Annotated in this window: 47 protein-coding genes, 1 tRNA gene and 7 pseudogenes (2 of these 55 only partly in view); 29 read left to right on the top strand and 26 right to left on the bottom strand. The window is 42.6% G+C overall.

What is annotated here, in order from left to right; all coding sequences use genetic code 11:
* From purB to mnmA, 3 genes and pseudogenes are all read right to left on the bottom strand, one after another.
* Window positions 1-286 carry the 5' portion of an adenylosuccinate lyase gene (gene purB, locus CCS41_RS07935; RefSeq protein WP_072549660.1) on the bottom strand. The gene continues 1088 nt to the left of window position 1, outside the view, so only the first 286 of its 1374 coding nucleotides appear in the window; its start codon is at window positions 284-286; its stop codon lies beyond the left edge, outside the window.
* A gap of 54 nt (window positions 287-340) precedes the next feature.
* A pseudogene (hflD, locus tag CCS41_RS07930) lies at window positions 341-965 on the bottom strand (high frequency lysogenization protein HflD).
* A 2-nt stretch (window positions 966-967) separates the two neighbouring features.
* Window positions 968-2137, bottom strand: coding sequence for a tRNA 2-thiouridine(34) synthase MnmA (gene mnmA / locus CCS41_RS07925; protein WP_072549658.1), 1170 nt, complete (start codon window positions 2135-2137; stop codon window positions 968-970).
* A 217-nt stretch (window positions 2138-2354) separates the two neighbouring features.
* Between mnmA and icd the strand changes: the two are divergent.
* From icd to serS, 6 genes and pseudogenes are all read left to right on the top strand, one after another.
* Window positions 2355-3627 (top strand): annotated as a pseudogene (icd, locus tag CCS41_RS07920) (NADP-dependent isocitrate dehydrogenase).
* Window positions 3628-3679: 52 nt separating this feature from the next.
* Window positions 3680-4177 (top strand): leucine-responsive transcriptional regulator Lrp, encoded by a 498-nt coding sequence (lrp, locus tag CCS41_RS07915; RefSeq protein ID WP_072549656.1) that lies wholly within the window; start codon window positions 3680-3682, stop codon window positions 4175-4177.
* Window positions 4178-4292: 115 nt separating this feature from the next.
* A complete protein-coding gene (locus CCS41_RS07910) occupies window positions 4293-6920 on the top strand; it encodes a DNA translocase FtsK 4TM domain-containing protein (protein ID WP_072549655.1) in 2628 nt (875 codons plus the stop codon).
* Window positions 6921-6942: 22 nt separating this feature from the next.
* Window positions 6943-7566, top strand: coding sequence for an outer membrane lipoprotein periplasmic chaperone LolA (gene lolA, locus CCS41_RS07905; protein ID WP_072549710.1), 624 nt, complete (start codon window positions 6943-6945; stop codon window positions 7564-7566).
* Window positions 7567-7649: 83 nt separating this feature from the next.
* Window positions 7650-8993 carry a replication-associated recombination protein A gene (locus CCS41_RS07900; protein WP_072549654.1) on the top strand — a complete coding sequence of 448 codons (1344 nt, stop codon included), beginning with the start codon at window positions 7650-7652 and terminating at the stop codon, window positions 8991-8993.
* Window positions 8994-9040: 47 nt separating this feature from the next.
* The gene (gene serS / locus CCS41_RS07895; protein ID WP_072549653.1) at window positions 9041-10336 is read left to right on the top strand and encodes a serine--tRNA ligase; all 1296 of its coding nucleotides are present in this window, start codon (window positions 9041-9043) and stop codon (window positions 10334-10336) included.
* Between the two features lie 40 nt (window positions 10337-10376).
* Here the strand turns inward: serS and CCS41_RS17170 are convergent, their stop codons facing one another.
* The 10 genes and pseudogenes from CCS41_RS17170 to lolB all read right to left on the bottom strand — a co-directional run bounded on the left by CCS41_RS17170 (window position 10377) and on the right by lolB (window position 18580).
* The gene (locus CCS41_RS17170; RefSeq protein ID WP_275887692.1) at window positions 10377-11228 is read right to left on the bottom strand and encodes an inositol phosphate phosphatase SopB; all 852 of its coding nucleotides are present in this window, start codon (window positions 11226-11228) and stop codon (window positions 10377-10379) included.
* Window positions 11217-11516 (bottom strand): annotated as a pseudogene (locus CCS41_RS17165) (inositol phosphate phosphatase SopB); the annotation flags it as partial. The gene CCS41_RS17170 and the pseudogene CCS41_RS17165, both read right to left, overlap by 12 nt.
* 11 nt (window positions 11517-11527) lie before the next feature.
* Window positions 11528-13015 (bottom strand): inositol phosphate phosphatase SopB, encoded by a 1488-nt coding sequence (locus CCS41_RS17160; RefSeq protein ID WP_072549651.1) that lies wholly within the window; start codon window positions 13013-13015, stop codon window positions 11528-11530.
* A gap of 34 nt (window positions 13016-13049) precedes the next feature.
* The gene (locus CCS41_RS07880) at window positions 13050-13496 is read right to left on the bottom strand and encodes a type III secretion system chaperone (RefSeq protein WP_072549650.1); all 447 of its coding nucleotides are present in this window, start codon (window positions 13494-13496) and stop codon (window positions 13050-13052) included.
* A gap of 288 nt (window positions 13497-13784) precedes the next feature.
* Window positions 13785-14027, bottom strand: a complete 243-nt coding sequence (locus CCS41_RS07875; RefSeq protein WP_072549649.1) for a hypothetical protein — start codon at window positions 14025-14027, stop codon at window positions 13785-13787.
* A 243-nt stretch (window positions 14028-14270) separates the two neighbouring features.
* Window positions 14271-15362 (bottom strand): redox-regulated ATPase YchF, encoded by a 1092-nt coding sequence (gene ychF, locus CCS41_RS07870; protein WP_072549648.1) that lies wholly within the window; start codon window positions 15360-15362, stop codon window positions 14271-14273.
* A 100-nt stretch (window positions 15363-15462) separates the two neighbouring features.
* Window positions 15463-16056 (bottom strand): aminoacyl-tRNA hydrolase, encoded by a 594-nt coding sequence (gene pth / locus CCS41_RS07865; RefSeq protein WP_072549647.1) that lies wholly within the window; start codon window positions 16054-16056, stop codon window positions 15463-15465.
* 33 nt (window positions 16057-16089) lie between these two features.
* Window positions 16090-17040, bottom strand: a complete 951-nt coding sequence (locus CCS41_RS07860; protein WP_119797456.1) for a ribose-phosphate pyrophosphokinase — start codon at window positions 17038-17040, stop codon at window positions 16090-16092.
* An 11-nt stretch (window positions 17041-17051) separates the two neighbouring features.
* Complete coding sequence (ispE, locus tag CCS41_RS07855) at window positions 17052-17960, bottom strand: 4-(cytidine 5'-diphospho)-2-C-methyl-D-erythritol kinase (RefSeq protein ID WP_072549646.1); 909 nt, start codon at window positions 17958-17960, stop codon at window positions 17052-17054.
* On the bottom strand, window positions 17957-18580 hold the full coding sequence (gene lolB / locus CCS41_RS07850; protein WP_072549645.1) for a lipoprotein insertase outer membrane protein LolB: 624 nt from the start codon (window positions 18578-18580) through the stop codon (window positions 17957-17959). The genes ispE and lolB overlap by 4 nt, the downstream gene beginning before the upstream one ends.
* Before the next feature lie 166 nt (window positions 18581-18746).
* Here lolB and hemA point away from each other — a divergent pair, with 166 nt between their 5' ends.
* The 5 genes from hemA (at window position 18747) to kdsA (ending at window position 23848) form a co-directional block, all read left to right on the top strand.
* Window positions 18747-20018, top strand: a complete 1272-nt coding sequence (gene hemA, locus CCS41_RS07845) for a glutamyl-tRNA reductase (RefSeq protein ID WP_072549644.1) — start codon at window positions 18747-18749, stop codon at window positions 20016-20018.
* Between the two features lie 68 nt (window positions 20019-20086).
* On the top strand, window positions 20087-21169 hold the full coding sequence (gene prfA, locus CCS41_RS07840) for a peptide chain release factor 1 (RefSeq protein ID WP_072549643.1): 1083 nt from the start codon (window positions 20087-20089) through the stop codon (window positions 21167-21169).
* A complete protein-coding gene (gene prmC, locus CCS41_RS07835) occupies window positions 21169-22005 on the top strand; it encodes a peptide chain release factor N(5)-glutamine methyltransferase (RefSeq protein WP_072549642.1) in 837 nt (278 codons plus the stop codon). The genes prfA and prmC overlap by 1 nt, the downstream gene beginning before the upstream one ends.
* A gap of 93 nt (window positions 22006-22098) precedes the next feature.
* Window positions 22099-22908 carry an invasion regulator SirB1 gene (gene sirB1, locus CCS41_RS07830; RefSeq protein ID WP_072549641.1) on the top strand — a complete coding sequence of 270 codons (810 nt, stop codon included), beginning with the start codon at window positions 22099-22101 and terminating at the stop codon, window positions 22906-22908.
* A 73-nt stretch (window positions 22909-22981) separates the two neighbouring features.
* A complete protein-coding gene (gene kdsA / locus CCS41_RS07825) occupies window positions 22982-23848 on the top strand; it encodes a 3-deoxy-8-phosphooctulonate synthase (protein WP_072549640.1) in 867 nt (288 codons plus the stop codon).
* Between the two features lie 34 nt (window positions 23849-23882).
* Here kdsA and CCS41_RS07820 read toward each other — a convergent pair.
* Window positions 23883-23972, bottom strand: a tRNA-Ser gene (locus CCS41_RS07820).
* Between the two features lie 187 nt (window positions 23973-24159).
* Between CCS41_RS07820 and CCS41_RS07815 the strand changes: the two genes are divergently transcribed.
* Entirely contained in the window at window positions 24160-24603 is a 444-nt protein-coding gene (locus CCS41_RS07815) for a hypothetical protein (RefSeq protein ID WP_072549639.1), read from the top strand.
* Window positions 24604-24681: 78 nt separating this feature from the next.
* Here the strand turns inward: CCS41_RS07815 and CCS41_RS07810 are convergent, their stop codons facing one another.
* Window positions 24682-25905 carry an OmpA family protein gene (locus CCS41_RS07810; protein WP_072549638.1) on the bottom strand — a complete coding sequence of 408 codons (1224 nt, stop codon included), beginning with the start codon at window positions 25903-25905 and terminating at the stop codon, window positions 24682-24684.
* Between the two features lie 139 nt (window positions 25906-26044).
* Here CCS41_RS07810 and rsxD point away from each other — a divergent pair, with 139 nt between their 5' ends.
* The 4 genes from rsxD (at window position 26045) to nth (ending at window position 29350) form a co-directional block, all read left to right on the top strand.
* Window positions 26045-27166 carry an electron transport complex subunit RsxD gene (gene rsxD, locus CCS41_RS07805; protein ID WP_072549637.1) on the top strand — a complete coding sequence of 374 codons (1122 nt, stop codon included), beginning with the start codon at window positions 26045-26047 and terminating at the stop codon, window positions 27164-27166.
* A gap of 199 nt (window positions 27167-27365) precedes the next feature.
* Window positions 27366-27995 (top strand): electron transport complex subunit RsxG, encoded by a 630-nt coding sequence (rsxG, locus tag CCS41_RS07800; protein WP_072549708.1) that lies wholly within the window; start codon window positions 27366-27368, stop codon window positions 27993-27995.
* Between the two features lie 15 nt (window positions 27996-28010).
* Complete coding sequence (locus CCS41_RS07795) at window positions 28011-28712, top strand: electron transport complex subunit E (protein WP_072549636.1); 702 nt, start codon at window positions 28011-28013, stop codon at window positions 28710-28712.
* Window positions 28709-29350, top strand: coding sequence for an endonuclease III (nth, locus tag CCS41_RS07790; RefSeq protein WP_072549635.1), 642 nt, complete (start codon window positions 28709-28711; stop codon window positions 29348-29350). Before CCS41_RS07795 ends, nth begins: the two co-directional genes overlap by 4 nt.
* A gap of 19 nt (window positions 29351-29369) precedes the next feature.
* Here nth and CCS41_RS07785 read toward each other — a convergent pair whose 3' ends face one another.
* Window positions 29370-30392 carry an IS630 family transposase gene (locus CCS41_RS07785; RefSeq protein WP_119797455.1) on the bottom strand — a complete coding sequence of 341 codons (1023 nt, stop codon included), beginning with the start codon at window positions 30390-30392 and terminating at the stop codon, window positions 29370-29372.
* Window positions 30393-30797: 405 nt separating this feature from the next.
* On the opposite strand from CCS41_RS07785, the pseudogene CCS41_RS07780 reads away from it, so the two are divergent.
* Both CCS41_RS07780 and CCS41_RS07775 read left to right on the top strand, forming a co-directional pair.
* Window positions 30798-32727 (top strand): annotated as a pseudogene (locus tag CCS41_RS07780) (exoribonuclease II).
* Between the two features lie 159 nt (window positions 32728-32886).
* Window positions 32887-32997: pseudogene (locus CCS41_RS07775) on the top strand (integrase core domain-containing protein); the annotation flags it as partial.
* A gap of 213 nt (window positions 32998-33210) precedes the next feature.
* Here the strand turns inward: CCS41_RS07775 and fumC are convergent.
* Window positions 33211-34620 (bottom strand): class II fumarate hydratase, encoded by a 1410-nt coding sequence (gene fumC, locus CCS41_RS07770; RefSeq protein WP_072550783.1) that lies wholly within the window; start codon window positions 34618-34620, stop codon window positions 33211-33213.
* 194 nt (window positions 34621-34814) lie between these two features.
* Between fumC and manA the strand changes: the two genes are divergently transcribed.
* Both manA and CCS41_RS07760 read left to right on the top strand, forming a co-directional pair.
* Window positions 34815-36002 carry a mannose-6-phosphate isomerase gene (gene manA / locus CCS41_RS07765; RefSeq protein WP_072550784.1) on the top strand — a complete coding sequence of 396 codons (1188 nt, stop codon included), beginning with the start codon at window positions 34815-34817 and terminating at the stop codon, window positions 36000-36002.
* 280 nt (window positions 36003-36282) lie between these two features.
* Window positions 36283-37833 (top strand): YdgA family protein, encoded by a 1551-nt coding sequence (locus CCS41_RS07760; protein WP_420836478.1) that lies wholly within the window; start codon window positions 36283-36285, stop codon window positions 37831-37833.
* Window positions 37834-38432: 599 nt separating this feature from the next.
* Here the strand turns inward: CCS41_RS07760 and CCS41_RS07750 are convergent.
* Window positions 38433-39452 (bottom strand): agmatine deiminase family protein, encoded by a 1020-nt coding sequence (locus CCS41_RS07750; protein ID WP_205411404.1) that lies wholly within the window; start codon window positions 39450-39452, stop codon window positions 38433-38435.
* 14 nt (window positions 39453-39466) lie between these two features.
* Window positions 39467-40531 (bottom strand): transcriptional regulator TyrR, encoded by a 1065-nt coding sequence (gene tyrR, locus CCS41_RS07745; RefSeq protein ID WP_072550804.1) that lies wholly within the window; start codon window positions 40529-40531, stop codon window positions 39467-39469.
* 308 nt (window positions 40532-40839) lie between these two features.
* On the opposite strand from tyrR, the gene sapA reads away from it, so the two are divergent.
* The 5 genes and pseudogenes from sapA (at window position 40840) to sapF (ending at window position 46142) form a co-directional block, all read left to right on the top strand.
* A complete protein-coding gene (gene sapA / locus CCS41_RS07740) occupies window positions 40840-42489 on the top strand; it encodes an ABC transporter substrate-binding protein SapA (RefSeq protein ID WP_072550787.1) in 1650 nt (549 codons plus the stop codon).
* Complete coding sequence (sapB, locus tag CCS41_RS07735; RefSeq protein ID WP_072550788.1) at window positions 42486-43451, top strand: putrescine export ABC transporter permease SapB; 966 nt, start codon at window positions 42486-42488, stop codon at window positions 43449-43451. Before sapA ends, sapB begins: the two co-directional genes overlap by 4 nt.
* Complete coding sequence (gene sapC / locus CCS41_RS07730; protein ID WP_072550789.1) at window positions 43441-44331, top strand: putrescine export ABC transporter permease SapC; 891 nt, start codon at window positions 43441-43443, stop codon at window positions 44329-44331. Before sapB ends, sapC begins: the two co-directional genes overlap by 11 nt.
* Window positions 44332-45323, top strand: a pseudogene (gene sapD, locus CCS41_RS07725) (putrescine export ABC transporter ATP-binding protein SapD).
* A complete protein-coding gene (sapF, locus tag CCS41_RS07720) occupies window positions 45324-46142 on the top strand; it encodes a putrescine export ABC transporter ATP-binding protein SapF (protein WP_072550791.1) in 819 nt (272 codons plus the stop codon).
* 4 nt (window positions 46143-46146) lie between these two features.
* Here the strand turns inward: sapF and CCS41_RS07715 are convergent, their stop codons facing one another.
* The gene (locus tag CCS41_RS07715; RefSeq protein WP_072550792.1) at window positions 46147-47160 is read right to left on the bottom strand and encodes a hypothetical protein; all 1014 of its coding nucleotides are present in this window, start codon (window positions 47158-47160) and stop codon (window positions 46147-46149) included.
* Between the two features lie 204 nt (window positions 47161-47364).
* Here CCS41_RS07715 and fabI point away from each other — a divergent pair, with 204 nt between their 5' ends.
* The 3 genes from fabI (at window position 47365) to CCS41_RS07700 (ending at window position 51567) form a co-directional block, all read left to right on the top strand.
* Complete coding sequence (gene fabI, locus CCS41_RS07710) at window positions 47365-48156, top strand: enoyl-ACP reductase FabI (protein WP_072550793.1); 792 nt, start codon at window positions 47365-47367, stop codon at window positions 48154-48156.
* Between the two features lie 356 nt (window positions 48157-48512).
* Entirely contained in the window at window positions 48513-49979 is a 1467-nt protein-coding gene (dtpA, locus tag CCS41_RS07705; RefSeq protein ID WP_072550794.1) for a dipeptide/tripeptide permease DtpA, read from the top strand.
* 142 nt (window positions 49980-50121) lie between these two features.
* The gene (locus CCS41_RS07700) at window positions 50122-51567 is read left to right on the top strand and encodes a hypothetical protein (RefSeq protein WP_072550795.1); all 1446 of its coding nucleotides are present in this window, start codon (window positions 50122-50124) and stop codon (window positions 51565-51567) included.
* Between the two features lie 273 nt (window positions 51568-51840).
* Here CCS41_RS07700 and CCS41_RS07695 read toward each other — a convergent pair whose 3' ends face one another.
* The 5 genes from CCS41_RS07695 to CCS41_RS07675 form a co-directional block, all read right to left on the bottom strand.
* Entirely contained in the window at window positions 51841-53319 is a 1479-nt protein-coding gene (locus CCS41_RS07695) for a hypothetical protein (RefSeq protein ID WP_119797454.1), read from the bottom strand.
* A gap of 248 nt (window positions 53320-53567) precedes the next feature.
* Complete coding sequence (gene yciH, locus CCS41_RS07690) at window positions 53568-53897, bottom strand: stress response translation initiation inhibitor YciH (RefSeq protein WP_072550797.1); 330 nt, start codon at window positions 53895-53897, stop codon at window positions 53568-53570.
* A 10-nt stretch (window positions 53898-53907) separates the two neighbouring features.
* On the bottom strand, window positions 53908-54633 hold the full coding sequence (gene pyrF / locus CCS41_RS07685) for an orotidine-5'-phosphate decarboxylase (protein WP_072550798.1): 726 nt from the start codon (window positions 54631-54633) through the stop codon (window positions 53908-53910).
* Window positions 54634-54676: 43 nt separating this feature from the next.
* Window positions 54677-55846, bottom strand: coding sequence for a lipopolysaccharide assembly protein LapB (gene lapB, locus CCS41_RS07680; RefSeq protein ID WP_072550799.1), 1170 nt, complete (start codon window positions 55844-55846; stop codon window positions 54677-54679).
* Window positions 55847-55851: 5 nt separating this feature from the next.
* Window positions 55852-56172 carry a LapA family protein gene (locus tag CCS41_RS07675; RefSeq protein ID WP_072550800.1) on the bottom strand — a complete coding sequence of 107 codons (321 nt, stop codon included), beginning with the start codon at window positions 56170-56172 and terminating at the stop codon, window positions 55852-55854.
* 196 nt (window positions 56173-56368) lie between these two features.
* Between CCS41_RS07675 and ribA the strand changes: the two genes are divergently transcribed.
* Window positions 56369-56962, top strand: coding sequence for a GTP cyclohydrolase II (gene ribA / locus CCS41_RS07670; RefSeq protein ID WP_072550801.1), 594 nt, complete (start codon window positions 56369-56371; stop codon window positions 56960-56962).
* Window positions 56963-57148: 186 nt separating this feature from the next.
* Here ribA and acnA read toward each other — a convergent pair.
* Window positions 57149-57671: pseudogene (gene acnA, locus CCS41_RS07665) on the bottom strand (aconitate hydratase AcnA); it runs 2161 nt beyond the window's last position.

Here is a 57671-nt window from a genome sequence, read left to right as displayed (position 1 = left end):
CAGCTTTGACGTCATGATTTGTCGTTTTTTCAAAATTTTTGATATCTAAGGCATCTTGTTCGCTGAAGTCTTTAATAAGACTTTCAAGATCCTCGTTAGTTTTCTTGTCAAAGCCAGGCACTTCTTTAATTTCTTCACAGGCTGCCAATTTTTGTAGCCAACAGATTTCAACTTGCACCCGAAATTTTAGTAAACCAAATTCACTGAAAATTTTGCGTAATGCACTCACTTTATCACTGTAGCGTCCATCAAGCGGGGATATGGCAGTCAATGGGGATAATTCCATCGTAGGCAACTCCTGGTTATGATTTGTAATAGTAGGTTTTGCAAGAAGTCTATTTTAACAACGAGCAAGAATGCTCTGTGCCTGCTTAAGCAGACGATGACGAGAAAACATTAACTGCCAGCGACCCCACCACGCTGCTGCCAAAGCACTGCAGAACGTATGCCAGCCAGCAAAGTTGCGCGTATTTTGTCTTGGACCGACTGATTTTTCAGCTTATCAGGGTTACCGAGAACGTGAATGCGGGCACTAAGTGGACTGATAACATCGGTATAAATTGACGCTAGCGAACTGAACATGGTATCAGAGCCAAGATCGAAATGTACCAATTGTCGATCAAGCTGGGAAATACGTCCGCCTAAAGTATTCAGCGCAGATTTATTGGCACTGAGTTTACGTTCAAGCACCATAATGCCAAGAGCATAGCGAGTGAGTTCGGCAGACAGGGGTTGACGGTTGACATTCAATATACATTGTAAAGTTTCTAATCCGATTTTAAGGGCAACGTCGTTATCACCATAGACAGCAAGAGTGGAAGGGGGTCGATTTGTAACAAACTATTTAGCGAAGTATGCAAGGCATCTTTATCGCATAAACCCTCATAGGCTAACTGCTGGACTAAACGTACAGACTGGCAGAGACCCGATAGCGCCAGGGTAATGTCATAATAATTTTTTGCCACGATCACTCCTGTAAACGTTCTTCAATGATACCACCGCCGAGGCAAATTTCACCCTGATAAAAGACAGCGGATTGACCTGGTGTCACAGCCGCAACAGGATGATCAAAACGAACGTCAACACCTTGTTCATCCTGTGGTTGAGTAACATATAGTTTGGTGACATGGGACTCAGTAACCTGTGGTTTAATAGCAGGCTTGGGAATCAGGGTGCAGGGAATATCCTGCTGACGATAGCGGGTTTTCACTGTACAACGTAATGGTGTGGTCAAGGGTTGAGGATTTACCCAGTGCAACTGTTGAGCAACAAGTCCCTGTGACATCAGCCGTGGGTGTTGCGGCCCTTGTGCCACCAGCAAAATATTTTCAGCGACATTTTTATCGACGACATACCAAGGATCTTCATTCCCTTCCTGGGTGCCGCCAATCCCTAAACCTTTGCGTTGACCCAAAGTATGGTACATCAGCCCCTGATGCCGCCCGAGTTTTTTTCCGTCGACGCTAACAATCGGACCAGGCTGAGAGGACAGATATCGACGAAGAAAATCCCGAAATTTACGTTCACCAATAAAACAAATGCCAGTCGAATCTTTCTTTTTGGCCGTCACTAAACCTTGTTGCTCAGCAATACGACGCACAGTGGGTTTTTCCAGTTCACCCAGTGGAAACAGACTTTTTACCATTTGAGGCTGACTAAGGGTATAAAGAAAATAACTTTGATCTTTATTATCATCTAAACCTCGGAGCAGGTAGCTTTTACCCTGGGCATCCTGTTTGTGGCGTACATAATGACCTGTCGCGATATAATCCGCGCCCAGATCTTCGGTCGCAAATGCCAAAAACGCATTAAATTTAATTTCTTTATTGCACAGGATATCCGGATTCGGTGTACGTCCCGCTTGATACTCCGCCAGGAAGAAGGCAAAAACGTTATCCCAATATTCTGCGGCAAAGTTAACAGTGTGCAATTCGATACCTAACTTATCACATACCGCTTGCGCATCTTGAAGATCCTGCGCAGCCGCGCAATACTCTTGATCATCGTCTTCTTCCCAGTTTTTCATAAATAGACCGGCAACCTGATATCCCTGTTGCTGTAACAGGTAGGCGGAAACAGAAGAATCGACACCGCCGGACATACCGACAATGACTTTTTTCTGGCTATTATCTGACATGTCAATCTCACTAACTTAATTAGGATGCCGGAAAAACCGTAGTACAGAAAGCGTCGGATTCTATCACGTCGCCTCTTGAAGCGCATTACTGAAAAGGGTGAGTTGTGAAAAGGAGAATGGCTGAAATTCCTTTTGCATTGGCGTACGAGCAATATTCCAGTACTATTGATCACAGTATGACAACCTATTAACAACCTATTTGTCGCAGGAGAAGTTGATGAAAAATAAAGTCGTTGTTCCGACAGAGGGTAAGAAAATCTCTCTTGATGCTCAAGGAAAATTAGTTGTTCCGTGTGAGCCGATCATACCCTTTATTGAAGGTGATGGTATCGGCGTCGACATCACGCCTGCGATGAAACGCGTGGTAGATGCTGCAGTTGAAAAGGCTTACTCAAAACAGCGTAAAATAGCCTGGATGGAAATTTATGCCGGTGAAAAAGCTAAATGTCATTATGGAAAAGATAGCGATGGCAATGATGTTTGGTTGCCTGATGAAACCGTCGATTTAATTAAAGAATATCGGGTTGCCATTAAAGGACCATTAACTACCCCAGTAGGGGAGGGATCCGATCCTTAAACGTTGCTTTGCGTCAACGGCTTGATTTGTATATTTGTTTACGCCCCGTACGTTATTTTACCGGCACACCAAGCCCGCTAAAACAGCCTGAATTAACGAATATGGTCATTTTTCGCGAAAACTCGGAAGATATTTATGCTGGTATCGAATGGCAAGCGGGCTCTCTAGAAGCGAATAACGTCATAAAATTTCTCCGTGACGAAATGAAGGTCACTTCACTGCGCTTCCCTAAAAACTGCGGTATTGGCATCAAACCTTGTTCAAAGGAAGGCACTGAACGCTTAGTACGTGCGGCAATTCAGTACGCGATTGAGCATGATCGTGAATCGGTGACCTTGGTCCATAAAGGTAACATCATGAAATTTACTGAAGGTGCCTTTAAAGACTGGGGTTATCGGTTAGCTCGCGAAGAATTTTCTGGTGATCTCATCGATGAAGGTCCTTGGGTTAAAATCAAAAATCCAGATCCAGATAACGGCAAGGACATCATCATCAAAGATGTGATTGCTGATGCTTTCTTACAGCAAATTTTATTGCGTCCAGAAGAATATGACGTCATTGCCTGTATGAATCTCAATGGTGATTATATTTCCGATGCCTTAGCAGCACAGGTAGGGGGATTGGTATCGCACCTGGGGCGAATATTGGGTCTGATTGTGCACTGTTTGAAGCCACTCATGGCACTGCGCCAAAGTATGCCGGTCAAGACAAAGTCAATCCAGGTTCCATCATTCTTTCTGCAGAAATGATGCTACGCCATATGGGTTGGCATGAAGCCGCTCAGCTGATTATCAATGGTGTTGAGGGGGCGATTAAAAACAAGACAGTGACCTATGATTTTGAACGTTTGCTAGCAGATGCTAAATTGCGAAAATGTAGCGAATTCGCTGAAAATATCATCGAAAATATGTAAATAAACAAGAAAGTAATATTATTCAGTACTCGACATTCTCAAGAGAGATAACATGATGGATCATAAAAAACGCTCGAGTAAAGAGCTTGATCGTATTGATCGCAATATCCTCAATGAACTACAAAAAGAGGGGCGCATATCAAACGTCAAGCTGGCAGAACGTGTCGGCTTAACGCCGACACCCTGTATAGAAAGGGTTCGTCGCTTAGAAAAAGAAAATTTTATTCATGGTTACACGGCGCTGCTTAATCCACAATATCTGGATGCAGCGCTGTTGGTACTGGTTAAAATTACACTAAATCGGGGTACTCCCGATGTCTTTGAGCAATTTAATACAGCGGTGCAGAAACTTGAAGAAATTCAGGAATGTCACCTGGTATCAGGCGATTTTGACTATTTATTAAAAATCCGCGTATCCGATATGTCTGCTTACCGTAAATTGTTGTGTGATACTTTGCTACGTCTCCCTGGCGTCAATGACACTCGTACGTACGTAACAATGCAAGAAGTCAAACAAAGCAGCAAGCTACCCATTAAAACTAGCCGATAAGATATAAGGTGGATGCAAAACCTGAATAATTCAGTTATTATACTGTTTTTTAATACAGTTTTAACGCTTTTGACGTTGCGATCCCGCTCTCTTCACCGAACCTGGAGGATCCCTCTTGAGCCAAGAATATACGCCAACGAAAGCAGTGATCTTTAAAAAATTCAGTCCTGGGCGGTTATTGCTTGAAGCTGCGCTTGTTGTGGTGATTATTTTAGCAGCCTGTCTGATGGTTATGCTATTAAGTTTTGATCCCTCAGATCCTAGCTGGTCACAAACAGCTTGGCATGAACCTATTCATAATCTTGGTGGTACTGTGGGAGCCTGGTTGGCAGACACCCTGTTTTTTATTTTTGGTGTATTGGCTTATGCCATTCCCTTGATGATAGTGATCTTATGTCAAATAATTTTTCGTCAGCTCAGCAGCAATAAATATGTTGATTATTTTTCTTTAGCTTTACGTTTAATTGGTACTTTGGCGTTAATTCTCACCTCCTGCGGCCTGGCTGCGCTCAGTGTTGACGATCATTATTATTTTGCTTCTGGAGGTGTCATCGGCAGTTTGCTCAGCAATGCGATGTTGCCAAGCTTCAAGGGTGTTACTGCAACTTTAATTTTATTACTCGTGTGGGGAATAGGTTTCACGCTTTTCACCAGTTGGTCATGGCTGTTAATAGCAGAAAAGACAGGCAGTATGGTATTAACTGCAATGGCTTTTATCCGTAATAATAGGTCTATTGAAGCAGCACAAGATCATGATGTGAATCACGATATGCATATCGATAGCAATGATATTACTTTAACCTCTGTCGTACCACCCTTGGTTGTATCACCAACAGCTATTAACACTGTCATGCCAGAGGCAATTGCCGCAGAGGCTATCACGACTGAGATTATCGATATCGAAACTTTCTATGCTGAAACTGTTGCTGCAGAGACTATTTTCGCAGAGAGTATTGCTGTAAAAATTGTGTCAGAGACCGTAGCAGTAGAAACTCTCGTAGCAAAGGCCGTTGCTACTGAGATTATCGATATTCAAGCTATCCCCGAAACGGCCATAACAAAGGCTGTTAATGTTGATGACGATGCTTTATTTTCTGCGACTTCGATCGTTCACAGTAAAGTTAAAGATGATCCCCCTTCATACTCTCAGCAGCGAGAAACACTAATTAGACCGCTGCCTGATCAGCAGACACCGCTTGTTCCAGCGATGGACAGTTTGATCCATCCATTTTTGATGCGTAACGATCAACCTTTACAAAGACCGACAACACCTTTGCCAACACTGGATTTACTGGCAGTGCCCCCAACGGAGGAAAAACCGGTAGATATGTTTGCCTTAGAGAAAACGGCTCGCCTGGTAGAAACACGTTTGGCGGATTATCGTGTCAAAGCCAAAGTTGTTGAAATTTCTCCAGGCCCAGTGATCACCCGTTTCGCCCTGGATTTAGCACCAGGGGTAAAAGCGGCACGTATTTCAGGTTTATCACGTGATTTAGCACGTTCTCTCTCCGCTATTGCAGTACGTGTGGTAGAGGTGATTCCAGGTGAACCTTACGTAGGTTTGGAGTTACCGAACAAAGACCGCCAAACCGTCTATCTACGAGAAGTGCTTGACTGTGCCAAATTTCGTGCGACTCACTCGCCGCTTGCCATGGTTTTAGGAAAAGATATTGCGGGACAACCGGTGATCGCAGATTTGGCAAAAATGCCTCATCTGCTGGTGGCAGGTACGACAGGTTCGGGTAAATCCGTCGGCGTGAACGCCATGATCCTGAGTATCTTGTATAAAGCGACACCGGATGAAGTGCGTTTTATCATGATTGATCCCAAAATGTTAGAGCTTTCAGTTTATGAAGGCATCCCTCACTTATTAACCGAAGTCGTAACGGATATGAAAGATGCGGCCAATGCATTGCGTTGGTGTGTGGGTGAAATGGAACGTCGCTATAAACTGATGTCTGCATTAGGGGTACGTAATCTTGCAAGCTACAACGATAGGATCGAACAAGCTGAAGAAATGGGACGCCCAATCCCTGATCCCTTCTGGAAACCCAACGAAAGTATGGCGCTTTCTCCACCCGTGTTGGAAAAACTACCTTACATTGTGGTGATGGTAGATGAATTCGCTGATCTCATGATGACTGTTGGTAAAAAAGTAGAAGAACTGATCGCGCGCCTAGCACAAAAAGCGCGTGCTGCCGGTATCCATCTCGTATTGGCAACGCAACGCCCGTCAGTTGATGTTATTACTGGCCTGATTAAAGCGAATATTCCAACACGTATTGCTTTTACTGTATCGAGTAAGATTGATTCGCGTACTATTCTTGATCAAGCAGGAGCAGAGTCTTTACTGGGAATGGGAGATATGCTCTATATGGCACCCAATTCCTCGATACCAATCCGCGTACACGGCGCCTTTGTGCGTGATCAAGAGGTTCATGCCGTGGTTAGCGATTGGAAAGCACGTGGGCGCCCCCAATACATAGAAGATATTCTCAACACCAGTGAAGAAGAAACCGCTAATGCAGGGATTAATAACACTGAAGAACTGGATCCACTCTTTGACCAGGCAGTCAATTTTGTGCTGGAAAAACGGCGTGCATCGATTTCCGCTGTACAACGGCAATTCCGTATCGGCTATAATCGTGCCGCTCGGATTATTGAACAAATGGAGGCACAACAGATTGTCAGTTCCCCAGGCCATAACGGCAACCGTGAAGTCTTAGCTCCAAAGGTACAATAAAATTATGAATGTATTCTGTGTCATGAAGAAACCACGCGTTTGGTTTTTCGGTGTTAATCTTTTGTTGTCCAGTCTGGTTGCTACACCCATTTTCGCCGCGGCCACTCAAGATCTACAAACACGCCTCGGCAAAGTAACCAGTTTTCATGCCACTTTTTCACAGCGAGTGACTAGCGCTGAAGGCACAGTAATACAACATGGAAAAGGAAAATTATGGATAAAACGCCCGAATCTTTTCAATTGGCAGATGACATCGCCGGATGAAAACGTATTGATTTCTGATGGTAAAACATTGTGGTTTTATAATCCATTTGTCGAACAAGCAACCGCAACTTGGTTAAAAGATGCCACGAGTAACACACCATTCATGTTGATCACGCGTAATGATCCCGCTGATTGGCAACAATATAACGTCAAACAACAAGGCGATGATTTTGAATTAACCCCTAAAACGGCCAATGGCAACCTAAAGCAATTTGCGATTACCGTAACAGCCGACGGGGTTATTAAAACTTTTTCTGCCGTTGAACAAGATGGTCAACGGAGTGCTTATGTTTTACAAGAACAGCCAAACAGCACCATTGATGCTGACAAATTTAAATTTAGCTTGCCGAAGGGCGTCACATTGGACGATCAGCGTCAATAATACGCAACCTTATGTGGTGAATACTCATTTATTAAGCGCATTTTTGACGAAGTCATAGATCTTGAATAGGCTCTGAAATCAATATGAGTAATTTGCCCTTGGATTTTTCCCAAAACTCACTCCAACCATTAGCGGCGCGTATGCGACCGTCAACCTTGGCAGAGTATATTGGTCAGCGCCATCTGCTAGCATCAGGTAAAGCACTACCCCGTGCTATCGAAGCAGGACAATTACATTCAATGATCCTATGGGGACCACCAGGGACAGGTAAAACCACTTTAGCGGAATTGATCGCTGGTTATGGCAACGCAGATGTAGAACGTCTGTTAGCGGTCACTGCGGGGGTCAAAGATATTCGGCAAGCTGTCGAACGGGCGCAGCACAATCGTCATGTGGGACGGCGTACGCTACTTTTCGTTGACGAAGTTCACCGTTTTAATAAAAGCCAACAAGATGCTTTTTTACCCTATATAGAAAATGGGACTCTCATTTTTATTGGAGCCACAACGGAAAACCCCTCATTTGAATTGAACTCCGCTCTGCTTTCACGTGCAAAGGTTTATTTACTCAAAGTTTTAAGCACCGCTGAAATAGAGAAAGTATTGGATCAAGCTATGACCGATCACCGGCGCGGTTACGGTGGACAAAATATTATCTTGCCGGATGAAACACGCTGCATGATGGCAGCATGGGTTGCGGGTGATGCACGTCGAGCGCTAAATACTCTCGAAATGATGTCGGATATAGCGGAAATTGACAGCAATGGTATTCGTGTACTCACCCCTGAATTATTACAACAAATTCTAGGCGAGCGCAGTGCGCGTTTTGATAATAAAGGGGATCGTTATTACGATTTGATCTCGGCATTACATAAATCGGTGCGTGGTTCAGCACCGGATGCCGCGTTATATTGGTACGCACGCATTATTACTGCCGGAGGCGATCCCTTATATGTGGCACGTCGTCTGCTGGCGATAGCGTCTGAAGACATTGGCAATGCTGATCCACGAGCGATGCAAATAGCAATATCTGCCTGGGATTGTTTTACTCGGGTTGGTGCTGCTGAAGGGGAGAGGGCAATAGCACAGGCTATTATTTATCTGTCTTGCGCTGCGAAAAGTAATGCGGTTTACAATGCATTTAACGCGGCGTTACATGATGCGCACCAAAGACCTGATTTTGATGTGCCCGCGCATTTACGTAACGCACCAACCCATTTAATGAAAAAAGAAGGCTTAGCAGCAGAATATCGCTATGCCCATGATGAGCCACATGCTTATGCAGCCGGCGAGAATTATTTTCCAGCGGAAATGGCAGAGACTCACTACTATTCTCCATCCTCACGTGGTCTTGAAGGTAAAATCGCTGAAAAATTGACATGGTTAGCTCAACAAGACGAAAATAGCTCGATAAAACGTTACCAATAACCCCAAAATGTGCCTCCATTTTTATAATGAAAACAACAGGATAAATAATGCTCGATCCTAATATACTGCGCAATGATCTGGATAAGGTTGCTGAAAAACTGGTTCGTAGAGGTTTTAAACTTGATACCGATTTATTGCGCACACAAGAAGAACAGCGTAAACGTTTACAGGTTGAAAAAGAAAATTTAGAGGCAAAACGCAATTCAGATTCGAAATTGATCGCCGCTGCTAAGGCACGTGGTGAAGATATTGAACCATTACGCCTTGAAATGAGTCAGTTAGGTATACAGCTCGACACAACCAAAACAGAACTCGAGCAGTTACAAAAAGACATCTCTGATATTACGTTGTCACTTCCTAATCTACCTGATGATTCGGTACCTAATGGTAAAGATGAAAAAGACAACAAAGAAATTAGCCGTTGGGGGGAACCCCGTAAGTATAACTTTAAGGTCAGGGATCATGTCGAATTAGGTGATATAACGGGCGGACTGGATTTTGCTGCTGCCGTCAAACTAACAGGAACACGTTTTGTAGTGATGAAAGGGCAGATTGCTCGTCTGCACCGTGCTTTGTCGCAATTTATGTTAGATCTGCATACTGGTGAAGAGCATGGTTATCAAGAAGTCTACGTCCCTTATTTGGTCAACCACGCAACTCTTTTTGGGACAGGGCAACTCCCTAAATTTGGTGATGACCTGTTTCATAGTAAACCCTTGGCAGAGGAGTCGGAGAGCAGTAACTATGCGTTAATCCCGACGGCAGAAGTACCGCTGACTAATTTGGTACGTGATGAAATCCTGGAAGAAGCGGCTTTACCCTTGAAGATGACCGCACATACCCCTTGTTTCCGTTCTGAAGCGGGGTCTTATGGTCGTGATACTCGAGGTTTGATCCGTATGCATCAGTTCGATAAAGTGGAACTGGTACAGATTGTCAACCCGGCAGAGTCGATGACAGCGTTGGAAGAATTAACCCGCCATGCTGAAAAAGTTTTGCAACTATTGGAGTTGCCTTATCGCAAAATGTTGCTTTGTACGGGGGATATGGGTGCAAATTCCTGTAAGACTTACGATCTAGAGGTCTGGTTACCCGCACAAGATACGTATCGAGAGATTTCATCCTGTTCCAATATGGGTGATTTTCAGGCACGTCGTATGCAGGCGCGTTATCGCAAAAAAAATGAGACGAAACCCTGTCTGGTTCACACGCTAAATGGTTCTGGGCTAGCGGTGGGACGTACTCTGGTAGCAGTGCTGGAAAATAACCAGCAAGCTGATGGTCGTATCCAGGTTCCACAGGTGTTACGCCCTTATATGAAGGGGTTAGAATATATTGGCTGATAGGCTAATAGAATGCCGGTGCTCAGCCAATTTTGGTGCTTTATCCACGAGCCTGTGACGATAAACCGGTGCGATAAGCTGGAAAAATTGGTCGGTTTCGCAAAGGATCAATGGCAGGGACGCCCTCGGTTTTGTATCCTTCCAAACCACCCGTATTCAAGGCCTGCATTTCCAGATTACCGCTGTTAAGTAAAAATTGCTGCTTCATATAATTCAGTTCCTCGCTAAGCAGTGTATCTGGCTCGGGGATGTCTCCAAAAGTATGGACATAAAAAGCTAAAAACTTAGCTTCGGCGTCTAACATTCCAGTACGATCTTTACCACTTCTACAATTCCACATGGCAACACCATCAAGCCAATACGTTAGCAATGCTAAACGTGAGGGCATTTTATAGGGTTCATTCCCCATACTCTGATAACTTTTTTCCTGCCATATTTGATTAATTTGCCTGGCGAGTTTGCGTATAAGAACTAATTTTTGTACTGATTCTAATGTATTCTTTATTTTTCCTACTGATTCTAGTACTAATTCAAATTTATCCTTTACTTTGGAATCTTTGGAACTTTTCTTTATGTTTTCCAAAATGGTTTGTAAGCCTGACAAATCTGATTCAAAAGCTTTAAGCTTATCGGGTTCTTGGGAAAGAGGATTTTTAAAAATACCCTTTATTTCTTTTATTCCTTTTGGCCAAGTCGAAATAAATTCTTCAATTTTCTCTGAACCTACATCTTTTTTTACAATATGTTTATCGTCAACCAGTGTGTAAATTTCTTCAATCAGTTTTGTAAATTCTTCAGTAATCAGTGTCGGAAGCTCCTCAATTATTTTGTCACCTTGTTTTAAATGAGCATCCACTCTGTTATTTATCTTTTCTAATGCCACTTTATTCATGTTTTCAACGCCAGCCCATCCACCGATTACGTTCGAGGCCCCTTTTAAAAATGCGCCTTGGTTAACACCAAAATTAAAAGCGCACAGGTCAAGTTCAATGGGAATATCCTGCGGTTGCCCTGATCTTTTTATATCCATTGGTAACGTCAATTTTCCTGCTTGACTTAGACTTTGTAAATCTTGCCAAACTTCAAGCTGATTTTTCATAAATTGCCGTTCGTTGGAATCTTTAGAACAGAACTCTCTTACCAAATCTGGGGTTAATAAAGATAATGATGTCACCGAAAGCTTAACGGGTTCTAGATCTTTACCTGCTTTACCTTTGAGATAGCTTGTTGCGCTTTTTTGGCTTGTTCCAGAAGCGTATCGTTGCTGACAATCGCGAGGGCAAGTCCCTCCTGGGCACTTTTTTTATTGGCAGTCTTACGCTTTACGGGGTCTGTAATCCCCATGTGGTCGTGAACGGCATGTCGGTTGCCACAAAATATTCTATTATCCTTGCCGTTAGGTTGTTTGATATGGAGTGTAGTCATTGCCAAATTTATAGCATGCTGATCTTCTTTGTTGGATCGACAGGATCGGCCTTCTGTTTCCTGATAAGGCGATGCAAAGATCTTAACCGAGCATTTTTTATCCTCAGTATCCTTAGATAAGATTTTTTCAATATTCGACGCCGGAAAGATCTGACTACGCAGATGATGTTCTTTTCCTTTGGCCTGCACAGAAAATTCGTTGATGATCGGATCCCAACCTGTTTTATTGAGGCTTTCTGTAAAATTTTCATCAATAATGCGTCTAAATGTTTTCACATTATAATCACTGACCGTTGCCATAGGTGCCAATGCTTGCTCAAGGTCTTGCCGAAATTTATCAAAGTAAGGTTGTACAACCTGTTTAATTTGTTTCCCTGTAGGATTGACTGGCAAAAAAACAGGATAGCTAGCAGTACGGATTTTGTTTTTTAAGCGCATGAGATTGTCATGCATGGTTTGATAGGCTTTGTTGTGCTTATCGTTATGATTTACATCTTTTCCGGCTTCTTTCGCTTTTTCTAACATGAGAAAACCCGCTTCAAGACGTAACCGCAGCGCGTTTTTAATTTTTTCGTAAGAAAACGGAACTCTTTTACCCCAATTTTTAAGGCCGTATTCATTAAATCGTTTAAGTTCAGTGAGAAGTTTGTTTACATCTCCTGCCAGCCCTGTATCTCCTGTCTTCTGAGCCACTTCTTTATCTTCTTGCAGATTTTCAATCAAAATACTCGCCTGCTCGATCATTAAATTAGCGCCACTTTGATTGTGAGGGATCTTTTCCATTAGATGATGAGCCATGATGATGTCGATCATGATCTTCTGATTACAGATTCCTCCATATTCTTTTTCTTTATCCTCCAGATCCTCACACAACATGGCCAGGTCGCAAAGAAATCCGTTTAGCTTAGATTCGTGAGATTGCAGAAATTTTATTGTTGTTTTATCGAGATTGTTTTTCTGTTCAAGTGTGTCTTTAATAGGATCGATGGATAATCGTAAAAAATTTTCCAGCAATTTTTTTCTTTCGGGTGCAGATTCAATCAGTCTAGGTATAAATTTGGTTTCTACATTACCTAATTGTGTGCTCAACTGGCTAAGATAGCTTTTTTTTTCTTCTGTTTCATCGTAAGTCACTTCTTGTCCAGATAAAACGCCTCTTCTGCCTCTGACTCTGTTGCTAGTTGATGATGATGGGTGTCGATTAATATTATTATTCGTTATCCGTGGTAAAAAATTTGACAATGTTGATAACATAATTTTTTCCTTACTACATAAGCATTTTCTTGTCTTACAATTTTGGGTAGTGGTGATATTTTCGGATGTGATCATCCTGTTCATATGCTGCCTGTATCAACCTGCTTTGTAGCAGGGTGGCACGTTGGCTAAATAATGTGAATCGCTCTATGAATATTTCAGCGTCAGTGTTCACGTCAATATGCAGCAGTAATACAGCGCGCTTTTCTGTGGGATCGAGGGCGATGATACCGCATTTGTTGTACGCTAGATTGGCGCACAGTAGTTCTGCTAGGATCAGGGCACGTTCTGTATCAGGTATTGCGCCCAGATCGGCATAACAGTGTAAATAATCGGAATCGGGTATTGTTTCTATTAAAACCGTAGTTTCTCCGATTTCGAGTAAACATTGACCGTCGTCGTCAAATTTCAGCGTAGGAATACCCATACGCTTACCTAAACACTGTAATTGATATGATGCGGGATCAAAATAGTCATTCATTATTGTTTCCTACTGTCTCGTCTATTTACTCGCTCAGTTTATTTAGACATAAAAATAAATAGCCATCTACTACTACAATTGCTCAGAGTTTAACACTCTCATTCACCCAGATATTTGTATAAAAAGCTCAAATTATGTCCGTTTTTTAAATCAGACAAAATGCATTGCAACAGATTTCGAACAGGTTCTTACAGAGATAGGGAAGGGGGGTGAAGGCTATAACTGCGCGGTATCCATCAAAAAATTCAAGCCACCGGCCAAGCCGGTGGCTGTTGAGTTGTGCGGTTATTACCTTGTTACTAAGAAGGGGCTGCTTGGTGCCCATTTATTCTCTCTTCTTGTTGGCTTAGTATCTTTTAGCTGGTTAGCTGCATCAGAAGAGGAGGTTGCTTTTTCTTTAACACATACTTTTTTTTCGGTCATCATAAAAGGTTGATTTCCCCACCAAAGCTTGCAGTTACTAGCAGTCCAGGCAGAGCCTGACAACAATAGAAGCGGTAACATTTTCCAAAGGATCTTTATCTTTTTCATGTTATGTTTCTCTTTCTCTGTGAGTTCCAAAACCTGGTTTGATCTGTGCCCAGGCCACCCGTTTAAGAGTAGTCATAATAAAAACGGCGGGCTAGTCTATTTATTATGGAAGATATATCACTATGTGGAGGAGTAACCGCGTTTGCAACGCCTGTAACAAAACATGACGCGCGGTAGGTTTTTCGCTTGAGAACCAGTCAATGTGAAATCGAGATAGAGGGTATATCTCGATTGACAGCTTTTTTACACATTAAACAAAAAATTTATTACATCACCATCTTTAACGACGTAATCTTTTCCTTCGGCACGCATTTTACCCGCTTCTTTTGCACCTTGCTCACCTTGGTAGTGGATAAAATCGCCAAAGGCAATCGTTTGAGCACGGATAAAACCTTTCTCAAAATCGGTATGAATTTTAGCGGCGGCTTGTGGGGCTGTTGCACCCGCCGGAATTGTCCAGGCCCTGACTTCTTTGACTCCAGCAGTAAAATAGGTTTGCAAATTCAGCAAGTGATAACCCGCACGGATCACGCGGTTTAAACCTGCCTCTTCTAGACCGAAGTCTGCCATAAATTCGGCTCGCTCTTCATCCGCTAACTCGGCAATATCGGATTCTATCGCCGCGCAGACAACAACCACAGTCGCACCTTCTTGCTCTGCTATGTGACGTACCTGCTCCAAATAAGGATTATCTTCAAAACCGTCTTCGTCCACATTGGCGATATACATGGTTGGCTTTAACGTTAGAAAACTTAGGTAACGAATAGCGGCTTTATCTTCGTCGGTCAGTACCAGGGTGCGTAACATCTTTGATTTTGCTAGGTGTAACTGACATTTTTTTAACGCTGCTAATTCAATTTGCGTATCTTTATCACACCCCTTAGCTTTTTTCTCTACCCGTAGGATAGCACGTTCACAGGTCTCCAGATCAGACAACGCTAGTTCAATATTAATGGTATCAATATCTTCAGCTGGATCAATTTTACCTGCTACATGAACAATATTATCATTGGCAAAACACCGTACCACATGACCAATGGCATCGGTTTCACGAATATTAGTCAGAAATTTATTACCTAGGCCTTCGCCTTTGGACGCTCCCTTTACTAAGCCCGCAATATCAACAAATTCCATCGTGGTTGGTACAATACGTTCAGGTTTCACAACCTTGGCAAGCTGATCCAAACGTGGATCGGGCATCGGTACCACGCCAGTGTTTGGCTCAATGGTACAAAATGGAAAGTTAGCCGCTTCAATACCTGCTTGTGTCAAGGCATTAAACAACGTGGATTTACCCACGTTAGGTAGCCCGACAATACCGCATTTGAATCCCATGTTTTATATTACCTTAAAATTTATTGAGACAAACTTCTTATTAACCTTTTGAACGAAATAACCCTCTGGATGAAGAGCAAAATAAAAGTTTCATGATAATTCACCCATTGACTTTAAATGAATGCAAATGTTGTATCGCGCGATCCATACTTTCTTTGAAACACAGCTCAATACAATGGATAGCTGCACCAATAGCTTCATCAATCCGCTCTTTTTCACTGATTGGCGGTTTCCCTAAAACAAATCCAAGCACTTTATTACGATCACCAGGATGACCGATACCGATGCGTAAACGATGAAAATTGGCAGTGTTACCCGTTAGTTTGCTTTGAATATCTTTTAAACCATTGTGCCCGCCGTTACCGCCACCGAATTTAAATCTTGCCACACCGGGCAAGAAATCCAGTTCATCATGAGCAACTAAAATTTCCTCCGGTGAAATACGATAGAAATTAGCCATTGCGGCTACTGCCTTGCCACTCAAATTCATAAAAGTAGTGGGTACAAGCAGCCGTACCTCATGATTAGCAAGATTTATTCGAGCGGTATGTCCGTAAAATTTACGTTCTTCCTGTAAGGATTGATGAGACTGTTCTACCAGGCATTGCAAGAACCAGGCGCCGGCATTATGACGTGTTTGCGCGTATTCAATGCCAGGATTTGCGAGTCCAACGATTAATTTTATCTGCGTCATCTTGATGTTCGTTATGGATTAATAGGCTAGCGCTTAATGTTCAAACATGGCAGAAATAGATTCTTCATTACTGATACGACGAATGGCTTCCGCGAGCATACTCGATAACGTCAGTGTATATACGTTTTCTAGTGCACTGATCTCATCTGATAATGGAATGCTGTCACAAACAATGATTTGGTCGATAACGGAATGTTTGATGTTGTCAACAGCACTACCAGAGAAAACCGGATGACTTGCATAGGCCAATACGCGTTTTGCGCCCCGTTTTTTTAATGCTTCTGCCGCCTTACATAATGTGCCTGCAGTATCGATCATATCGTCAATCAGCACACAATCACGGCCAGCCACATCACCAATGATATGCATGACCTCAGACTCATTAGCACGAGGGCGACGCTTATCAATAATGGCCATGTCGGTGTCTCGTAATAATTTAGCAATAGCACGTGCACGGACCACACCACCTATGTCTGGAGAAACAACGATAGGATTATCCAGATTTTGTCGTCGCATATCCTCCAGTAACACTGGGCTACCAAAGACGTTATCAACAGGAACATCAAAAAAACCCTGGATTTGTTCCGCATGCAGATCTACCGTCAATATGCGGTCAACACCCACATTTGACAAGAAATCAGCAACCACTTTAGCGGTGATCGGCACTCGAGCAGAACGAACACGGCGATCTTGACGAGAATAACCAAAGTAAGGGATCACCGCAGTAATACGCCCAGCAGAAGCACGACGTAATGCGTCGATCATAACCAGTAACTCCATCAAGTTATCGTTAGTAGGCGCACAGGTAGATTGGATGATGAAAATATCACCGCCACGTACATTCTCCTTGATTTCCACACTGACTTCACCATCGCTAAAACGACCTACAGTGGCATTACCAAGGTTGATATGCAAACGGTTGGCAATTCGTTCTGCTAATCGAGGGACGGAGTTACCAGCAAAAAGCTTCACATTATCAGACATTAATAAAAACCTCAGGTATGCGTCGAGACAAGATATTCGGAGAGAGTACGTCGCATCGACGAGACATTAGCCCCCTTTGCAACAAAGCCATGTAACCACTCCGGAGCGATATTTAACGCCTCACGAGCCGATGACTCGGTGTCGAACTCAGCAAACACACAAGAGCCGGTTCCTGTAAGGCGTGACGGTGCGTATTCTAACAGCCATGAAAGAAGCTGTTCAACCTCGTGAAACCGTTTTCTCACGATTGGTTCACAGTCATTGGTAAAAGGAGCCGCTAAAAGCGTTGTCAATGAGCGAGTTGGTGTATTTCTTACCAGTTCACTATCAGAAAAAATCAGGGATGTTGCAATACTGATACCGGGGTGAGCGACCAAATACCATTTTTCAGCAGGTGTTACCGGTTGCAATTTTTCGCCAACCCCTTCGGCAAATGCGGCTTGTCCGTGGATAAATACTGGAATATCAGCACCTAAGGTTAATCCCAGGGTAGCCAATTGCTTATCAGTAAAACCACATTGCCATAGATGATTCAAAGCAACCAGAACAGTAGCCGCATTTGACGAACCACCTCCTAATCCTCCTCCCATAGGTAAACACTTTACAACGCTAATATCAGCACCATAATTTTCGTTACAGGGTAACTTTTTTTGTGGTTGAGCTCCTTGTAACTGATCTTGTCGTAATACCTGTTTTTGTAACAAGCGTGCTGCTCGTACGATCAGATTTTGCTCTTGGTCAACCCCTGCCAAGGGAGTTAACAGACGAATTTGTTGATCACGACGGGGTGTAATGATTAATTCATCGCCATAATCAAGAAATTGAAACAGGGTTTGTAATTGATGATAGCCGTCAGCATGTTGGCCAGTAACATAAAGAAATAAATTAAGTTTTGCTGGGGAAGGCCATATCTGTATCATTTTAGCGTCCAATTATCCATTTTTAATTTGATACGTCTTTCTCCTTCTCCCGATTTAACCTGTCTCAATTCGATGCGGCTGGGTAACTGTAGGGTAGGGCCTGTATTATAGTTCTGATAACTCACCAACCATGTTTGATCGTCTTGCTGATAATTGATCTGTTTTAAGCGATATTGATTATCTAACGTAAAATCATGGCTATCACCGGGCAAGCCGACGATCCATTGGCGCAGATTGTCCAGCGGGAGTGACATCCCAGTGAGTTTCTGCATCATCTCTTGCGGATTTTCACTAAAATAACGTTTTCCCTGATTATCGATCAACAAAGTCACTGTGGGTTCTACGCGTAATTCAAATTCGGTCGTGCCTAAAGGGCTAGTAAGCACTAAACGGTAGCGTTCTTTTGAATATTGTTGCCAGAAAAAGCGGGTGTAGACCTTTTGTTGATCAGAAAAATAAGCCAAAGCGCCGCTTATCTGGAATTGGTCAACCTGCTGTAACTGCTGCTCATGTTGGCGCCATTGAGATGAGTTTGGATCCGTTGTCGTAGAAACGGGTTGTAATGTAGTACAGGCCGTCAATATCAAGCTGATCAGGGGAAGTGTGCGATATTTATGCATGAAACCTCTTGTAAAACCCACGTTCGTTATATGAAATTAACGTGATCAGAGAAACAGAATTAATCGGGATACGCATGGTACTGATACTCCGGTGTGACTTCTATTGGTGCACTGTATTAAGTAGAATAATAACAAACCTTACAAACATCAGTACTAAATCATTCTCATGACACTGCTTACATTAGGCATCAACCATAAGACCGCCCCGATATCATTACGTGAACGGGTAAATTTTTCACCTGAATCTCTTAACCACGCGCTAAACAGTTTGCTTAAGCAACCCTTGGTGCGTGGGGGAGTATTGCTGTCTACTTGTAACCGCACTGAATTGTATCTTAGCGTAGAGTGGCGAGATAGTCTGTATCAACAGCTGATTGCCTGGTTATGTCATTATCAACGACTGAGTCCAAATGAAGTGGTCACTAGTCTGTATTGGCATCATAACAACGATGCTGTCAGCCATTTAATACGTGTTGCCAGTGGGTTGGATTCAATGGTACTGGGAGAACCACAAATATTAGGTCAGGTTAAAAAAGCGTTTGCTGCCTCTCAGCGTGTTCAGCCTTTACCTGGTGAATTAGAGCGTTTATTTCAGAAAGCTTTCTCAGTAGCTAAACGAGTACGTACAGAGACCGATATTGGTGCCAGTGCGGTTTCTGTGGCTTTTGCTGCCTGTACGTTGGCCAGGCAAATTTTCGAGTCATTGCCCGAGCTAAGTGTTCTTCTGATCGGGGCAGGTGAAACCATTGAACTGGTTGCTCGTCATTTAAGTGAACATAAGATTAAACGGATGGTAATCGCTAATCGTACGCAGGAGAGGGCGTTGTCTTTAGCCAGTAAAGTGGGCGCAAAGGCCATTACCCTAGGTCAGATAGAACATTGTCTGGCTGACACAGACATTGTCATTAGCTCTACCGCCAGTTCATTGCCTATTATTGGTAAAAGTATGGTTGAATATGCATTGAAAATCCGTCGTAATAATCAACCAATGTTATTTGTTGATCTTTCTGTACCACGTGATATCGAGCCGGAAATTGCCAAATTGGCCAACGCTTATCTGTACAGTGTCGATGACTTACAAGCTATTATCCAGCATAATTTGCTCCAGCGTAAAACGGCAGCTATTCAGGCTGAATCGATAGTACAACAGGAAAGCGTTAATTTTATGATTTGGCTGCAATCGCAAGGCGCTATGGAGACAATTCGTAACTATCGTATTCAAGCCCATCAGCTACGCACTGATATGACAGCTAGAGCCTTGGCAGCTGTTGAACGTGGTGAAAATGTGGAGCAGGTTATTACGCAATTAGCGTATAAACTGACAAATCGTCTTCTCCACATGCCAACCAAATCCCTCCAGCAAGCTGCCAATGAAGGGGATACGGCGCGTTTACAATTATTATGCGAAAGCCTGGGGCTAGATCAACAGGTTGAGTAAACAAAAAATTTTAATAACTTGTTCCAAATTAACTCTTTTAATTTTTTAATTAAGGTCAAAAATCATCGATGAAGCCTTCTATTATTGCCAAATTGCAAGCGTTACAAGAGCGTTATGAAGAGCTGGAAGTACATCTTAGCGATGCACAACTGATTGCCAATCAGGATCGTTTTCGTGCTTTATCACGTGAATATGCACAACTAGGTGATGTGACTCGCTGCTTTAAACAATGGTGTTGTGTTCAGGATGATATTGAAACAGCAAAAACGATATTAGAAGATCCTGAAATGCATGAAATGGCGCAAGATGAGTTGAAAGCTGCCAATATCCAAAATGAAGAATTAGCACGACAGTTACAATTGCTGTTATTACCGCGAGATCCTGATGATGAACGTGGCTGTTTTTTAGAAATACGTGCCGGGACCGGCGGTGATGAAGCGGCTATTTTTGCCGGCGATATGTTTCGTATGTATAGCCGATACGCAGAAGCGCGCCGTTGGAAAATTGAAGTGATGAACCTCAGTGAAGGAGAGCAGGGCGGTTATAAAGAAGTGATCGCTAAAGTCTCTGGAGAGGGCGTCTATGGTCAATTAAAGTTTGAATCCGGTGGACATCGGGTACAGCGCGTGCCGAAAACGGAATCACAAGGGCGTATTCATACATCAGCCTGTACCGTGGCAGTCATGCCAGTGATCCCCGAAGCTGAGTTGCCCGAAATTAACGCCGGTGATTTACGTATTGACACTTTTCGTTCTTCTGGTGCGGGTGGGCAACACGTCAATACTACTGACTCCGCCATTCGTATTACGCATTTACCGAGTGGCATTGTCGTGGAATGTCAGGATGAACGTTCACAACATAAAAACAAGGCCAAAGCCATGTCAGTTTTAGCCGCACGTATCCGCGCGGCAGAAATGCAAAAAAGACAGCAAGCAGAAGCCTCCGAGCGGCGTAATCTCCTGGGTTCAGGAGATCGCTCAGATCGTAATCGTACTTATAATTTTCCACAGGGGCGGGTAACTGATCATCGTATCAACCTAACACTGTACCGTTTAGATGAAGTGATGGAAGGTAAACTAGAGATATTAATTGAGCCGATTGTGCAAGAGTATCAGGCTGATCAGCTTTCAGCTTTATCCGGACAAGAATGATGGATTATCAACACTGGTTGGCAATGGCGGCTAGCCGGTTTATCGACAGTGAGAGTCCGAAACGCGACGCTGAAATTCTACTGGGTTTTATCACAGGTCGATCACGCAGCTTTATATTGGCCTTTGGTGAAACTCTTTTGACAGCAGAACAGCTAGCACTATTGACCCCTTTAGTTCATCGTCGGCAGCAAGGTGAACCCATTGCCTATTTAATCGGCCAACGCGAATTTTGGTCGTTACCATTAACCCTGTCTGCTACTACCCTGATCCCACGTCCAGATACAGAATGTTTGGTTGAGCAAGCACTGTCTCATTTGCCGCGCGCCGCTTGCAGTATTCTGGATTTAGGAAGCGGTAGCGGGGCGATCGCATTGGCTTTGGCGAGTGAGCGCCCTGATTGTACAGTGATAGGTGTTGATATTAACGCCGATGCTGTCGCCCTGGCGTGTCATAATGCGACAAAACTGGCACTGAATAACCTGAGTTTTATTCAAGGAAACTGGTTTGCGCCACTAGACCAACGTTTTATGTTAATCGTCAGTAATCCGCCCTACATCGATGCCAACGACCCGCATCTTGCTAAGGGCGATGTACGTTATGAACCCCCTCAGGCGCTGATCGCGGAAGCAAATGGCATGGCAGATTTGATCACTATCGTACAGCAAGCACCTTACTATATCGCTGCTTCTGGCTGGTTGCTAGTGGAACATGGTTGGAAACAGGCCAAGCAAGTACAAGCTTTATTCTGTAAAACCGGATTTAATTCAGTAGTCACTCATAAAGATTACGCTGGTCATGACAGGATCACGCTTGGTCAATGGAATTTAAGTCAATAGTATTTTGGCAGTAAATAAATCAACACTGTGTAGTGATGATACATTAAACTGACAGCGACGAAACTACCACTCTGAACTACGAATGAGATATCTATGAGTACCATTGCTGATTTTGAATTCAACACTGCGCCCCTGAGTGAGGGAGTGCTATTGGTTACCAAACAAATTCGTCAGAATTTTCCGCTGACTGATGTCTATAGACGCCTGCAACAATTGGTTGAGGATGCACGCTTAGCAATGCCCAAAAAACTCAATCAAGATCAGCAATTAGAAGTTCTTATCGACCTGTTTTATAACAAATGGAAATTTGAAGGCGCTGGGGGTGTTTACCGTCTGTCAGATGCCTTGTGGCTGGATAATGTATTGGATCAACGTCAAGGAACTCCCCTCTCATTGGGTGTCATTTTCTTGCATATCGCACATCAGCTGGATTTGCCATTAATGCCGGTTATTTTTCCAACTCAATTAATTCTCCGTGCGGATTGGTTAGATGAAGAGATGTGGCTGATTAACCCGTTAAATGGTGAAACACTGAATGAACATGTGTTAAACGTATGGATTAAAGGCAATTTAGGCGAATACGCTGAACTAGAAGATCAAGATCTGGATGAAGCTGAAAACACGATAATTGTGCGTAAAATGCTCTACACACTGAAAATTGCATTGATGGAAGAAAAACAGATGGAATTAGCCTTACGTGCCAGTGAAGCAGTATTGACTTTCGACCAAGATGATCCTTATGAAATTCGTGACCGTGGTTTGATCTACGCCCATCTTGACTGTAATCACATTGCCATCTCTGATTTAAGCTATTTTGTTGAACGGTGTCCGGAAGATCCTATTGCTGAGATGATAAAAATGCAAATTTACTCGATTGAACGGCAGCGCGTTATCTTACACTGAACCCGCTAACGCAATAGGTTTTGAATAGGCTCTTAAGAGGTTTATTCTGATTCATCTTTAAAAAGGCGGCAATATGGAACAAAAAACAGTCAGCATCGGCGATATAAAGGTAGCAAATGACAATCCCTTTGTATTATTTGGTGGTATGAACGTACTTGAATCATCTGAACTGGCAATGCGTATTTGTGAACACTACCAGAACGTTACCAACAAACTGCAAATTCCCTACGTATTTAAAGCTTCTTTTGATAAAGCTAATCGTTCTTCGATTCATTCTTATCGTGGTCCTGGGTTAGAAGAGGGATTAAAAATTTTCCAAGAGTTGAAACGAAGTTTTGGTGTAAAAATAGTGACAGATGTGCATGAAGCCCGTCAAGCACAGGTTGTGGCTGAAGTGGTTGATGTGCTGCAATTACCTGCTTTTTTAGCGCGTCAGACTGATTTAATCACTGCGATGGCCAAGACGGGTAAGGTGATCAACGTCAAAAAACCTCAATTTGTCAGCCCGGGACAGATGAAAAACATTGTCGAAAAATTTATAGAAGCAGGTAATGATCAGATTATTCTTTGCGATCGTGGCAGCAATTTTGGTTACGACAATCTGGTCGTTGATATGTTAGGTATTAACGTGATGGTGCGAGCCACCGGTGGGTGTCCTGCTATTTTCGATGTAACCCACGCATTACAATGCCGTGATCCTTTTGGCTCCGCCTCTGGTGGCCGCCGTGCACAAGTGGCAGAACTCGCGCGCGCAGGTATGGCAGTGGGGTTAGCAGGCTTATTTCTCGAAGCGCACCCTAACCCTAACAACGCGAAATGCGATGGCCCATCGGCATTACCACTAGATAAACTTGAACCTTTTTTGCAACAGATGAAAGCCATTGATGATTTGGTTAAAAGCCTTCCTGCACTGGATACAGCAAATAAAGAAGGGCACTGATTTTTATCAGCGCCCTTGCCTTAAATATTAAATATGGCGGTGAGAGAGGGGTTCGAACCCTCGATACGCTTTCACGTATACACACTTTCCAGGCGTGCTCCTTCAACCACTCAGACACCTCACCGTTCTTTCTCATTATTCATAACTGTGTTGTGTGTTACAACGCGGCGCTACTATAGGGATCAAGACGCTTGGGGTCAAGTTGAATTTGCTGGTCATTGTGATATAGGCTATTCATATATTTTAACAATAATTAAATATAAGTCATTATTAATAATGATATAAGGTTGCAGTTTTACTATGGAGATTTTATGAAAGTCACATCAAATCCAAGTTTTACTGTTACTCCCACCCGCATAGAGCCTATCGATGCTGAGGTCGCCCTCTTAAGAATTGCTCAAGAATTTATGACTGAGCATAGCTTATCTCCGGAGAATCCGGAAAATCAGGAAGATACATCGCACATTATCCATCGGTATATGTGCTTTTTGGCTGATGATCACTTATTAACAGAAGACGCAAAAATCACACCTCAACAGCAAGGGCAAGTTCGAGGGTGGTTTATTAATATTATAAAAGGGTCATTTCCTAAGGCCGAAAATAACACAGAACGGGCAGGTATTCTGTTTAATTCCCTGTGTCTAAAAAGTATAGCATTTGCTGAAAGTCCATCATCTTTTCATGAAGAAAGCTTCGAACAAACAAGGGATCAAACAAGAAAAACTTTCCGGGAAAACTTTTCTTCAGTAGATTAACTTTCTAAAATATCAGAGACCTTGCCGTTCAATAGTCAAAAACCAAGCTATTGAACGGATCCTGTGTGCCTGTCTAGGTTATTTAGCCGTAATACGAACGGACACGCGTCGATTCTGATTACGTCCTTCGGCGGTATCGTGACTTGCTACTGGATGGTTTTCACCGTATCCCTCCGCACTTAAGCGCTCAGCAGAGACACCTTTAGCAATCAATGCATTCATGACCTCTTGTGCTTGAGCCTGTGAAAACTCTCTATTTTTCTCCGCATCGCCAGTATTATCAGCATCGCCACCGATTTTAAGCTTTACATTGGGGTAGGCGACCAAAATGGCAGAGATATTATCAAGTTGAGTTTGTCCTTGCGCTTTTAACGCGGTATCTGTGCTATTACTAAAAACCAGATTATCGAAATCAAACCAAACTTCTTTGTCTGGCTGTTCCGCTGGATCTTTAATAAAGTTTAACAAACGCGCTTCCGTACTATTTTCTGGTAGGGTCAGCACTCTCCCTCCAGGCAACATTTGTCTTATCACACCTTTAGAAAGCGAAGGGTCGGGCGTTGACTGAGATTCATGTTTCGTGGGAGTAGCAATCTTATGGATTTCTTCATCATCCGGCAGTGCGCTTGAAACAGAATGATCAAGTACCGGTGCAGGGCGTGTTGAATACCAATAGATCGCCGCTGCTAAAATACACAACGGTAATAACCACCACCAGATCGACCCCGATCGCTTTTGTTCCGAGTATTGAGAGAGGGGCGGATCTACTGACGCGGGATTTCCTGAAAAAAAGTTCTTTGCTATCCTGTCGGGCAAGTTAGAAAGATAGCCATTGTCTTGCTGAGCAACAATACTCGCAAGAGACGAATTGGTTTCTCTACGTTGTACTTCGAGAGTCTCCAGCACACTGCCAGCAGCAAGGTTCATTAAAGGTGCCACGTTAGCTATTTTCAGTCCTGTGGTTTGAGCCAATGTGGTATATAATTTTTCTAGACTCTCGGGGAATAGCAACGATAATAAATTTTTACCCTCGAGCACACGGCTGTTTTTGGGATCAAGAAGCTCCTGAGCAGAGGGTGTCGCAGCACCTAACTGCTTAACATTTGCTGCCAAATCGGTAATATTGTCTTCGAGATCAGGCGAATGTTTTAAGCGACTGGATAACGCCTTGACAACCGATGCAGTTGCCTGGCTGAATCCCTTATTGATGCTCTCCGTTTTTTCACCTAACTGCTCAGCAATATTGCTGGCGTCAAGTGCCTGTAACGGTGCAAGAGCGGCTCGGAAAATTCCTTTTGGCATAGAAGACCTCCAACAGTGGTATTATTGACCAGTTAACTCTAGTACAAATATAAAAAATTTGGTATTAAACCGATTAAAATATAGACTCCAGCGCATCAGCCACGAGTGTATCGACAATAAATAGCAAAATGACACTTCGATGATCACAACAAAAAAAATCGCAACGAAAGAATGGCAGATCGCCAGTTCGCCTTTTACTCATCAGCAGCAGAATACCAGCAATATTATGAAATGGGTGATGCTGGCCTGTATTCCAGGCATTTTTGCCCTGACTTATTTTTTTGGTTACGGCAGTCTGATCCAGGTACTACTCGCTATGCTTACAGCATGGTTAACGGAAGGTGTCGTACTTCATTTGCGAAAACCCAATTTACGAAAACGGCACTTACAACAACAAAATGGGCACAAACAACCGGTGATGGCCTGCTTAAAAGATAATTCAGCTCTATTGACCGGTTTATTACTGGGCGTTAGTCTGCCGCCTTTGGCACCTTGGTGGGTAGTGGTACTAGGTACTCTGTTCGCTATTATCATTGCTAAACAATTGTACGGAGGCTTAGGACAAAATCTTTTTAACCCTGCGATGGTCGGTTATGTCGTGTTGCTGATTTCATTCCCTGTTCAAATGACAAATTGGCTGCCCTCTGTCGAATTGCAGGCCTCACCGATTAATTTTGTCGAGAACCTACAAGTTATTTTTACCGGTCAGACAAGTGAAAACAAAAATAGCCATCAACTGCGGCAGAGCTTTGACGGCGTCAGTCAAGCAACTCCGTTAGATACACTCAAAACTGAATTACGTAATCAACCGTTAGCCAGTGTACTACAACACCCTCTATTTGGCGGTATTCTCGCCGGTCTTGGCTGGCAATGGGTAAATTTGGGTTTTTTAGTCGGCGGTATATTTTTATTGTGGCGTAGAATTATTTATTGGCATATTCCGTTTAGTTTCCTGCTGGCACTGTGTCTTTGTGCTACTTATAGTCACTTTATTGCACCGGAGAAATTTGCCTCTGCCACTTTTCACCTATTTTCCGGTGCTACCATGCTAGGAGCATTCTTTATTGCTACCGATCCGGTCAGTGCTGCAACAACACCTCGTGGTCGTCTAATTTTTGGTGCGTTAACCGGTGTACTCGTCTGGCTAATTCGTGTCTTTGGTGGCTATCCTGATGGCGTCGCTTTTGCCGTATTACTGGCCAATATTACAGTGCCACTTATCGATCACTATACTCAACCACGAGTTTATGGTCATCAGTAGATTTTTTTCGTAACTCATTACTTTTAGGAGCCTATTCCAGTTCCAAATCTTTCTCGCTGTGCTCAGAAGAGGAAAAAATGGGCGGAAAAATGCGGTTTACTTTTTAAGTACAAAAAAGGGAGTAAATGAGTATTTTGATCAGCGAGCACAAGAGATTTCGAACAGGTTCTAAGGAAGCCAGATGCAAGCACCACTGACCATGCTAAGCACTACAAAAAGTTACGGCGTCACTTTAGCGGTATTTGCCGCCTTAACAACGGGTCTGACCGCCATTATCAATACCCTGACGGAAACGACTATCACCAAACAGACAATGTTGCAACAAAAAATGTTATTGGATGAGGTCATCCCTATCAATAATTATAATAATAATATGCAAGAGGAATGTTACGTTGTCACTGATTCTGCTTTAGGTGATCTCACTCCACATCGCCTCTATCTAGCGCGTAATAATCATGGACAACCTGTCGCGGCTGCTATCGAGACCACAGCGCCTGATGGGTATTCTGGGGCAATTCATTTATTGGTTGGTGCAGATTTTCACGGTAAGGTGCTAGGTAGCAGGGTGATCGAACACCACGAAACCCCAGGATTAGGCGATAAAATTGATATTCGTATCTCTGACTGGATCACGCGTTTTAGTGGTCAGCAGGTTATAGGAGAAAAGGATAGTCACTGGGCAATAAAAAAAGACGGCGGTATATTCGATCAATTTACAGGGGCAAGTATTACGCCGAGAGCGGTGGTGCGAGCGGTAAAAAATACGGTACTTTATCTGAAAACGATACCCGCCAAACTGTCCAGGTTGACACCTTGTGGAAATAACTAATTTGTGGGTCACTCGATGAGTAATATTAGAGATTTGCTGGTTCAGGGGTTATGGAAAAATAACTCGGCGTTGGTGCAACTGCTTGGACTATGTCCGTTACTGGCGGTTTCATCCACTGCCACCAATGCATTGGGGCTGGGTTTAGCAACAACCTTGGTTTTGTTTTGTACTAATACCATGGTCTCGGCTCTACGCCGTTGGATCCCTAACGAAATTCGTATCCCTATTTATGTGATGATTATCGCTTCAGTCGTCAGCACAGTACAGATGCTAATTAACGCTTATACTTTTGAACTTTATCAATCGCTGGGGATATTTATTCCCCTGATCGTCACTAACTGTATTGTCATCGGCCGTGCGGAAGCCTATGCTTCAAAAAATCCGGTAGCACTTGCTGCCTTTGATGGTATATCGATGGGGTCGGGTGCAACGATGGTGCTATTGGCTTTAGGCGCATTGCGTGAAATTCTTGGCAACGGTACATTGTTTGATGGTGCAGATAGGCTACTAGGTGATTGGGCTAAAATATTACGCATCGAAGTTATTCATCTGGATAGTCCCTTTTTATTAGCGATGCTGCCACCAGGTGCCTTTATTGGGCTTGGCTTGCTACTGGCCGGCAAATATCTGATTGATGAAAAAATAAAAATACGTCAAACCAGAGCACGAATCATCACATCGCCTTTACAGAATGAACTCAGCGAAAAAATTTTATGAATCAAAGAAAACGTATTGCGATCTTTACTCGTCTGCGCGACAACAATCCGCATCCAGCTACTGAATTAGCCTATGGTACAGTGTTTGAATTGTTGATTGCAGTACTACTTTCAGCACAGGCAACCGATATTGGCGTCAACAAAGCCACGGCTAAGCTTTATCCGGTGGCCAATACACCGCAAGGTTTATTGACACTGGGTGTCGAAGGCGTGAAGAAATATATTAAAACCATTGGCTTATTCAATGTTAAAGCAGAAAATATTATAAAAACTTGTCGTTTATTACTGGAAAAACACCAGGGAGAAGTGCCAGAAGATCGGGAGGCACTGGAAGCATTACCGGGGGTAGGGCGCAAAACGGCAAACGTCGTGCTCAATACTGCTTTTGGCTGGTCGACTATCGCTGTTGATACGCATATTTTTCGAGTATCTAACCGTACGGGATTGGCACCTGGGGCTAATGTCGATCAAGTCGAAGAAAAATTACTTAAAGTCGTGCCCACAGAATTTAAGCAAAACTGTCACCATTGGTTAATTCTGCATGGTCGCTACAGTTGTATTGCACGCAAACCCCGTTGTGGCTCCTGTCTTATCGAAGATTTATGCGAATTTAAAGAAAAAAATTATCCTGCCAGTTAAGTTCTATACCCAAGTGAAATCAAGATGCAGGATTTAGCGCCTGGAAATTATCGTTTAAGCGAGATACCAGAGAACTTGCCATTTGTGGTAGCTTCACTTCAAAGAAGTTTAAGATATCGTTCTTAAAACTCTGTTTAGATGGGTAATATCTATTGTTTCGTGTTTGCTCATTCATCACCTTCCACAATCGCTCTATCGGGTTTAGATTCGGGCTATACGGCGGAAGGTAATGAAGCTGGATATTCAACGTAAGCGCGGCGTCTTGCACAAGCTGTGAACGGTGATAGCCTGCACCCTCGAGGATCACATGTGCCGTTGTCGTGATGGGATAATGCGCGCGAATGGCAGACAGGAAGTGAACCACATTTTCGCTGTTAATCGTCTCATCATCACGGATTATGGGGTTAGCCACATTCTGGATGTTCAAGGCTCCCATGATATTCAACCGCGTTCTGCTCCCGGTGGTCTCTATCGTTTTATCCTGGCCTTTTCGTATCCAGCCGTAGCTTATTTTGGTGGTTTGTGTCGGATGAACGGCATCAATAAACAGTATGGGGTCATTACCCGCGGCGTCTTTCAATTCGCTGTAGGTCTTTATAAATTGCTGCTGTTTCTCAACGTCAAATTTATGCGGAACACCTTTCGGCTTTTTATAGCTAAAGCCATGCTGCTTCAACCCTTTATACAGACCTGATACGGTAAAGGTGATGTTCCAGCGTCCAGCGATATAGGCCACAATTTGGTGATTGTGGTAGTAGAGCTGCTGGGTGAGATGTTCAACCAGCGACGTGGTCTGTTCCGCATTGAGATAGCCATCGGAGCCGCCATTTTCAGGCTTGAGCTTGTTGAGTTTATGATAGTCTGTAAGGTGGCGCCGCACCGTGGTTTCATTAATGAACTGTGAGTGAGCAATCATAGGGGGAGTCCAGCCGTCTGCGGACAACAAAACACACCGGATCCTGTCACAGACACGGCGGTCATGGCTTTGACGATGTTGGGCTTCGAGGGTAATTTTCTGGTCAGCAGTCAGCTCTATTTTCATGGCTATGAGCATGATCCTTATCGACTTCAAAATCAAGCATCTTCATTGATCACGGGTATATACGGAAAAATCTATCATTAAACCATCCGTATCCACAGCCGAGATCGACAACATTCGGTCCTTCCACCGTAGCGGGTCACATATCAACGATTGTCTGCCACTCCGGTGCGCCATATTGATATTTATAACAGGAACATGACAAGAAATGAACAACTTATTGCCACGATAGTTATAACATCACGGAGTTGTACATTAGTATGTGTTATATAATAATCTGCCAGATATCACTATGGAGAATATTATGGCATTTTAAACAAAACGGACATGACACTTGCTCGACGCTATTGATTCGCGTAAAACTATTGGCAGTAAATTCCCTAACTCAACAGATTTTCACTGGACACTATGTTTCAAAATAACCCGCTGCTGGCGCAGCTTAAAAAGCAATTACATATTCAAACCCCCGCATTGAAGGGGTGGTTAAAGGTACAGAAAAAAGCTTTGGCTTCCTTGAAGTTGATGGGCAGAAAAGTTATTTCATCCCTCCACCACAGATGAAAAAAGTTATGCACGGTGACCGCGTGCTTGCCGTTTTACGTACCGATAAAAATCGTGAAATTGTTGAGCCAGAAAGCTTGGTAGAACCATTTTTATCTCGCTTTGTAGGGCGAATACAAAAAACAGACCAGTGCTTATTTATTATCCCTGATCATCCACTGTTAAGAGATGCGATACCTTGTAGCAAAGCACCTGAACTCACTCACAATTTCCAGAACGGTGACTGGGCAGTAGCTGAAATGCGCCATCATCCCCTCAAGGATAATCGTATTTTTAGTTCTGAACTCACAGCCTTTATTACTGATGGTGACGATCATTTTGCTCCTTGGTGGGTGACGCTGGCACGCTATAACTTAGAGCGAGAAGCACCGGCCATGCCAGAGGGTCAACAACCCGTAGCCGATATGGTTCGTGAAGATCTGACTCACCTCCATTTCATTACTATTGATAGTGCTAGCACTGAAGATATGGACGATGCACTTTATGTAGAAGAAAAAAGTGATGGTTCCATGCTATTGGTGGTTGCTATCGCCGATCCAACCGCTTATGTGGATGAAAATAGTCAACTGGATCATATCGCCCGTCAACGTGGATTTACTAATTACCTACCAGGTTTTAATATCCCCATGCTACCAAGGGATCTGTCCGAAAATTTATGTTCCCTACACCCCAATAAACGCCGTCCAGTATTGGTTTGTAGAATGACGATTACAGCAAGTGGCGCTTTGGGTGATGACATCCAATTTTCTGTTGCTTGGATAGAATCAAAAGCCAAACTAGTTTATGACCAGATTTCTGATTGGTTGGAAAATCGGGGTGACTGGCAACCACAAAATAGCGAAATTACAGCACAGATCACACTGTTACAACGCGTCTGTAATGCACGTGATAAGTGGCGTCGACAACATGCTTTGGTGTTTAAAGATCACCCTGACTACCGTTTTTCACTGGGTGAAAAAGGTGAGGTATTGGACATCATCGTTGAGCAACGTCGTATTGCCAACCGCATTGTTGAAGAGTGCATGATTGCTGCCAACATTTGTGCAGCAATCATGCTCCGCGCCGAGCTTGGTTTTGGTATCTATAATGTGCATGCTGGCTTTGATCCAGTCATGGTTGAACAAGTAAGCAATGTACTTAAAACTTACGACATTGATACTGATCCCAAAGCTCTATTGACCCTGGAAGGTTTCTGCCAATTACGTCGTCATCTAGATACCTTACCGACACCGTTCCTTGATGGTCGTATCCGCCGTTTTCAGACCTTCGCAGAAATTAGTACTCAACCCAGCCCACATTTCGGATTAGGTCTGGAAGCTTATGCAACCTGGACTTCGCCAATCCGTAAATATGGTGATATGGTTAATCATCGTCTGTTAAAAGCGATTATCAATCGTCAGCAGGTAAATAAGCCACAAGATGAGATCGGTATTCAATTGGCAGAACGCCGTCGTTTGAACCGAATGGCGGAACGTGATGTAGGAGATTGGCTGTATGCTCGTTATTTGCAACCACTGGCCGGTACTGATAGACGGTTTTCTGCTGAGATTATTGACGTCACACGTGGGGGGTGCGGGTACGTTTATTGGAAAACGGAGCAATGGCTTTTATTCCAGGATCATTCATTCATGCGGTACGCGACGAGTTGACTTGTAGCCAAGAAGCCGGAAGCGTCCAAATCAAAGGAAAAACGATTTTCCGCCAAAATGATAATATTGAAGTACAGCTTGTTGAAGTACGAATGGGAAGCCGTAATGTGATTGCACGTCCTATTTAAATTATCTGAAAAGTAAGGCACAGTCGCTGAGTTTTATGGAAATTGGTAATAGCGGTCAGCAGGTTGCCAATTTCTTGATTATTCCTGGTAAAATTTAACATAATATACATTATACGCATCCACGGAGTTTTGGTGTATTCTGAGATCTGTCTGTGTAACAAGGCATACAGCCCGCAGACTAATGGTATCTGTGAGCGGTTTCATAAGACGATGAAAAATGAATGCTATGACGTGATGTTTCGGCGTAAAATTTATTCATCATTGGAGAAGCCACTGCGTCCTGTGATTTTCGCAGCGACTTTTTCAACATAACGTTATACCTTATACGCATTAACATGGCGCCAACTGAGACTGGCTTGCGTACGGGCTTGTCAGGCCTGATCGTCACTGTTGTTCTCTGCGCTTAAGAGATTTCGAACAGATTATTAGAAGATAAGATGCCTAAAAACGCTGGGTACAACAGCTCCCCAGCGTGAGTTTTTTCTATTCGTTATTGTTTTTATTGACTGCGCTGCCTACCATATCTGCTGGTCGTACCCATTGATCAAATTCTTCCTCAGTTAATCCTAACGTCAGAGCAGAAGCCTTCAACGTCGTTCCTGTTTCATGCGCATTTTTGGCAATTTTGGCCGCTTTGTCATAACCAATGTGTGGGTTCAGCGCCGTTACCAGCATCAAAGAGTCATTAAGTAGTTGAGTAATACGTTTTTTATTGGGTTTAATACCTATTGCACAAAACTGGTCAAAACCACGAATACCATCAGCTAATAACCGGATAGATTGTAAATAGTTATGAATGATCATCGGACGGAACACATTTAATTCAAAATTTCCGGAGGCACCACCGATGCTGATCGCGACGTCGTTACCCATCACTTGAGCACAAAGCATTGTCATTGCTTCACATTGTGTCGGATTAACTTTGCCTGGCATGATGGAGCTACCTGGTTCATTTTCCGGAATGGATATTTCACCAATACCGCAGCGTGGACCCGATGATAACCAACGGACATCATTGGCTATTTTCATTAATGAGGCAGCCAAACCTTTTAACGCACCATGACCATGAACCAACGCATCACAAGTTGCTAATGCTTCAAATTTATTAGGAGCAGTAACAAAAGGTTGTTTCGTGTACTTTGCAATTTCTTGTGCAACCTGTCCTGCATAGTCAGGATGTGTATTTAATCCAGTACCAACTGCAGTGCCTCCCAAAGCCAGCTCGCACAAATGTGGGATTGTCGCTTCAATGTGTGTTTTGCTGTGTGCTAACATTGCCGCCCAACCAGATATCTCTTGCCCCAATGTCAGTGGTGTCGCATCCTGTAGATGAGTGCGCCCAATTTTAACAATGTCTTTGAAAGAGAGCTCTTTGTCTACCAGTGTCTGGTGTAATTTTTCCAACGCTGGCAATAAATCTTTATGCATGCCCATCACCGCTGCAATATGCATCGCCGTAGGGAATACGTCGTTAGAACTTTGACTTTTGTTCACATCATCGTTCGGATGAACTGGACTACCTTGACCACGTTGACCCTTCAAAATTTCGCTCGCACGATTCCCCAACACTTCATTCATATTCATATTGGTTTGTGTGCCGGATCCCGTTTGCCAGACAGAAAGTGGGAATTCGTCTGGATGCTTACCCTCAAGTACCTCGTCAGCGGCCTTAATAATGGCCTGCGCTTTTTTTTCGTCCAAAAGTTTTAAATTCATATTAACTTCCGCTGCAGCACGCTTGGTCACAGCTAACGCATAAATCAGTGCCTCAGGCATTTTTTCCTGCGAAATATCAAAATGCTTTAGTGAACGCTCAGTTTGCGCTCCCCATAAACGGTCATTAGCTACTTCAATGGGTCCCATTGAGTCTTTTTCTATGCGAGTAGCGGTCATTACTTTCTCCTCTAACAAATTAAATAGATTTCTTGCAAAACCGTCGTTCAAAACACCTGCATTATCCAGCATGATGATGTACAGAATCGGTACCATGTCATATTAAAACAATTTATTTTGCGATTAATATAATAACTTGCGAGAATCTCTTGCAAAAGTTACAAAGGAGCAAAAAATTATAATGGAACAAAATTATGCAAAAAATGATCAACAGTGTGCAAAATTATTCCTGGGGCAGTACTGATGCTTTAACTCACTTGTATGGTATTGCCAATCCACAGAAAAAGCCCATGGCGGAACTGTGGATGGGTGCACATGCAAAGAATAGCTCTTACGTCATCGGTGCTAATGGGCAACCTTGTTCATTGCTCGAGCTAATCGCAAAGGATGTACAAGGCTGTCTGGGTAATGCCGCTGATTACGGTGAATTGCCTTTTTTGTTTAAGGTATTGTGTGCTGCACAACCATTATCGATTCAAGTTCATCCTAGTAAAAGAGCCGCTGAAATCGGGTTCGCTAAGGAAAATGCCGCAGATATTCCGCTCGATGCGCCAAATCGCAATTACAAGGATGCTAATCATAAACCCGAACTGGTCTATGCACTAACACCCTTTCATGCGATGAATGGCTTTCGTACTATGGAAGATATGAACACCCTACTGCAACCGGTGTCGACAGCTCACCCTGATGTTGCTGTATTTTTGCAGAATCAAAACACAGCGAATCTAGCCAAATTATTCGCCAGTTTACTCGATATGACAGGTCAGACAAAAAACCGAGCATTGACGGTGTTAAAATCAGCGTTAAATCATCAACAAGGTGAACCTTGGGACACAGTTCGCAATATTGCTCAATTCTATCCAGAAGACAGCGGTTTATTCTCGCCATTACTACTCAACGTCGTTATGCTACAGCCTGGTGAAGCGATGTTTTTATCTGCTCAAACACCACACGCATACCTCAATGGAGTAGCATTAGAGGTAATGGCTAATTCAGATAACGTATTACGCGCCGGTCTAACCGAAAAATTTATCGATATCCCTGAGTTAATGGCAAACCTGAAATTTATTGCCAAGCCGGTCAAAGATTTGCTAACAACACCATTACACCAGGAAAATGAGTTAATCTTTCCTATCCCTGTGCGAGATTTTTCGTTTTCTATTCATGATCTTAGCGTTACGTCGCAGGTAATAACACAAAAAAGCGCCGCCATTATATTTTGTATCGAGGGCGAGGCCATTCTCGAAAAATTAAGCACACGAGAAAAATCTGCTCAAAAACTACATTTACAACCAGGTGAGTCTTGCTTTATCGTCGCTGATGAGTCTCCCATCAATGTCTACGGCTACGGACGGATTGCCAGAGTTTTTAATCGCTCATAATCGGCTCTAAGAACCTGTTCCAAATCTTCTTGAGCGACGCTCAGACGAAGAAGAAACTCACGAAAAAACGCAGTTTACAGAGAGTCACTGAGCATTTTGAGCGCGTTTTTGACGAATTACTTGACCAAAACACGGCGAGAAAAAGAGATTTCGAACAGGTTCTAATAATAAATTTTGCTAATTTTTTGTTAATATATCCCCGTTGTATACACAATATTATCCTTGCGGAGGTATTTCATGCTCCATACAGGTGTTAAAATTAAAAAAGGATAAAAATAGAATGATGAAAAAATCGCTAGTAGCTATTGGTATTATGGCCATAGTTGGCTCTGCATGGACAGCTGCTTCCTGGTATACCGGTAAATTAATCGAGCAACATATAGAACAAGTAGTGGCTGAATCAAACTTGTTGTTAAAAAAAAATATACCGGAAGCCGGTATTAAATTATCTTATCAGGATTATCAACGCGGTCTATTTAGCAGCAATTTTCGCTATGTTTTTCAACTAGATACAAATTCTTCCAATGCGAACAACGCCGATGAAAAATGGTTAGGAAAAGATGACAAAATTATTTTTATCGAAACGATAGATCATGGCCCTTTCCCATTGGCTCAGTTAAAACAGTTTAATTTTATCCCGAGTATGGCGCTGGTTCACTCCGAATTAGAAAATAGCCCCGTAATAAAAGAATTATTCGAGATAACTAAAGGTCAGTCCCCCTTAAATGCCGTTTCGCGTTTTTCTTATCGAGGGGATATTTCATCAACGCTCAACATCATACCTATCGAATCACAACAAAACACCGCTACTCTGCGCTTCTCCGGAGCGACTATCAATGCTGATGTTTCTCAAGATTTACGCAATCTGGTGCTAAACGCTAAGAGTGACAGTTTGGTTTTCACCAGTAAAGATCAGCATAACCAATTGGAACAATATAGCCTGCAAGGATTAGCGTTGAAAATTACCCATCATCCTGGCAAATTTGATATTGGCATGGGCGATCAACAATTCACCATTAAACAGATAGCATTCGATACTGACGGCAAGAATATCACTACCCTGGACGGTTTTTCCCTTAATACATCCCTCGGTGAATCAGATAAAAATCTCAATGGTAAACTTAGCTATTCGTTGGATGCGTTAAAAATCAAAGGACATGATTTTGGCTCCGGTCAATTGGTGCTTAGCTTAGATCGTTTAGACGGTGAAGCAACGAAGAAATTTGTCGAGGCCTACAATCAAGAAGCATTACAGGCGTTACAACAAGGTGAAGATTTTGAAGCACAGCAGCTATCCGAAATACTTTTTGCTCAGTTACCTACACTCTTAAAAGGCAACCCCATTTTAAATATTTCGCCTTTGAGTTGGAAGAACAGTAAAGGTGAAAGTACATTAAATATCAATGTAGAATTAATGGATACTGATCTCGCTACAGCAAATACGCCGTCTTCGACAGCGTTTTTAGCACACAGTATAAAAAAGGTAGATGCTACATTAACCATCCCGCTGGCGATGGCAACTGATTTGACCATGCAAACCGCCTTATTGGAAGGCTATAGCCCGGAAGAATCACAAAAACTCGCCGAACAGCAAGTGCAAGGTTTGGCTGCTATGGGAAAAATGTTTAAATTAACCACAAATACCGATGATGCTATCAGTAGTCGCTTTCACTATGCTGATAATAAAATCGATCTAAACGATAGAAAATTATCCCTACAAGAGTTTATGGCGTTATTTGGCTTATCCAGCGAACCAGAGGAAAATGAAGAAGCAGTCGATTATCCTCCTGAGCCAACAGAATCGACTCCAGCAACACCTCAAACACCATAAAACCGGGTTTTTATTTATACCAGGCAGTACTAACCAGTATAAAAAATAATACTGACTGGTATAAAAAATGTTGGGATAAAATGTTAACATTGTGTTAAATTCAGCGCGCGTAATAAATATGTAACGAATACGCATCAAAAAATCGAAGGCGTTAACTTATCTCTTGTTAGAATAAGGATTATTTTCAATGAACAAAAATATATTTATTGGGGTTTTCTGTGCGTTAGCCACAACAGGCGTTTTCGCGGGTAAAACTGAAAGTATTCAGTGCCCAATGAAAAATGAAATCGTTGCAACATAAACGGAAACCGAACGCGGCATCACCAGTATGGTTTATTGCGCGCCTTCAGCCACGGACTGTCAATGGAAAGGATTTGATGCCAGAACAGACAAAAAGCATTCTGTAGCTAAGTCGTTGCAAAAAAACGGACGCACCCCAACCCTACACAATAAAATTTATTATTGTGAATATCAGCTCGATGATGAAGGTAAGAGTGAAATCCGCATGAAGTTTGAAAAAACCAATCCTTAAAATAAGTCATTGGGGCTGGACAGCGATATATTTTATATACAGGTGCATATGCAGCATCTGTATATTTTTATTTAGTCTTCGGCTCCTGTTGTGTTACACAATGGATCCCACCGCCACCACTGGCAACAGCATCAATATTTATCGCAACAATCTCACGTTGAGGATACAGTCGTTTTAACTTATCTACGGCGGCATTATCGGCGTTAACATCACCAAATGCGGGGACAATCACCGCTTTATTGCAAACATAATAATTGATATAACTGGCGAAAAATTGATTACTGGCATATTTATCGCGTAAGGTTGCCGGTGCCTCGAGAACCACTACATCTAGCTGACGCCCTTTGGCATCTGTTGAGTGACGCAGAATATCAAGATGACGCTGAGTTACCAAATGATCGTAAGATTGCGTATTCGGCTCATAACCTGCAACTACAGCACCAGGTCTGACAAATCTGACGTAACCATCAGTATGACCATCAGTAATGTCTTTATTTTTTATCCCCGGCAGCCAGATTATTTTTTCCAGACCCAGTAACTGTTTAAGTTCTTGCTCGCATTGTTCTTTACTGATAGCAGCATTACGGTTGCTATTAATCACACAGCTTTCGGTGATTATTGCGGTTCCATCGCCGTCGACTTCAATCCCTCCACCTTCTAGCACTAACCTCGTCTTAATCGGTTTAACACCTGCTTTTTCAACGATAAATTGAGCCACTTTAGCATCAAGAGCATGTTGTTGCTTATTACCCCATCCATTGAAGTTAAAGTCGATAGCCGCCACCTTATCACCCTGTTGGTTAATGACAAATACCGGGCCGCTATCGCGTATCCATATATCATCTAAAGGACAAATAAGCAGCTCAACATCACCCTCAGCGACTAATCGTTGCGCAATAGCATGATCTTTCGGGTCGACTAACATGGTGACGGTTTCATATCTGGCAATAGCTAACGCAATGGTGGCGATATTTTCTTGTATTTCAGCTAAATACTGCCCACCCCAGGCGTTATTGACACTAAAAGCCATCCAAGTACGTTGGTGAGGCTGTTCCTCACTCGGCATAAACCAGCGCTCTTTATTCATCGTACTATCCTTATTCACTCGCATTTGCCTGCCATTTTCTTATTTTCTGCTTTTACGTTTTCTACTGTAGACACGGGTCGACCGCGTAGCCCGTGTTCGCGCAATTTATTCGCTATCGCCGTATGGGAAACACCAAGCCGTTTAGCCAGTTTTCGCGTACTCGGATAATCACCATACAGACGTGTCAACACCAGGCGTTCAAAACGTTTACTGATTTCGTCAAAAGAGCCTTGCAACATATCATCGGTCAAAACAGTTTCGACTTCAAATTCTGGTAACAGAACGTCCTGTGGTCGCAATTCAAAACCCTGTAACTGTGTCAACGCACGATAAATGACATTTTTCAATTGACGTACGTTACCAGGCCAAGCATAACGACCTAAAAAACCACTCAGTTCAGATGATAATTTAGGTCGATGCATACCTTGCTCAGATGAAAATTTTTCCACAAATAATTCCGTCAACGGCATGATATCTTCTGGCCGTTCGCGCAACGGCGGTAAAGTGATCCTGAGGACATTAAGCCGATAGTAAAGATCCTGGCGGAATTCTCCACATCGGATCAGCGCTAGCAAATTTTTTTGTGTCGCACAAATTACCCTGACATCGACATGTACTTCTTGCTCTTCACCCACTCGACGGAAAGTACCATCATTGAGAAAGCGCAATAATTTTATTTGCATCCGTGGCGACATTTCACCTATTTCATCTAGTAGAACCGAGCCTCCATTGGCTTGTTCAAAAAAACCTTTTTTGCCTTCCGCCGCATTCGGATAAGCACCAGCAGCGTAACCAAAAAGTTCACTTTCTACCACGTCATCAGGTAAGGACGCACAATTAAGGCCCAAAAATGGTTTTTTACCCCGTGGGCTCCCTAGATGACAGGCGCGCGCCAGCAGGTCTTTACCCGTACCTGTCTCACCAATCAATAGCAACGGCGCATTCAACACCGCCAATTTACGAGCCTGTTCGAGTGTTTGACGCAGTTTGCTACTAACCGCCACTATCTGATTAAATCCATCACAATTATTGATCTTACCTACATCAATCGCCCTATCAATATCCTTAGCTTCTGCCATTAAATCATCAAGGTAGTTACTATCTATTTTTAAATGCATTCGGATTGACCTTATATTAGCGAGCGCAAGAGATCTCGAATCGGTTCTTATCGCTAATTGGTTGCCTTCTGTTGACCAATACTAACACTTTCAGCCTACGCTACCACAAGCTTCTGCTTTTTTGCCAAACACCTTCAAAATCATCATGAATGACACACTCAGTGCTCACATACTCAAACAGATAAATTTTAAAAAATGTCTAATGAATTGGGGGATAGTTAAATTACGATACAATAAGTTTATCGTTCTTTTATTACTGAAGCATATTTATGCATGCTCTGATTATTTGGGTACTATCGCTAACTTATTTAGCCATCCCCATACTGGTACAATCTGCGCCAGTGACACAATCTGTGCAAAAAGACGTCCACCAGCACGGTTTTGTTTATTGTATTAACGGGATCTTTCATACCTTTAATCCACAAATGTCGAGCGGTGGTCTGGCCGTGGATACCTTAGCAACACAATTGTATGACCGCCTCCTGGCTATCGATCCCTATACCTATCAACTTGTTCCAGAACTGGCAGAAAAATGGCAAATGCTAGATAACGGAACAACTTACCGTTTTCAGCTACGTAAAGAGGTTGCTTTTCAGACCACAGCCTGGTTCACCCCGAGTCGAATGATGAATGCTGATGACGTGATTTTTAGCTTTCAGCGTATATTGAATCGAGAACAACACTATCATCATGTCAATGGCAGCAAGTATCCCTACTTTGATAGTTTGCAATTCGCCAAAACCGTGCGCAGTATTAAAAAATTAGATGACTATCGTGTTGAATTCCACTTAAAAGCACCGGATGCTTCGTTCCTTTCGCACCTTGCAACACATTATGCTCCGATATTATCCGCAGAATATGCAGACAAACTGACGAAAAAAAATAAGCAACAACAAATTGATCAAGAACCCATTGGTACAGGGCCATTTATGCTCAATGAATATCGTTCAGGTCAATATATTCGTTTGTTCCGCCATAATCAGTACTGGCGAGGTTTACCCCGTATGCAGCAAGTCGTTATCGACTTAGGTGTCAGCGGCACAGGGCGCCTCTCCAAATTACTGACCGGGGAATGTGACGTACTCGCCTACCCCGCTGCCAATCAGTTAACAATTTTGCGTAATGATCCACGTTTACGCCTGACACTACGACCAGGGATGAATTTAGCTTACCTGTCGTTTAATACCCTCAAGCCGCCCTTAAATAATGTCAATATTCGCCATGCCATCGCCCTCGCGATTAATCGTCAACGTTTGATGCAGGCCATCTATTACGGAACAGCAGAGGCCGCAACTTCTATCTTACCTCGTGCTTCCTGGGCTTATGATAGTCAAGCACAAATAACACAATACAATCCAAACCAGGCCAGAAAAATCTTGCAACAGCTGGGTATTAAACAGCTTGAACTCAGTTTATGGGTTCCTACTGCTACCCGCTCTTACAATCCTAGTCCATTAAAAACTGCGGAACTTATCCAAGCAGATCTGGCACAAATAGGAATTACAGTAAATATTATTCCGGTTGAAGGCCACTTTCACGAGAGACATCAGAAAATGGAAATGAGCCATGATTTGATACTATCTGGCTGGGCAACAGACAGTAATGATCCCGACAGCTTTTTTCGACCCATATTAAGTTGTGCTGCAATTAATTCTCAAGCAAATTATTCTCATTGGTGTGATCCTCAATTCGACACGCTATTGCAAGATGCCTTACAAACCCAGCAACGTGCCGAACGTATCCATTACTATCAACAGGCACAACATATACTCGAACAACAATTACCCGTGCTACCCCTCGCGTCATCCCTGCGATTACAGGCTTATCGTCACGATATTAAGGGCTTGATCTTGAGCACGTTTGGTAGTGCTTCTTTTGCCGGCGTATTTCGAGACAGTGATGAGAGCAAAAAACCATGATTATCTTTATATTACGCCGATTATTACTGCTGCTAATAACACTGTTTATGCTGTCCTTGGTCAGTTTTAGTGTGACTTTTCTTCCCTTTGATGATGAAGCACTCAACAGCACAGCGCTAATTGACGATTATTTATTCTATTTCAATAAACTATTGCAGTGTGATTTCGGCATTTCCAATATAAATAATCAACCAATCAATGAACAACTACAAGCTGCCCTTCCCGCCACCATGGAATTATGTATTCTGACTTTTTTGCTAGCGTTACTTATTGGTATTCCGCTGGGCATTCTTGCCGGCATGCAACGCGGTAAAATGACAGATTTCATTATTAGTCTTCTGGCATTGATCGGTTTTTCCATCCCAGTGTTCTGGCTAGCTTTATTATTGATGCTACTTTTTTCGGTAAATCTTGGCTGGTTGCCTGTATCAGGTCGCTTTGATTTATTGTATCAAGTCAAACCTGTTACCGGACTCGCATTGGTCGATGCTTGGTTATCTGATTCTCCCTATCGCAAAGAGATAATAACCAGCACCCTGAAACATATGCTTTTGCCAACGGTCACTCTGGCCATCGCCCCCATTACCGAGATAATACGCCTAATGCGTACCAGTACCGATGAAATTATTGGTCAAAACTACATTAAAGCGGCAGCAACCCGTGGTTTATCAAAACTGACGATCATTCATCGTCACTTACTACATAACGCGCTGCCACCGATTATCCCCAAATTGGGGTTACAAGTTTCGGCGATGTTAACCTTAGCAATGCTTACCGAAATCGTATTTAACTGGCCTGGCTTGGGTCGCTGGTTAATCACCGCTATCCGCCAGCAAGATTACACCGCTATCTCAGCAGCGGTTATGGTCATTGGAGCGCTAGTCGTTATGATTAACGTAATATCAGATATTTTGGGGATGATGATGACACCACTAAAACACAGGGAATGGTATGGGATCTGATAATATCTACTGTGAAAAGAAAACGCCGAGTCCGCTCCATTACATCTGGCACAATTTTCATTCTGACATGCTGGCCATGATTGGTTTCTACGGAGTACTCAGCCTGATATTACTGTGCTTCTTTGGCAATATACTGGCACCTTACACCTTGGAGCAACAATTTTTAGGTTATCAATTGCTACCACCTTCCTGGTCACGATATGGTGATGTGTCTTTCTTTCTCGGTACCGACGATCTAGGACGTGATGTTCTTAGCCGTTTATTAACAGGTACCTCTTCTACTTTCGGTTCAGCACTGTTGGTCACGCTCGCAGCCGTATGTGGTGGCTTATTACTTGGTGTATTAGCAGGTATTACCCACGGCTTGCGATCAGCAATACTCAATCATCTGTTAGATACACTACTATGCATTCCCTCCCTACTGCTTGCTATCATTGTCGTGGCTTTTTCTGGGCCAAGCTTACAACATACCCTATTTGCCGTCTGGTTAGCACTATTACCACGTATGGTACGCACAATCTATAGTGCAGTTAATGATAAAATGGGTAAAGAATATGTCGTTGCAGCCCGCTTAGATGGCGCGTCGACATACTATATTTTGATCTATGCTATTTTTCCCAATATCGTGGCAATACTAGTGACTGAGTTTACCCGTGCTTTATCAATAGCCATCCTTGATATTGCAGCGCTAGGCTTTTTGAATTTAGGTGCCCAGTTACCTTCGTCTGAATGGGGTGCTATGCTGGGAGACTCACTAGAGCTGCTCTATATCGCTCCCTGGACAGTTATCGTACCGGGATCTGCTATTTTCATCAGTGCATTGATGGTTAATTTACTGGGCGATGGTATGCATCGGGCAATAAATAAAGGCGTTAAATAAATGGCGTTACTTGATATCCGCAATCTCACTATCGAGTTTACAACACCCACCGGGGCGATAAAAGCAGTCGACAGGATCAGTATTATGCTGACAGAAGGCGAGGTACGTGGGTTAGTTGGTGAGTCTGGTTCAGGTAAAAGTTTGATTGCTAAAGCGATCTGTGATGTCAACAATGAAAATTGGAAGATCACTGCAGACCGTTTTCATTTTAATAATATTGATCTATTACGCTTATCCGTACACGAACGACGTAAGCTGATCGGGCACAATATCTCGATGATATTTCAGGAACCACAATCCTGCCTGGATCCTTCAGAGAAAATTGGCAAACAGTTAATTCAGTCAATACCTGACTGGACTTACAAAGGCCAATGGTGGCAACGTTTTCATTGGCGTAAGCGGCGAGCCATTGAATTACTCCATCGAGTTGGCATCAAAGACCATGAAGATATTATGAACAGCTATCCCTACCAATTGACAGAGGGGAATGCCAAAAAGTGATGATTGCTATCGCATTAGCCAATCAACCACGACTACTGATTGCCGATGAACCGACCAATACGATGGAGTCCACCACTCAAGCACAAATTTTCCGCCTACTCACACGCTTAAACAAAAACAATAAGACGACGATTTTACTCATCAGTCACGATCTACAATTTATGAGTCAATGGGCAGACAGAATCAACGTGCTATATTGCGGCCAAACGGTAGAAAGTGCCATGCGCGACGATCTGCTTGCAACTCCACACCATCCTTATACCCAAGCATTAATACGCTCAATGCCTGATTTTGGTCGTTCACTGCCTCATAAAAGCCGCCTTAATACATTACCTGGTGCTATCCCCTCATTAGAGCATTTACCTATCGGCTGTCGTCTAGGGCCCCGTTGCCCCTATGCAAAAAAGAACTGTATTGAAACACCACGGCTACGACAGATAAAAAACCATGCTTTTGCTTGCCATTTTCCACTGAATCTGGAGGATAAATAAATGGTAGAAATGCTATTCGAAGTGCGTAACTTGAGTAAAAAGTTTGGCTATCGTAGCGGATTATTACGGCGTCAGCATGTTATTGAAGCAGTAAAGTCAGTGAATTTCACGTTACGAAAAGGCCACACACTGGCTATCATTGGTGAAAACGGCTCAGGTAAATCAACGCTAGCAAAAATGCTCTCTGGCGTGACTAAACCTAGCACCGGAGAGCTATTAATCGATGGCCACCGCCTTAGTTACGGTGATTATGCGTATCGCAGTCAACATATCCGTATGATATTCCAAGATCCTAGTACTTCACTGAATCCACGCCAACGGATTGGTCAGCTCCTCGATATCCCACTGAAATTAAATACAACACTCGATGCGGCGGCGCGTGAACAACGTATTTATCACACACTACGTCAAGTTGGGCTTTTACCGAACCACGCTGACTATTACCCTCACATGCTGGCATCAGGACAAAAACAACGTATTGCGCTAGCGCGTGCGCTCATTCTGCGGCCTAAAGTGATTGTTGCCGATGAGGCGCTAGCCTCGCTCGATATGTCAATACGTTCACAAATTATCAATCTAATGTTGGAATTACAGGAAAAACACGGTATAGCTTATATTTACGTCACTCACCATCTGGGCATGATGAAACACATCAGTGATCAAGTCATCGTCATGCATAAAGGAGAAGTCGTGGAACGTGGCAGTACAGCCGAAGTATTAGCCGCTCCCCTACATGAGCAGACCAAACGTTTGGTTGCTAGCCATTTTGGCGAAGCACTCACTGCGGACGCTTGGCGCTGTGATGGTGACGGCTTTTAAGAGATTAAAGCCCAGCCCTGCCCGGATAGCAACGCGGAAAATAACGGCAAACCGACAATGGCAGTAAACCTAGCACAAAGCCACGACTCTGATGCCAAAAAGCAGATAACAACAGTAAAGCTGAACCGGCTATCAACGCTGTGATGGCAAAACTCAGGCTAACAAAGCCACTTTTATCCAAGAGTGATGTAAAAGCATAAAGAACATAGCCAAGCGCGGATACCATAAGTGCACGTCGGTCAATCGCCAGTGAAAAAAACGCCATTAACACATAAAATATTAATACCAATAGCGTGTTCAGCAACCTGACATCCCCCTCCCCCAACATGGTAATAAAAAGCGGATGAACTAACATCGGGGCGGCTAACAAGTGAAGCCAGAAAGCCACATCAGCCCGCCGAGTTTGACGCTGAATATCCGAGACATCCCAATACATGGCGAAGGCAAATACCAGCAAACCAGAGCCAAATATCAGCTTCGGCATCATATTTTCCAGTACAGGAAACACCATCAGAAAAACAGATAAAACTCCCCAAACAACAACACCCACGCCGGCCGCCAAAGTAATAGGAATATGAAAACGTCGCCAATGGAGTAACGCGGCTAAAGCCGTCAGTAAAATGGCAATAATCCAGCGAATAACAGCATCTTTAATGCCATAGCCATAAATCGGCACAGAACCGATAGCAACGATAAAAGCGAGTAACAGCACAACAGCAGGTAGTGCCATATGACGCTTACGGACAAAATATTCCGCCAACCCCCATGCCACGCCTGCACACAGTAGACCGCCAAGCCACCGATGATAGGCGCCGCCAAGTACGAATGTCGCACCTAAAAGTAACAGACTGGCAATCACCACAAAAATATCATTAAATCCAGCAAGCAAACGAAAACTTTCCTCATCGACTGCTGATGTCTTACGCATATTATCCACATGATCACGCAGCGCCTGCGCCGCTTGCGGGCTAATCGCCTGTGCAACAACAGCGGATTCAATGTCTTCATTACTGTACATAGGTTATCTCCCCAGTTTAAAAGAAACATTATAGTCTCCTAACTTATCATTAAATCTTACTAATAATAGTTTCTTGTTTATAGAAAGATAACCGGGATAAAACAAGTTTCACAGACACCCTCAATCCTGATAAAGCGTGCTAGAATTGCCTCGTTCAGTTTATAACCGAACAATTCTAATAAAACGACCACAAGGATTACTGCTATGGGGTTTCTTACCGGCAAACGCATTCTCATCACTGGTGTAGCCAGCAAACTTTCCATTGCCTACGGCATCGCGCAGGCAATGCGTCGCCAAGGCGCTGAATTGGCATTTACCTATCAGAACGATCAACTTAAAAGACGTGTAGAAGAATTCGCTGACAAGCTAGATTCAAAGCTGACTTTTCCCTGCGATGTTGCAAAAGATGCAAGCATCACTGAGCTATTCGAAAAATTAAAAGAAAAATGGCCTGCATTTGATGGTCTGGTACATTCCATCGCTTTCGCCCCTCGCGATCAGCTCGATGGCGATTACGTTAATGCCGTTACCCGCGAAGGCTTTGCTATCGCGCACGATATCAGCTCTTACAGCTTTGTAGCGATGGCTAAAGCCTGCCGCCCCATGCTAAAAGAAAAATCAGCACTGCTGACACTAACGTATTTGGGTGCTGAACGCGCGATCCCTAATTACAATGTGATGGGCTTGGCAAAAGCATCGTTGGAAGCCAATGTGCGCTATATGGCAAACGCAATGGGACCACAAGGTATCCGCGTCAACGGTATTTCGGCAGGGCCAATACGTACCCTAGCAGCATCCGGTATTAAGAATTTTCGTAAAATGTTGGACCACTGTGAAGCCGTTACCCCAATGTGCCGTACTGTCACTCTCGAAGATGTCGGCAACCCCGCCGCTTTTCTCTGTTCTGACCTCGCCGCAGGTATTACCGGTGAGATCCTGTATGTTGATGGTGGTTTCAACATTGCAGCGATGAATGAATTAACACTGGAACAATGAATTTTATTAAGACATCCCACAACTAACCCTATTTCATCCGCTGCTTAACAACAGCGGCTCCTAGTTTGGAACAGGTTCTTAGAGCCTGTTCTAAATCTTTTTCGCTGTGCTCAGACGAGGAAAAAATGGGCGGAATTTTGAGCCTGTTGTTGACGAAGTACCAGCGAACACAAAAAATTTCGAACAGGTTCTTAGAATTATTTACAATCTAAGCTCCTACCTGAAACATAAAAATAGTGCACATTACAGATAATAATCATATCTTATGAAGACGCCAAAAGGTGTCTTCTACGCGTCGCCTTTTATATTTTCCTGTCATTTTATGACCGGTTATGAGTGAAATCAGAGGTCTCTCTATGACAATAAAAAACAATACTGATGATCCGAAAAACATCAGTATTAATGTATTCAAACAACCGAAAGCGTTTTACCTCATTTTCTCGATCGAACTATGGGAACGCTTCGGTTTCTACGGCCTGCAAGGGATTATGGCTGTTTATCTAGTAAAAATGTTAGGACTAAGCGAAGCCGACTCCATCATTCTTTTTTCTTCATTCAGTGCTTTGGTCTTTAGCTTTATAGCGATTGGCGGCTGGTTGGGTGATAAAGTACTGGGTAGTAAACGAGTCATCATACTGGGTATATTAGTTTTGGCTCTCGGCTACGCGATGGTGGCTTATTCAGAACATAACGTTTTTTGGGTTTATCTCGGCATGGCGACCATTGCGGTCGGCAACGGTTTGTTTAAGGCCAACCCTTCCTCACTGCTGGCGACCTGCTACAAAAAAGACGATCCACGCCTGGACGGGGCCTTTACCATGTACTACATGTCCGTCAATATCGGATCATTTATGTCCATGTTAGCGACCCCTTGGCTGGCGGCAAGATACGGTTGGAACATCGCTTTTTCTCTTAGTGTCGTCGGTATGTTAATTACCCTAGTCAATTTTTTGTTCTGTCGTCATTGGGTAAAAGACCAAGGTTCACAACCTGATTTTTCACCACTACAAATAAAAAAATTACTGATAGTATTAATTGGCATCATCACTCTTATCCTGATTTCCAACTGGTTGCTGCATAACCAGGCCATTGCGCATTGGGCATTAGCTGTCGTTGCTGGCGCTATCATTATTATTTTCGCCAAAGAAACCTTCGCTTTACAGGATGTCGCTCGCCGTAAAATGATTGTCGCTTTTTTGCTGATGCTTGAAGCCGTGATCTTTTTTGTGCTTTATAGCCAAATGCCAACCTCGTTGAATTTCTTCGCTATTCATAATGTTGAACATGTTATTTTAGGATTCAACGTTGAGGCAGAGCAATATCAGGCTTTAAATCCATTCTGGATTATGGCCGCAAGCCCCATTCTAGCAATCCTGTATAATAAGTTGGGTGTTCGTTTGCCCATGCCACACAAATTTGCCATAGGCATGCTACTGAGCGCAACAGCATTCCTGGTGTTACCATTAGGCGCAAGTTTCGCCAATGCACAAAGTATCGTATCAGTTAACTGGCTAATCCTTAGCTACGCTTTGCAAAGTATCGGCGAACTGATGATTTCAGGCTTGGGCCTGGCGATGGTAGCGCAATTGGTACCTCAGCGTTTGATGGGCTTTATTATGGGAGCATGGTTCCTTACCACTGCGGCCGCGGCGATAATCGCCGGTAAGGTTGCAGCACTCACAGCGGTACCCAGTGGTATTACCGACGCTCGAGCATCATTGGATATTTACAGCCAGTTTATGCAAATCGGCATTGTGACGGGTATTATCGCGCTACTGATGCTGTTAACAGCACCCAAGTTACATCGCATGACACTGGAATAAGAAATATCAATAATCTATTATCAATTTCCAAAAAATACGCGCCTTCACGGGCGTTTTTATAAGGTGTTTACTGTATATTAACAGCGAAATGACGAGATCCAGCCTACAGTTATAAAATCATTTTCTATTCGAGGTAATGAATATGATTTGTTTTCCTGGAACACCATCACCTTATAGATTCAGTATTGAAGCTGTACAAGAATTATCAATTCCGACAAAATTTGAGGTAATAAAAGATAAAAATACTCAATATAGAATAAAAGAAAAAATAAACTATATTTGGCGAAAATATAAAAATTTATTTTTATATCACAACAATAAAAAATTTGCCATCTGGAAAGCACTTTATAGATTATATTCAGCAGAATATAATTATTTTGCCTGGGATAAAAAGATTACTGAGAAAAATTGGCATCAACTGATACATGCTCTTCAGAAAATAAAATCTCTTATGGCACCTGGGCATAAAAATAAATTATCTGTGTCATGTAATAAAGAATTTATTATTATAAACATTGACCAGGAGAGAATACTCTTACCTAATCTATATGATCAAGTAGATTACAATGGTATTAGTAAATTTATGGAAAATGTGATTGAGGATGAGAGGAAAGGAAATCTGACAAGATTATTTCCATTATCCTCATCAAAGAAAAATGACATACCACTACCACGACAAAGACTAGACGACTTACAATACATCTATACTAATGGGAAAAAAAGCGAGGAAAATACAAATAAAGAATATAAAAATACAGATGTAAACGAAAAAAATAAAAAAAATCAAGACGTCTCTGGGCACTACAGAAAAGAAATAGAGCAAATGTTCCTTGACAATGTAAGAGATTGTAATAAGAACCAACAGATTTACGTAAATAAAAAACATCATCCGCCATTGAAAAAATTTACCGGTAACCAACTTGATCCCGATTATCATAGAAAAGGAATAAAGTATATTCAAGATAGTAAAATACTTCAATCAATAATTCAGATAGATAGCATAGAAGCAACACAGGTGGCAGTAATAATTGGACATCTATGCCAAACCAGCACAAATCTGACTGTAGGTACACTGTTCAATAGTACGGAAAGACTTAACAAAAAAATTAGAGGAAACAGTGAAACACTAGAATGTTTATTACAACAGCGAAGGAATATCATTGATAATCATACCGTTTACGATCCTGAAAATACTCTCATTAGTATCGATAAACAACCCAATGGCAATATTCTTCTTACCAGTAAATCCTGTGTGATCCCTTTTTGTAAGTTTCCCGATCAATCTGCTGATGGATCGATCAAAGACGGTGATGAATACTATTATCCCTTTAATTTGGCAATAAATTATGTCATGAGAATTGCACCTGATGGTACTGAAACTTTTCAAGAGTTTTCGCTCTCATTTATCCCACTAAAAGCAGAAATGTTGAATAGGCAAATAGACAAAAAAATAAATACTAATAATTGTATAAAACTCATATCAGAAGTTTTAGAAGAATATAATGAGAAAAAGGAACAAGCAGCAATAGTCGATATAATTAAAAAAAATATAGCATTAACGAGGAAATGGTTATCACCACTAGAATAAGTGGGTTCCTCAAAAAATCTCTTGCTAATGATAATGGGTTTTTAACAGTGTGGACAAATATCGTTTCTATATATAATGATATGAATAAATTCTTTCTTAACTCATCAGGGCATATTACATGCTCTGATAAGTTATAGCTACACAATTTAATTTTGATTAGCACACAAATATGAACTACTCCGTAGATTTACTCCTTAGTGTATCAGTTAGGCAATCAAAATTAAATCATGCAGCCATATCAGTAAATGTATCTTTTCATAATGAAATAATTTGTTACGACGAGACGGTAAGCATGTCAGCTAAATAGGCATGATCGGGGTTTACACGCGCTAACCTGGCAGGATTTTTTAATAATTCAGCAATATCCATATAAAATAGAGAATTTACATGACTATGGATCCACTTCATGAACAGACTATTGTTACTCATATTCATCGCTCCAAGATAGCCTCCTCCCTCAATATCGACATCAGGTCTCATCACAGCTTTATGAAGATCATTACTCTTTGCAGTACAGGCTATCATGGATAATAAAAAGGCATATTCATCCCATACACGCAAAATATCATAATCATAATACTTCTCTCCCGCGTGATATCTAGTATAGTAACATAATAAATCTTTTGTAGCGGAATATTCGCTATAGGTCACACCATGATTACATTTTCCTCCTCGCTTAACTCGGTTTTCTATATCAATTAAATTCACTATTTTTTTATTTTCATTATAAGCCATATTCTCTATTTTAATATCAATCAAATAAATACCTTTCTGATGTAACGTTTTCAAATCTCGCAATGCCTCCCTAAATACCCTAACATCAATAGTTTTTCTTTTTCCTGTAATCTCATAGATATAATTATATAAATCTTCACCTGCATTGCGGGCGATAATCACATTATCATCAACAACCCAACCCGGTATCAGTGTTTTAATTCCTGCTAAATCTAGGTTAGACTCATTATTACTTCTATCAAAATCTACCAATTTATTATTATTATCTTTGGGGACAAGCACGACAAACCTTTCATCCATCGCATCAACCTGTTTGTAGTTACCCTCTAAATAAGACATATCGTCCTCTTTCTCTTTAGGTGGCGCATAAAGCACAGGGTATTTGTCTCCGACATGAAAATAATAAGTTCTGCCTCGATGTGCCTTACAAAATCCTTTATATTTTGTTATCGAAAAATCTTTATCAAGACCTAACATATCATTATCTCTTTTTATTTTTTTTAATTTTTCTCTATGTAGGTTGAAATAATTTTTAATTTTATTAATGGCAAATTTTTTGTGTCTTTCCACTAATGTGGTTAACTGTTCTTTCTCGCGCATCGTCTGATTAGCATATAAACACTTACATCTAATAAATTTTCCAGTGAACTTAGAAATAGACTGAGTATAAATGAGTGATCCCGCCATAAAAAAATCCATTTTTTCCTCTTGTACCGAAACAGTGAATTTGTCCTGTTGATCAAAAGTGGCCATATCTCTTATTTTAGAAAAAATAATCAATTGATTGATACTGTAGCGTCTGGAAGTTGTTATTTTACTTTCATCTGATAAATCTTGATGTAATTCATCATATAACTTCTCAATTTTTTCTCTTTTACTTTCCTTCCTGAATAAATCGAAAAAACGATCAAAGATCCCCATATAGATCGCTGTTTTTCGGTCACCATTAATCATTCTTACCATTCTCGTATCAGAACAAATGAAAACACTGCCATTCACATTCAATGATGTTGCCATTTTGTACCTCCTATCGCATTATCTGCGATAATGTAACAAAAATATGCACCCCCATATAAATGAGATGATATCTTCACTCAATAGACTTCTTGCAAAAACGTAGCGAGTGCTGTGAATTCTACGTTAAGCGAAAAAACATTACCTCTATAAGTAATAGTCTACTTTGCTTATTTTTCTTTCAAAAAAAACCCATTTCTTTGTTATAGCGACTTCACTAAGAGCCTGTTCCAAATCTTCTCGAGCGACGTTCAGGATCCCCCTGCCAATTTTACTTTCATCCCTTTTGCTTCAAGTAACTGCTTGAGCAATGCTCTTTTATCTCCTTGGATCTCAATAATTCCTTTTTTTACAGCACCGCCACAGCCACACTTCTTTTTTAACTCTGCCGCCAATGTATCAAGCTGCTCATCACTCCCTGCAACCCCCGTGATCAAACATACTCCCTTCCCTTTACGACCACAGGTCTGGCGTTGAATACGAACAATACCATCTCCTGTTAACCGTTCAGCTTTTATTTCGAGTGACCGGATACGGCCACTTTCAGTAGAATAAACCAGACGACTGCTGTTATTATCCATAACTTGCCCTTTAAATCAGTGAATCGAGGATAGTACCAAGAGTTTGCGCAGGATCGGTAGATCCAGTGATAGGGCGTCCAATAACCATATAATCTACTCCGGCATCGAGTGCCTGTTTTGGCGTCATAGTACGCCGTTGATCGCCAGTCTCGCTCCCTGTCGGGCGTATACCTGGTGTGATCAGTTTGAATGCTGCACCACAAAATTGTTTCAGTCTAAGCGCTTCCTGGGCAGAACAAACCACACCATCAAGACCACAATCCTGACTTAATTTGGCTAAATTTTCCACTTGCCCAGCAGGACTAATATCAATACCAATATCCAATAAATCAATGGATTCCATACTGGTCAATACTGTAACAGCAATCAGCAAAGGCGCATCATCACCATAAGGTAACAAGGCTTCTTTGGCCGCTTTCATCATTCTGCCCCCTCCGCTGGCATGAACATCCACCATCCATACGCCCAGTTCAGCGGCCGCCGCTACCGCTCGTGCCGTGGTATGAGGAATATCGTGAAATTTAAGATCAAGAAAAACATCAAAACCACGCTGATGTAACTCTCGAATAAATACAGTACCGTATAAGGTAAACATTTCTTTACCCACTTTTAGCCGGCAAACCTGTGGATCGATACGATCAACGAAAGCTAACGCGTGATTGATATCAGCATAATCTAACGCCACAATAATGGGAGATGCATTGACGATAGTGTTACTTTCTGTTTTAGCTTTCATTTTTTTAACCTTCTATGAAACAGGATCCTTCACTGGACTTCTTCTACTGCCCATCCAACCCCCTGATTGGCTTAACCGAGGCCCAAGTTCGGCATGAAGGGCAGTGCCAGTAAAGAGAATGCGTGGTGAAGCCGCATTTACGGCAACGATAACGCGGTTTGGTGCGGATTTGTTCACCAACCATATCACGTAGTAACACCAGGCTATCTTTTGCACGGCCTTCTTCCGCATCAGTCAAGTGGTAGTCCATTAATCGATAGAACAGGCGTAAAGTTGGATGCCGTTGTAACTGTCGATTAATATAAAGTTGCACCACATCTCGTCCTTCCTGTTGCTCAATCTGCTCTGCCAACATCAGTTCAGCCGCAACACCGCTATCTTCTTCGACACAAAGTTGCAAAAACTTTGTCCAATTTTCGACTTGATGTAAATGTTGATAACAGTATTGCAACATAGGCAAGGCTTCGCTAACCACTTCTTTATCCTGTTTCAGTACCCGTTCCAGCGAAGCGATTGCTTTGATAAATTCAGCCTTAGCAATATAAACCTGCCCCAGCATAATCGATACCCTAGCGCACTGTTTATCTGCCGCCGCTGCTTTTTTTAACAAACTTTTGGCTTTGTCCAGATCAGCACTCTCCATCGCCTGTAACGCCAGTTCACAGTAAAAATGAGCGATTTCTAAGCGTTGCTCTTCTTTACCGAGTTTGATCAATTTTTCCTCCACGGCAATCGCTTTTACCCAATCACTGGTAGCCTGATAAAGCACCAATAACTGTTGCAACGCAGCAATACAGAAGTCTTGCTCATTAACCAAACGGGTCAACATATCTTCAGCACGATCGTAAAGACCAGCAGCCATATAATCGCGCCCCAGTTGTTGAATGGCTAACAACCGTTGTTCAAAAGTTAAGGAGGCGTTTTCCATCAATGCCTGATGGATATGTATCGCACGATCAACTTCCCCGCGCGAACGGAACAGATTTCCTAAGGTGAGATGCGCTTCAACAGTAGAACTATTTTCTTGCAGCATATCAAGAAACAGGTCTACCGCTTTATCTTTTTGATTAGAAAGAAGAAAATTAACCCCGGCAACATATTCACGGGATAAGCGGTTAGCATTTTTTTGTTTGTCCTGCTGAGCACTTCTGCGCCCCATATACCAACCGTAAGCAGCGGCTATAGGCAATAGCAGAAAGAGCAATTCTAACATAGAAATTACTTCCTGCTGGCGATATTTGTAGCAGACGTGGACAGCATCACATCATTTGCCCTTGGTCGCTCTAGCTGTAATTCAAGCCGCTTGATTTTTCGGCGTGCCCGGGCAAGAGAAATACGTACTTGTAGATAAAACAAAGCACATATGATCCACCCCAATGCAAATCCAATCGCAAAAAGAGTCGCCAATAACGTCGATACTCGGTACTCACCTTGAGCTAATAGGTAATTAAAGGTAATCACCTGATCGTTATGTGCTCCTAAGGTCATAGAAACCACTAAGATCACCAGTACTAACAAAAAAATTAGCAAATATTTCACATTTTACTCCGTAGGGTGAATCAATATCATTGTTATGCCAAAAATACGACATGCAAGATGACACCACAAGCTTATTATCGTGATTGTGCTGCCATTAGCAGCCAGAAAACCATACAATGAGCAACGGGTAGCGCTTAACCGGTGCCTTTGCAAGTAAAATACGCCAAAACATTTTCCCTCAGAGTCCTGTATTGATATGAAACTAAAACGTGTAGCAGAAACTAAATTACCTACTCCCTGGGGAGATTTTTTGCTGGTTTGTTTTGAAGAATTAACCAGCGGTCATGAACACCTCGCGTTGATCTTTGGCGATATTTCAGGCGAGCCCGCCGTTCTTTCCCGGATCCATTCAGAATGTCTGACCGGAGACGCATTATTCAGTCTACGTTGCGATTGTGGTTTTCAGCTCCACGCCGCAATGCAGCAAATTGCTGAAGAGGGTCGTGGTATCCTTATTTACCATCGTCAGGAGGGGCGTAATATTGGCTTATTGAATAAAATCCGTGCTTATGCCCTACAGGATCAAGGAGCAGACACTGTCGAAGCGAATCATCAGTTGGGGTTTAAAAGTGACGAAAGAGACTTTACGCTATGTGCGGACATCTATCAGCTACTCGGCGTCAAAGCAGTACGGCTGCTGACTAACAACCCGGAGAAAGTCAAAACATTGACACAATATGGGCTAGATGTCGTCAAACGTGTGCCACTCATCGTCGGTGAAAATTCGAAAAATAAAAAATATCTTGCGATTAAAGAGGCTAAAATGGGACACATATTCAACAATAAGTGACGCTGTCACTTATTTGGCAACCGGTTTATGACAACCCATTGTGTGAGTTTACTCGTTCATCATTTCGCGCTATGGAACAGCGCAATTCGCCTCCTGCTCAACCAGGCTAGCTACCCTCCTTGGCGGACTATCCCAGGTTTGACCGATTTAGCTCATCTCGATTTTTTAGCTATACCAACCCCTCGTTTACAACATATTGCGAATAACGTAATGCAAAATACCACCATGCTGGAAGTACATCAGCTCGTTACTGGTATCGATACGACATAGCGTTTCAATGATTTGCTGTTCACCTCTAGTATTAATGAGAGTGACAAGAATTTTCTGCCCTGTAGTCAAACCCTCTAATCCACTAATATTGATAGATTCATTACCCGTTAATCCCAAGGATTTACGATTCACTCCGGACATAAATTCCAACGGAAGAATACCCATACCAATAAGATTCGAACGATGAATACGTTCAAAAGATTCGGCAATCACCACCCGTACACCAAGTAAACGTGGCCCTTTAGCCGCCCAGTCACGACTAGAACCAGAACCATACTCTTTACCCGCAATCACCACTAAAGGAATCTTTTCCTTCTGGTAACGCATCGCAGCATCGTAAATCGCCATTTTCTCCTGTGAAGGTATATGACGAGTGATCCCCCCTCAACGCCTAGTACCATTTCATTACGGATACGAATGTTAGCAAAGGTACCACGCA

It is taken from the genome of Candidatus Fukatsuia symbiotica (assembly GCF_003122425.1).
Classification (GTDB): Bacteria; Pseudomonadota; Gammaproteobacteria; order Enterobacterales; family Enterobacteriaceae; genus Fukatsuia; species Fukatsuia symbiotica.
Note: the sequence above shows the minus strand (reverse complement) of the source record. Positions and strands in the feature narration are given on the sequence as shown.

Bases quoted from the DNA above. Each gene is read 5' to 3' on its own strand.
- pyrF (WP_072550798.1), bottom strand. From the start codon at position 54,633: ATGAAAGCTAAAACAGAAAGTAACACTATCGTCAATGCATCTCCCATT.
- tyrR (WP_072550804.1), bottom strand. From the start codon at position 40,531: ATGGCAGAAGCTAAGGATATTGATAGGGCGATTGATGTAGGTAAGATC.
- CCS41_RS07875 (WP_072549649.1), bottom strand. From the start codon at position 14,027: ATGAAAAAGATAAAGATCCTTTGGAAAATGTTACCGCTTCTATTGTTG.
- sapF (WP_072550791.1), top strand. From the start codon at position 45,324: ATGGTAGAAATGCTATTCGAAGTGCGTAACTTGAGTAAAAAGTTTGGC.
- CCS41_RS07695 (WP_119797454.1), bottom strand. From the start codon at position 53,319: ATGGCAACATCATTGAATGTGAATGGCAGTGTTTTCATTTGTTCTGAT.
- serS (WP_072549653.1), top strand. From the start codon at position 9,041: ATGCTCGATCCTAATATACTGCGCAATGATCTGGATAAGGTTGCTGAA.
- kdsA (WP_072549640.1), top strand. From the start codon at position 22,982: ATGGAACAAAAAACAGTCAGCATCGGCGATATAAAGGTAGCAAATGAC.
- CCS41_RS07900 (WP_072549654.1), top strand. From the start codon at position 7,650: ATGAGTAATTTGCCCTTGGATTTTTCCCAAAACTCACTCCAACCATTA.
- sapC (WP_072550789.1), top strand. From the start codon at position 43,441: ATGGGATCTGATAATATCTACTGTGAAAAGAAAACGCCGAGTCCGCTC.
- sapB (WP_072550788.1), top strand. From the start codon at position 42,486: ATGATTATCTTTATATTACGCCGATTATTACTGCTGCTAATAACACTG.
- rsxD (WP_072549637.1), top strand. From the start codon at position 26,045: ATGATCACAACAAAAAAAATCGCAACGAAAGAATGGCAGATCGCCAGT.
- CCS41_RS07715 (WP_072550792.1), bottom strand. From the start codon at position 47,160: ATGTACAGTAATGAAGACATTGAATCCGCTGTTGTTGCACAGGCGATT.
- ispE (WP_072549646.1), bottom strand. From the start codon at position 17,960: ATGATACAGATATGGCCTTCCCCAGCAAAACTTAATTTATTTCTTTAT.
- ychF (WP_072549648.1), bottom strand. From the start codon at position 15,362: ATGGGATTCAAATGCGGTATTGTCGGGCTACCTAACGTGGGTAAATCC.
- CCS41_RS07880 (WP_072549650.1), bottom strand. From the start codon at position 13,496: ATGAATGACTATTTTGATCCCGCATCATATCAATTACAGTGTTTAGGT.
- CCS41_RS07785 (WP_119797455.1), bottom strand. From the start codon at position 30,392: ATGAAAATAGAGCTGACTGCTGACCAGAAAATTACCCTCGAAGCCCAA.
- lrp (WP_072549656.1), top strand. From the start codon at position 3,680: ATGATGGATCATAAAAAACGCTCGAGTAAAGAGCTTGATCGTATTGAT.
- hemA (WP_072549644.1), top strand. From the start codon at position 18,747: ATGACACTGCTTACATTAGGCATCAACCATAAGACCGCCCCGATATCA.
- nth (WP_072549635.1), top strand. From the start codon at position 28,709: ATGAATCAAAGAAAACGTATTGCGATCTTTACTCGTCTGCGCGACAAC.
- rsxG (WP_072549708.1), top strand. From the start codon at position 27,366: ATGCTAAGCACTACAAAAAGTTACGGCGTCACTTTAGCGGTATTTGCC.
- manA (WP_072550784.1), top strand. From the start codon at position 34,815: ATGCAAAAAATGATCAACAGTGTGCAAAATTATTCCTGGGGCAGTACT.
- lolA (WP_072549710.1), top strand. From the start codon at position 6,943: ATGAAGAAACCACGCGTTTGGTTTTTCGGTGTTAATCTTTTGTTGTCC.
- ribA (WP_072550801.1), top strand. From the start codon at position 56,369: ATGAAACTAAAACGTGTAGCAGAAACTAAATTACCTACTCCCTGGGGA.
- CCS41_RS17160 (WP_072549651.1), bottom strand. From the start codon at position 13,015: ATGTTATCAACATTGTCAAATTTTTTACCACGGATAACGAATAATAAT.
- mnmA (WP_072549658.1), bottom strand. From the start codon at position 2,137: ATGTCAGATAATAGCCAGAAAAAAGTCATTGTCGGTATGTCCGGCGGT.
- lapB (WP_072550799.1), bottom strand. From the start codon at position 55,846: ATGTTAGAATTGCTCTTTCTGCTATTGCCTATAGCCGCTGCTTACGGT.
- yciH (WP_072550797.1), bottom strand. From the start codon at position 53,897: ATGGATAATAACAGCAGTCGTCTGGTTTATTCTACTGAAAGTGGCCGT.
- CCS41_RS07795 (WP_072549636.1), top strand. From the start codon at position 28,011: ATGAGTAATATTAGAGATTTGCTGGTTCAGGGGTTATGGAAAAATAAC.
- pth (WP_072549647.1), bottom strand. From the start codon at position 16,056: ATGACGCAGATAAAATTAATCGTTGGACTCGCAAATCCTGGCATTGAA.
- dtpA (WP_072550794.1), top strand. From the start codon at position 48,513: ATGACAATAAAAAACAATACTGATGATCCGAAAAACATCAGTATTAAT.
- fumC (WP_072550783.1), bottom strand. From the start codon at position 34,620: ATGACCGCTACTCGCATAGAAAAAGACTCAATGGGACCCATTGAAGTA.
- prmC (WP_072549642.1), top strand. From the start codon at position 21,169: ATGGATTATCAACACTGGTTGGCAATGGCGGCTAGCCGGTTTATCGAC.
- sirB1 (WP_072549641.1), top strand. From the start codon at position 22,099: ATGAGTACCATTGCTGATTTTGAATTCAACACTGCGCCCCTGAGTGAG.
- CCS41_RS17170 (WP_275887692.1), bottom strand. From the start codon at position 11,228: ATGAATAAAGTGGCATTAGAAAAGATAAATAACAGAGTGGATGCTCAT.
- prfA (WP_072549643.1), top strand. From the start codon at position 20,087: ATGAAGCCTTCTATTATTGCCAAATTGCAAGCGTTACAAGAGCGTTAT.
- CCS41_RS07700 (WP_072550795.1), top strand. From the start codon at position 50,122: ATGATTTGTTTTCCTGGAACACCATCACCTTATAGATTCAGTATTGAA.
- sapA (WP_072550787.1), top strand. From the start codon at position 40,840: ATGCATGCTCTGATTATTTGGGTACTATCGCTAACTTATTTAGCCATC.
- CCS41_RS07860 (WP_119797456.1), bottom strand. From the start codon at position 17,040: ATGTCTGATAATGTGAAGCTTTTTGCTGGTAACTCCGTCCCTCGATTA.
- CCS41_RS07810 (WP_072549638.1), bottom strand. From the start codon at position 25,905: ATGCCAAAAGGAATTTTCCGAGCCGCTCTTGCACCGTTACAGGCACTT.
- CCS41_RS07815 (WP_072549639.1), top strand. From the start codon at position 24,160: ATGAAAGTCACATCAAATCCAAGTTTTACTGTTACTCCCACCCGCATA.
- lolB (WP_072549645.1), bottom strand. From the start codon at position 18,580: ATGCATAAATATCGCACACTTCCCCTGATCAGCTTGATATTGACGGCC.
- fabI (WP_072550793.1), top strand. From the start codon at position 47,365: ATGGGGTTTCTTACCGGCAAACGCATTCTCATCACTGGTGTAGCCAGC.
- CCS41_RS07750 (WP_205411404.1), bottom strand. From the start codon at position 39,452: ATGAATAAAGAGCGCTGGTTTATGCCGAGTGAGGAACAGCCTCACCAA.
- CCS41_RS07760 (WP_420836478.1), top strand. From the start codon at position 36,283: ATGATGAAAAAATCGCTAGTAGCTATTGGTATTATGGCCATAGTTGGC.